The sequence below is a fragment of the Streptomyces sp. NPDC006235 genome (assembly GCF_040613735.1).
Lineage (GTDB): Bacteria > Actinomycetota > Actinomycetes > Streptomycetales > Streptomycetaceae > Streptomyces.
Genome location: NZ_JBEXSR010000041.1, coordinates 1 through 57236, shown reverse-complemented (window position 1 = coordinate 57236; position 57236 = coordinate 1). Strand labels below are relative to the sequence as shown.

At 70.4% G+C, this 57236-nt stretch carries 49 protein-coding genes and 3 pseudogenes (1 of these 52 running past the window's edge); 27 read left to right on the top strand and 25 right to left on the bottom strand.

Translation table 11 applies throughout. The features are described 5' to 3' along the window. The 6 genes from ABZ192_RS34360 to ABZ192_RS34335 all read left to right on the top strand — a co-directional run. A protein-coding gene (locus ABZ192_RS34360) for an ABC transporter substrate-binding protein (protein WP_356928396.1) crosses the window boundary here: on the top strand, nucleotides 1-145 show its end. Its footprint begins 1205 nt before the window's first position; 145 of the gene's 1350 nt are visible here — the last part of the coding sequence; the start codon falls outside the window, past its left edge; the stop codon is at nucleotides 143-145. A gap of 88 nt (nucleotides 146-233) precedes the next feature. Then, entirely contained in the window at nucleotides 234-1118 is an 885-nt protein-coding gene (locus tag ABZ192_RS34355) for a sugar ABC transporter permease (RefSeq protein WP_356928395.1), read from the top strand. Next, nucleotides 1118-1936, top strand: coding sequence for a carbohydrate ABC transporter permease (locus tag ABZ192_RS34350; RefSeq protein ID WP_356928394.1), 819 nt, complete (start codon nucleotides 1118-1120; stop codon nucleotides 1934-1936). The genes ABZ192_RS34355 and ABZ192_RS34350 overlap by 1 nt, the downstream gene beginning before the upstream one ends. 28 nt (nucleotides 1937-1964) lie before the next feature. Further along, on the top strand, nucleotides 1965-4025 hold the full coding sequence (locus tag ABZ192_RS34345) for a beta-galactosidase (RefSeq protein WP_356928393.1): 2061 nt from the start codon (nucleotides 1965-1967) through the stop codon (nucleotides 4023-4025). A gap of 126 nt (nucleotides 4026-4151) precedes the next feature. After that, nucleotides 4152-5090, top strand: coding sequence for a Dyp-type peroxidase (locus ABZ192_RS34340; protein WP_356928392.1), 939 nt, complete (start codon nucleotides 4152-4154; stop codon nucleotides 5088-5090). A gap of 290 nt (nucleotides 5091-5380) precedes the next feature. Then, nucleotides 5381-6703: an MFS transporter gene (locus ABZ192_RS34335; protein ID WP_356928391.1), complete on the top strand. Its 1323-nt coding sequence runs from the start codon at nucleotides 5381-5383 to the stop codon at nucleotides 6701-6703. Between the two features lie 59 nt (nucleotides 6704-6762). Here the strand turns inward: ABZ192_RS34335 and ABZ192_RS34330 are convergent, their stop codons facing one another. The 7 genes from ABZ192_RS34330 to ABZ192_RS34300 all read right to left on the bottom strand — a co-directional run bounded on the left by ABZ192_RS34330 (nucleotide 6763) and on the right by ABZ192_RS34300 (nucleotide 12856). After that, nucleotides 6763-7116, bottom strand: a complete 354-nt coding sequence (locus ABZ192_RS34330; protein ID WP_356928390.1) for a cupin domain-containing protein — start codon at nucleotides 7114-7116, stop codon at nucleotides 6763-6765. A gap of 50 nt (nucleotides 7117-7166) precedes the next feature. Beyond that, the gene (locus tag ABZ192_RS34325; RefSeq protein WP_356928389.1) at nucleotides 7167-7847 is read right to left on the bottom strand and encodes a haloacid dehalogenase type II; all 681 of its coding nucleotides are present in this window, start codon (nucleotides 7845-7847) and stop codon (nucleotides 7167-7169) included. A 56-nt stretch (nucleotides 7848-7903) separates the two neighbouring features. Further along, nucleotides 7904-9040, bottom strand: a complete 1137-nt coding sequence (gene solA, locus ABZ192_RS34320) for an N-methyl-L-tryptophan oxidase (RefSeq protein ID WP_356928388.1) — start codon at nucleotides 9038-9040, stop codon at nucleotides 7904-7906. A 142-nt stretch (nucleotides 9041-9182) separates the two neighbouring features. Further along, a complete protein-coding gene (locus tag ABZ192_RS34315) occupies nucleotides 9183-10241 on the bottom strand; it encodes a tartrate dehydrogenase (protein WP_356928387.1) in 1059 nt (352 codons plus the stop codon). 111 nt (nucleotides 10242-10352) lie between these two features. Then, entirely contained in the window at nucleotides 10353-11087 is a 735-nt protein-coding gene (locus ABZ192_RS34310; protein ID WP_356928386.1) for an FAD:protein FMN transferase, read from the bottom strand. 4 nt (nucleotides 11088-11091) lie between these two features. Next, entirely contained in the window at nucleotides 11092-11502 is a 411-nt protein-coding gene (locus ABZ192_RS34305) for an FMN-binding protein (protein WP_356928385.1), read from the bottom strand. A gap of 13 nt (nucleotides 11503-11515) precedes the next feature. Continuing rightward, on the bottom strand, nucleotides 11516-12856 hold the full coding sequence (locus tag ABZ192_RS34300; protein WP_356928384.1) for a ferredoxin reductase family protein: 1341 nt from the start codon (nucleotides 12854-12856) through the stop codon (nucleotides 11516-11518). Between the two features lie 152 nt (nucleotides 12857-13008). Here ABZ192_RS34300 and ABZ192_RS34295 point away from each other — a divergent pair, with 152 nt between their 5' ends. The 7 genes from ABZ192_RS34295 to ABZ192_RS34265 all read left to right on the top strand — a co-directional run bounded on the left by ABZ192_RS34295 (nucleotide 13009) and on the right by ABZ192_RS34265 (nucleotide 19844). After that, the gene (locus ABZ192_RS34295; protein WP_356928382.1) at nucleotides 13009-13707 is read left to right on the top strand and encodes a response regulator transcription factor; all 699 of its coding nucleotides are present in this window, start codon (nucleotides 13009-13011) and stop codon (nucleotides 13705-13707) included. Continuing rightward, entirely contained in the window at nucleotides 13704-15185 is a 1482-nt protein-coding gene (locus ABZ192_RS34290) for a HAMP domain-containing sensor histidine kinase (protein ID WP_356928381.1), read from the top strand. Before ABZ192_RS34295 ends, ABZ192_RS34290 begins: the two co-directional genes overlap by 4 nt. 65 nt (nucleotides 15186-15250) lie before the next feature. After that, nucleotides 15251-16372, top strand: coding sequence for an ABC transporter ATP-binding protein (locus tag ABZ192_RS34285; protein ID WP_356928380.1), 1122 nt, complete (start codon nucleotides 15251-15253; stop codon nucleotides 16370-16372). A gap of 8 nt (nucleotides 16373-16380) precedes the next feature. Continuing rightward, on the top strand, nucleotides 16381-17067 hold the full coding sequence (locus ABZ192_RS34280; RefSeq protein ID WP_356928416.1) for an ABC transporter permease subunit: 687 nt from the start codon (nucleotides 16381-16383) through the stop codon (nucleotides 17065-17067). After that, nucleotides 17064-17729, top strand: a complete 666-nt coding sequence (locus tag ABZ192_RS34275; protein WP_356928379.1) for an ABC transporter permease — start codon at nucleotides 17064-17066, stop codon at nucleotides 17727-17729. The genes ABZ192_RS34280 and ABZ192_RS34275 overlap by 4 nt, the downstream gene beginning before the upstream one ends. Nucleotides 17730-17846: 117 nt before the next feature. After that, on the top strand, nucleotides 17847-18806 hold the full coding sequence (locus ABZ192_RS34270; RefSeq protein WP_356928377.1) for an ABC transporter substrate-binding protein: 960 nt from the start codon (nucleotides 17847-17849) through the stop codon (nucleotides 18804-18806). Nucleotides 18807-18929: 123 nt separating this feature from the next. Continuing rightward, the gene (locus ABZ192_RS34265) at nucleotides 18930-19844 is read left to right on the top strand and encodes a hypothetical protein (RefSeq protein ID WP_356928375.1); all 915 of its coding nucleotides are present in this window, start codon (nucleotides 18930-18932) and stop codon (nucleotides 19842-19844) included. Between the two features lie 33 nt (nucleotides 19845-19877). On the opposite strand, the gene ABZ192_RS34260 is transcribed toward ABZ192_RS34265, so the two are convergent. The 5 genes from ABZ192_RS34260 to ABZ192_RS34240 all read right to left on the bottom strand — a co-directional run bounded on the left by ABZ192_RS34260 (nucleotide 19878) and on the right by ABZ192_RS34240 (nucleotide 24965). Beyond that, nucleotides 19878-20462, bottom strand: a complete 585-nt coding sequence (locus ABZ192_RS34260) for an ATP/GTP-binding protein (protein WP_356928374.1) — start codon at nucleotides 20460-20462, stop codon at nucleotides 19878-19880. Further along, nucleotides 20449-20808: a DUF742 domain-containing protein gene (locus tag ABZ192_RS34255; protein WP_356928373.1), complete on the bottom strand. Its 360-nt coding sequence runs from the start codon at nucleotides 20806-20808 to the stop codon at nucleotides 20449-20451. Before ABZ192_RS34255 ends, ABZ192_RS34260 begins: the two co-directional genes overlap by 14 nt. Before the next feature lies 1 nt (nucleotide 20809). Then, nucleotides 20810-21241 carry a roadblock/LC7 domain-containing protein gene (locus ABZ192_RS34250; protein ID WP_010034179.1) on the bottom strand — a complete coding sequence of 144 codons (432 nt, stop codon included), beginning with the start codon at nucleotides 21239-21241 and terminating at the stop codon, nucleotides 20810-20812. 14 nt (nucleotides 21242-21255) lie between these two features. After that, nucleotides 21256-23754 (bottom strand): nitrate- and nitrite sensing domain-containing protein, encoded by a 2499-nt coding sequence (locus ABZ192_RS34245; RefSeq protein ID WP_356928372.1) that lies wholly within the window; start codon nucleotides 23752-23754, stop codon nucleotides 21256-21258. Nucleotides 23755-23954: 200 nt separating this feature from the next. Then, nucleotides 23955-24965, bottom strand: coding sequence for a substrate-binding domain-containing protein (locus tag ABZ192_RS34240; protein WP_356928371.1), 1011 nt, complete (start codon nucleotides 24963-24965; stop codon nucleotides 23955-23957). Nucleotides 24966-25300: 335 nt separating this feature from the next. Here ABZ192_RS34240 and ABZ192_RS34235 point away from each other — a divergent pair, with 335 nt between their 5' ends. Next, nucleotides 25301-25648, top strand: coding sequence for a metalloregulator ArsR/SmtB family transcription factor (locus tag ABZ192_RS34235; protein ID WP_356928370.1), 348 nt, complete (start codon nucleotides 25301-25303; stop codon nucleotides 25646-25648). Further along, a complete protein-coding gene (gene mgtA, locus ABZ192_RS34230) occupies nucleotides 25638-28151 on the top strand; it encodes a magnesium-translocating P-type ATPase (RefSeq protein ID WP_356928369.1) in 2514 nt (837 codons plus the stop codon). The genes ABZ192_RS34235 and mgtA overlap by 11 nt, the downstream gene beginning before the upstream one ends. Here the strand turns inward: mgtA and ABZ192_RS34225 are convergent. After that, nucleotides 28142-29686, bottom strand: coding sequence for an LCP family protein (locus ABZ192_RS34225; protein WP_356928415.1), 1545 nt, complete (start codon nucleotides 29684-29686; stop codon nucleotides 28142-28144). The genes mgtA and ABZ192_RS34225 overlap by 10 nt on opposite strands. A 77-nt stretch (nucleotides 29687-29763) precedes the next feature. Between ABZ192_RS34225 and tatA the strand changes: the two genes are divergently transcribed. Continuing rightward, nucleotides 29764-30012: a Sec-independent protein translocase subunit TatA gene (gene tatA / locus ABZ192_RS34220; protein ID WP_356928368.1), complete on the top strand. Its 249-nt coding sequence runs from the start codon at nucleotides 29764-29766 to the stop codon at nucleotides 30010-30012. Here the strand turns inward: tatA and ABZ192_RS34215 are convergent. The 3 genes from ABZ192_RS34215 to ABZ192_RS34205 form a co-directional block, all read right to left on the bottom strand. Further along, nucleotides 29969-31225, bottom strand: a complete 1257-nt coding sequence (locus tag ABZ192_RS34215) for a cytochrome P450 (RefSeq protein ID WP_356928367.1) — start codon at nucleotides 31223-31225, stop codon at nucleotides 29969-29971. The genes tatA and ABZ192_RS34215 overlap by 44 nt on opposite strands. A 126-nt stretch (nucleotides 31226-31351) precedes the next feature. Then, nucleotides 31352-31810, bottom strand: coding sequence for a DUF6114 domain-containing protein (locus tag ABZ192_RS34210; protein ID WP_356928366.1), 459 nt, complete (start codon nucleotides 31808-31810; stop codon nucleotides 31352-31354). After that, complete coding sequence (locus tag ABZ192_RS34205) at nucleotides 31810-32481, bottom strand: DUF6230 family protein (RefSeq protein WP_356928365.1); 672 nt, start codon at nucleotides 32479-32481, stop codon at nucleotides 31810-31812. Before ABZ192_RS34205 ends, ABZ192_RS34210 begins: the two co-directional genes overlap by 1 nt. 696 nt (nucleotides 32482-33177) lie before the next feature. On the opposite strand from ABZ192_RS34205, the gene ABZ192_RS34200 reads away from it, so the two are divergent. Further along, nucleotides 33178-33819 carry a Tat pathway signal sequence domain protein gene (locus tag ABZ192_RS34200; protein ID WP_356928364.1) on the top strand — a complete coding sequence of 214 codons (642 nt, stop codon included), beginning with the start codon at nucleotides 33178-33180 and terminating at the stop codon, nucleotides 33817-33819. Nucleotides 33820-33836: 17 nt separating this feature from the next. Here the strand turns inward: ABZ192_RS34200 and ABZ192_RS34195 are convergent, their stop codons facing one another. Further along, nucleotides 33837-34772 carry a lytic polysaccharide monooxygenase gene (locus ABZ192_RS34195; protein ID WP_356928363.1) on the bottom strand — a complete coding sequence of 312 codons (936 nt, stop codon included), beginning with the start codon at nucleotides 34770-34772 and terminating at the stop codon, nucleotides 33837-33839. Nucleotides 34773-35143: 371 nt separating this feature from the next. Here ABZ192_RS34195 and ABZ192_RS34190 point away from each other — a divergent pair, with 371 nt between their 5' ends. From ABZ192_RS34190 to ABZ192_RS34170, 5 genes and pseudogenes are all read left to right on the top strand, one after another. Continuing rightward, the gene (locus ABZ192_RS34190; protein ID WP_356928362.1) at nucleotides 35144-36943 is read left to right on the top strand and encodes a S8 family serine peptidase; all 1800 of its coding nucleotides are present in this window, start codon (nucleotides 35144-35146) and stop codon (nucleotides 36941-36943) included. A gap of 300 nt (nucleotides 36944-37243) precedes the next feature. Continuing rightward, on the top strand, nucleotides 37244-37891 hold the full coding sequence (locus ABZ192_RS34185) for a ScbR family autoregulator-binding transcription factor (protein ID WP_356928361.1): 648 nt from the start codon (nucleotides 37244-37246) through the stop codon (nucleotides 37889-37891). Nucleotides 37892-37979: 88 nt separating this feature from the next. Then, entirely contained in the window at nucleotides 37980-39161 is a 1182-nt protein-coding gene (locus ABZ192_RS34180; protein ID WP_356928360.1) for a damage-control phosphatase ARMT1 family protein, read from the top strand. Between the two features lie 121 nt (nucleotides 39162-39282). Next, the gene (gene cyc2, locus ABZ192_RS34175; RefSeq protein WP_356928359.1) at nucleotides 39283-41448 is read left to right on the top strand and encodes a germacradienol/geosmin synthase Cyc2; all 2166 of its coding nucleotides are present in this window, start codon (nucleotides 39283-39285) and stop codon (nucleotides 41446-41448) included. A 148-nt stretch (nucleotides 41449-41596) separates the two neighbouring features. Next, nucleotides 41597-42130 (top strand): annotated as a pseudogene (locus ABZ192_RS34170) (multicopper oxidase domain-containing protein); the annotation flags it as partial. A gap of 321 nt (nucleotides 42131-42451) precedes the next feature. On the opposite strand, the gene ABZ192_RS34165 reads toward ABZ192_RS34170, so the two are convergent. Beyond that, on the bottom strand, nucleotides 42452-42595 hold the full coding sequence (locus ABZ192_RS34165) for a hypothetical protein (protein WP_356928358.1): 144 nt from the start codon (nucleotides 42593-42595) through the stop codon (nucleotides 42452-42454). Between the two features lie 343 nt (nucleotides 42596-42938). Between ABZ192_RS34165 and ABZ192_RS34160 the strand changes: the two genes are divergently transcribed. Next, entirely contained in the window at nucleotides 42939-44090 is a 1152-nt protein-coding gene (locus tag ABZ192_RS34160) for a helix-turn-helix transcriptional regulator (protein ID WP_356928357.1), read from the top strand. A gap of 2092 nt (nucleotides 44091-46182) precedes the next feature. Here ABZ192_RS34160 and ABZ192_RS34155 read toward each other — a convergent pair. The 5 genes from ABZ192_RS34155 to ABZ192_RS34135 form a co-directional block, all read right to left on the bottom strand. After that, nucleotides 46183-46866: a hypothetical protein gene (locus ABZ192_RS34155; protein WP_356928356.1), complete on the bottom strand. Its 684-nt coding sequence runs from the start codon at nucleotides 46864-46866 to the stop codon at nucleotides 46183-46185. 508 nt (nucleotides 46867-47374) lie between these two features. Beyond that, nucleotides 47375-48814, bottom strand: coding sequence for a phage/plasmid primase, P4 family (locus tag ABZ192_RS34150; RefSeq protein ID WP_356928355.1), 1440 nt, complete (start codon nucleotides 48812-48814; stop codon nucleotides 47375-47377). Nucleotides 48815-48816: 2 nt separating this feature from the next. Then, nucleotides 48817-49107: a hypothetical protein gene (locus ABZ192_RS34145; protein ID WP_356928354.1), complete on the bottom strand. Its 291-nt coding sequence runs from the start codon at nucleotides 49105-49107 to the stop codon at nucleotides 48817-48819. A 704-nt stretch (nucleotides 49108-49811) separates the two neighbouring features. Beyond that, nucleotides 49812-50033, bottom strand: coding sequence for a hypothetical protein (locus tag ABZ192_RS34140; protein ID WP_356928353.1), 222 nt, complete (start codon nucleotides 50031-50033; stop codon nucleotides 49812-49814). An 83-nt stretch (nucleotides 50034-50116) separates the two neighbouring features. Continuing rightward, nucleotides 50117-51811, bottom strand: a complete 1695-nt coding sequence (locus tag ABZ192_RS34135; RefSeq protein WP_356928352.1) for a recombinase family protein — start codon at nucleotides 51809-51811, stop codon at nucleotides 50117-50119. A 101-nt stretch (nucleotides 51812-51912) separates the two neighbouring features. Here ABZ192_RS34135 and ABZ192_RS34130 point away from each other — a divergent pair. Then, nucleotides 51913-53241: pseudogene (locus ABZ192_RS34130) on the top strand (multicopper oxidase domain-containing protein); the annotation flags it as partial. A gap of 209 nt (nucleotides 53242-53450) precedes the next feature. After that, complete coding sequence (locus ABZ192_RS34125; protein WP_356928351.1) at nucleotides 53451-54011, top strand: PDZ domain-containing protein; 561 nt, start codon at nucleotides 53451-53453, stop codon at nucleotides 54009-54011. A gap of 26 nt (nucleotides 54012-54037) precedes the next feature. On the opposite strand, the gene ABZ192_RS34120 is transcribed toward ABZ192_RS34125, so the two are convergent. After that, nucleotides 54038-54793: a phosphodiesterase gene (locus ABZ192_RS34120; protein WP_356928350.1), complete on the bottom strand. Its 756-nt coding sequence runs from the start codon at nucleotides 54791-54793 to the stop codon at nucleotides 54038-54040. Nucleotides 54794-54978: 185 nt separating this feature from the next. On the opposite strand from ABZ192_RS34120, the gene ABZ192_RS34115 reads away from it, so the two are divergent. Further along, nucleotides 54979-56106, top strand: coding sequence for an aminopeptidase P family protein (locus ABZ192_RS34115; protein WP_356928349.1), 1128 nt, complete (start codon nucleotides 54979-54981; stop codon nucleotides 56104-56106). Nucleotides 56107-56153: 47 nt separating this feature from the next. Further along, nucleotides 56154-57140: an aminoglycoside phosphotransferase family protein gene (locus ABZ192_RS34110; RefSeq protein ID WP_356928414.1), complete on the top strand. Its 987-nt coding sequence runs from the start codon at nucleotides 56154-56156 to the stop codon at nucleotides 57138-57140. On the opposite strand, the pseudogene ABZ192_RS34105 reads toward ABZ192_RS34110, so the two are convergent. Further along, a pseudogene (locus ABZ192_RS34105) lies at nucleotides 57137-57236 on the bottom strand (IS481 family transposase); the annotation flags it as partial. The gene ABZ192_RS34110 and the pseudogene ABZ192_RS34105 sit on opposite strands and share 4 nt — an antisense overlap.

Genomic DNA, 57236 nt, shown 5'->3' with positions numbered 1-57236 from the left:
ACCGCCGTTCCACCAGAGCCCCGACCAGTCGATCCTCTACGACGTCCTCGCCGGCAACCTGCTGCGCGCGTACCGCGGGGCTCTGTCGCCGCGGGAGGCGCTGCGGCAGACAGCGGCGGACTTCCAGGACCAGGCCGGGCGGTAATGCGGCCGCGGCGCCGCTGTGGCTCGTCGCGCAGTTCCCCGCGCCCCTGAGGGCGCTGCCGAACTCGGCGGATCAGGAGTGACCCACCATGACCACCACCGTTGCCGCCCGCAAGTCGTGGGCTCCCTACCTCTTCATCTCCCCCTTCTATCTCCTCTACGTCCTGTTCATGCTGATCCCGGTCGGCGCCTCGCTGTGGCTGAGCCTCACCGAGTGGGTGGGGCTCGGCAGCCCGCACTGGGTGGGGCTGCGCAACTACCGGCTGCTCGCCACCGACATCAGCTTCCACCGGGCCCTTGGCAACACCGCCGTGTTCGTGCTGGTCGCGGTGTGCGTCGTCGTGCCGCTGGCCCTGCTGATCGCGCAGGCCCTCAACGCCCGGGGCCTGCGCGTGCGGGACCTGTGGCGCACCGCCTACTTCGTGCCGATCGTGGTCTCGCCCATCCTCGTCGCTCTCCTCTTCGGCCTGATCTTCGACCGGCAGTTCGGGCTGGCGAACGCGGTGCTGCGCGCCCTGTTCGGCACCGGCGGCGTCGACTGGCTCGGCGATCCGAGCATGGCCAAGGTGAGCATCGCGCTGGTGATGCTGTGGCGCTGGACCGGCTACCTCACCGTCTTCTTCCTCGCCGGCCTCCAGAACGTGCCCCGGGAGCTGTACGAGGCAGCCGCCCTCGACGGGGCCGGACGGCTGCGCACCTTCGCCACCGTCACCCTGCCGGCGCTGAAGCCGGTGACGGCGTTCGTCGTCGTCACGTCCTTCATCGGCGCGGCCCAGATCTTCGAGGAGCCCTACCTGCTGACCGGCGGCGGACCGGCCGAATCCACCCTGTCCGTGACCATGTTCATCTACCGGGCGGCCTTCCAGCGCCAGCAGTTCGGCTACGCGGCCGCCGCGGCCGTCGTCCTCTTCGTCCTGGTCTTCGGCCTCAGCCGGCTCTTCAACCGTCTCCTCGGCATCGGGAGGGCCGCCTGATGACCCGCACCCGCATCCCTCTCTACGGCGCACTGGTCCTGCTGCTCCTGGGCTTCCTCGCCCCGCTGCTGTGGGCGCTGAGCGGCTCGTTCAAACCGCGCGGCGACATCTTCGGCTACCCGCCGAGGCTCGTCCCCGACCCGTTCACCCTCGACAACTACCGCACCCTGCTCACCGACCAGCCCTTCGGCCGCTGGTTCCTGATGAGCACGGTCGTCGCCGTCGTCGCCACCACCGTGTCGGTCTTCGTGTGCGCGCTCGCCGGCTACGGATTCGCCAAATTCCGCTTCGCCGGCCGACAGTTGCTGTTCAACGTCATGTTCAGCTCGCTGTCGATCCCCTTCGCGGTGATCCTCGTGCCGCTGTTCGTGATCCTCGTCAAGACCGGGCTCGGCAGCCCCTGGTTCGCGCTCATCGTGCCCTGGGTGGCGCCCGCGTTCGGGATCTTCATGATGCAGCAGTACATCGTGCAGTCCATCCCGGACTCGGTGCTGGAGGCCGCCCGGATCGACGGGGCGAGCGAGTTCGGCATCTTCCGGACCATCGTGCTGCCCCTGCTGCGGCCTGCTCTGGGCGCCCTGGCCGTCTGGCAGTTCCTCCAGAGCTACAACAGCTTCCTGTGGCCCCTGGTACTGGTCTCCGACAGCACCCAGTACACCCTGCCGCTGGGCCTGCAGACCCTGTTCGTGTCGGAGCAACGGCAGTACGACCTCGTGCTCGCCGGAGCCGTCCTCGCCGTCCTGCCCGCCGTCGCCCTCTTCGTGCTGCTGCGCAAACAGCTCCTCGAAGGCCTGTCCACGGGCGCGGTCAAGGGCTGACACACCACCAACTCACTTGAGGAGAAGCATGTCCGAGCTGCCCCCACGCGTCCTGTTCGGTGCCGCCTACTACCACGAGTACCAGCCGTACGAACGCCTCAAGGACGACCTCGACCTGATGGCCGAGGCCCGCTTCTCGGTGATCCGGGTCGGCGAGTCCGTCTGGTCCACCTGGGAGCCCGAGAACGGCCGCTTCGACCTCGACTGGCTCCAGCCGGTCCTGGACGGCGCTCACGAGCGCGGCATCTCGGTCATCCTCGGGACGCCCACGTACGCGGTACCGCCCTGGCTGGCCCGGCAGTACCCGGAGATCGCGGGGGAGCACCGCACCGGTGAGCGCATCGGCTGGGGCGCCCGGCAGGAGGTCGACTTCACCCACCCGGCGTTCCGCTTCCATGCCGAGCGGATCATCCGCAAGGTCGCCGAACGCTATGCCGGGCACCCGGCCGTCATCGGCTGGCAGGTCGACAACGAGCCCGGGCTGCACCTCTTCCACAACCACGGCGTCTTCCAGCGGTTCGTGGACGAGCTGCGCCAGCGGTACGGCGACGTGGAGACCCTCAACCGCGAATGGGGCCTGGTCTACTGGTCGCACCGGCTGTCCACCTGGGCCGACCTGTGGACCCCGGACGGCAACGCCCAGCCGCAGTACGACCTGGCGTGGCGGCGCTTCCAGGCCCGGCTCACCACCGAGTTCATCGCCTGGCAGGCGGACATCGTCCGCGCGTACGCCCGGCCCGGCCAGTTCGTCACGACCTGTATCTCCTACGACCGCCAGGGCGTCGAGGACGACCGGCTCACCGACCGCCTCGACGTCACCGCGGGCAACCCGTACTACACGATGCAGGACGCCCTCGCCCTGCCCGACACCGGCGCCGCCGGGCAGGACTGGACGACCAACGGCACCTGGGCGCTGTACCGCAGCGCCGACCGCATGTACTCCTCACGCCAGGAGCCGTTCCTCGTCACCGAGACCAACGCGCAGGCCATCAGCGGGCCGTGGGACAACCGCCCCGCCTACGACGGCCAGTGGCGGCAGGCGGCCTGGGCGCTGATCTCCCGAGGCGCCTCGATGATCGAGTACTGGCACTGGCACACCCTGCACTTCGGCACCGAGACCTACTGGGGCGGCATCCTCCCGCACAACGGACGGCCCGGCCGCGTCTACCGCGAACTGGTCGCGCTGGGGGCGGAGTTGGAGAAGGCCGGTGACCTCGTCGCGTCCCTCACCCCGGACGCGGACGTGGCCTTCCTCTACGACGGGCCCAGCAAGTGGGCGCTCCAGGGCCAGCCGCCGCTGGCCGGTCCCGACGGAGGTCCGGACGGGCGGTCGTACGAGAGGATCTTCGACGCCTTCTACCGCGGTGCCTTCGACGCGGGCCTCCAGGCGCGCGTCCTGCACCCCCGGCAGCTCCCGGACGCCGATCTGCCACCGCTCCTCGTCGTCCCCGCCTACTACGCGGCCGACGACACCGTCCTGGACCGGCTCCGCGCCTACGCCGAGGCCGGCGGCCATCTCGTGCTCGGGCCCCGCACCGGCTACGGCGACACCGAGGCCAGGGCCCGCACGGGCCTGCAGCCGGGCGGGCTGGCCGAGGCGGCCGGGGTGACGTACGACGAGTTCAGCAACCTGGGCGACCCGCTGCCCGTCACCGGCACGGACTCCCTCCCCCTCCCGGCCGACGCGCACGCCCTTCACTGGGCGGACGGGCTGCTGCCGCGGGGCGCCGAGACGCTCGCGGCGTACGTGCACCCGCACTTCGGACGCTGGCCCGTGGTCACCACGCACCGCCACGGCGCAGGGCGCGTCACCTACGTCGGCACCGTCCCCGACCCCGTCTTCGCCCGGGCCCTGTTCGACCGGTACGCGCCGGAGGGCGTCCGGCGCCCCGACCACCCGAGCGTCACGGCCACCTCGGCGACCGCCCGGGACGGCCGTCGCGTGCGCTTCCTGCACAACTGGTCGTGGGAGGAGGTCTCCGTGCCGGTGCCCATCGCCCTGCGGGACGTGCTGTCGGACACCGTGTACGGCGAGTCGGTGCCGCTCGGGCCGTGGGACGTGAAGGTGCTGCGGGAAGAACCGGCCTAGCAACCATCCCTTCCGGCCGGAAAGTTCCGGCCGCCTGTTCGCCGGGCATCGTGTCAGGGGCGTGGGCCGCGCCGCCCCGGAGGGGAGCGGGCGGGCCGTGTCGGCCGGCCGAAGGGATGAGATGCCATGACGTCACCGCTGCCCTCGGGAGAGACGCTGCCGCAGCCGGTGCTGAACTCGCCGGCGTCGGTCGCGGTGTTCCTGGTCGCCACGATCGACTCCGGCGGGGAAGCCGTGGTGCGGGAGGTGCTGGGCTCCCTCGCGGGCCTGGTGCGGTCCGTCGGCTTCCCCAGCCCCGACGGCGGTCTGGTCTGCGTCGCCGGGATCGGATCCCGGGCCTGGGACCGGCTGTTCGGCGACCCGCGGCCCGCCGAACTGCACCCGTTCCGCGAGCTGGCGGGGCCCCGGCACCACGCCCCGGCCACCCCCGGCGACCTGTTCTTCCACATCAAGGCCGCGCGCACCGACCTGTGCTTCGCGCTCGCCGCCGAGCTCGTGCGGCGGCTGCGCGGCACGATCACCGTGCGGGACGAGACGCAGGCGTTCTCGTACTTCGACTCGCGCAACGTCCTCGGTTTCGTCGACGGCACCGAGAACCCCGTCGGCCCGGCGGCGGCCGAGGCGGCCCTGGTCGGCGAGGAGGCCCCCGGCTTCCGCGGCGGCAGTTACGCGCTCGTGCAGAAGTACCTGCACGACGTGGACGCCTGGGAGGCCCTCGCCGTCGAGGCGCAGGAGAAGGTGATAGGCCGCACCAAGCTCACCAACCTCGAACTCGACGCGCCCGGTTCGCACAAGGACGTCAACACCGTCCTCGGCCCGGACGGCTCGGAGCAGAAGATCCTGCGGTCGGCGATGCCCTTCGGCAGGCCCGGACACGGGGAGTTCGGCACGTACTTCGTGGCCTACGCGCGCACACCCGCCGTACCCGAGACGATGCTGCGCAGGATGTTCCTCGGCGGCCCGGACTCGGGCCCCGACCCGCTGCTGGACTACTCACGGGCCGTCACCGGCACCCTGTTCTTCGTACCGCCACCGGGGTTCCTGGAGGCGTTGCCGGACAGCTGACCGGCCGGGTGCCGTCCCCCACGCCGTTGCCGCCGTCGGCTTCGGTAGCATCGGCGGTATGTCTGGTGCTTCGTGCGCGGCTTGTGCCGCGGTGACGAGGACGCTCCGCTAGCGGCGGGGCGTTCGTCTCACGACTGTTGAACGCGTCGTCGCTCCGTGGTTGACCGGAGCGGCACGTGCGTGCTGCTCGGAACTTCTTCTGGGCAACGGAGCACTCGGTGTTTTCAGGCATTCTCCTTTCGCGCGGGGACGCACCGTCCCCGGTGCGTGCGTGGCTGGTGCTGTGCTGCATGGCCATGCTGCAGTTCTTCATCGCGGTCGACGTGACCGTGGTCAATGTCGCCCTGCCGTCGATCGGCGCCGACTTCGGCGTGGACGGTCGCGCGCTGACCTGGATCGTGGTCGGGTACACGATCACCGGCGGCGGGCTGCTGATGCTCGGCGGCCGGCTGGGCGACGTGCTCGGCAGGCGCCGTATCCTCCTGCTCGGCACGGCTCTCTTCGGTGCCGCCTCCGTGCTGGCCGGGCTCGCGCCGACCTTCGCCGTGCTGGTGACGGCCCGGCTGCTGCAGGGCGCCGGGGAAGCGATCGCGCTTCCGGCGGCGATGGCGGTGATCGTGCTCATGTTCCCCGAGGGGCCGCGCAGGTCGCGGGCGCTGAGCGTGTGGGCGGCCGTCGCGAGCTGTGGCCTCGTCCTCGGGTTCGTGGTCTCCGGCATCCTCACCGAGCTGTTCGGCTGGCGGTGGATCTTCCTGGTGTCCGTACCCTTCATCCTGGTCGTCCTCACCGCCGTGGTCTTCCTCGTGCCGAGCGAACGGCCCGCCGGGTCCACATCCCTGGACCTGCCCGGTGCGTTCCTGCTGGTCGCGGCTCCGCTGCTGTTCACCCTCGGGGTCGTCGAGGCGGGAGAGGCGGACGGCACGCCGCCCTGGCTGCCGCCGGTGGCGCTGGCCGGCGCGGCAGCGGCAGCCGCCCTGTTCATCAGGGTCGAGCGCCGTTCACGGAACCCGCTCGTGCCGCTGCGGTTCTTCCGCAACCGGCCGCGCGTCCTGGCCAACCTCGCCACCGCTCTGCTGAGCGCGGCGCTGTCGACGTCGTTCCTGCTGTTCACCTACTACCTGCAGGACCGGCTGGGTGCCGGCCCGCTCCGGGCCGGTGTGACGATGCTGCCTCTGGCGGTGTCCCTGATCGCGGCCTCGGTGCTGGTTCCCCGGCTGCTCGGACGGTGGGGTGCCCGGGCCTGTGTCCTGACCGGCATCGGCTTCACCGCGCTGGCGATGGCGGCCATCGCCCTGGTCTCCTCCCTCGGGGCCGGCGGTCCGGCGATGGTTCCGGCCATGATGCTCATCGCCGCCGGGATGGGGTTCGGGCTCGTCGGGCTGCAGTACGTCGCGGTGACGGGAGTGACCGAGGACGACGCCGGCATCGCCTCCGGCGTCCAGCGGGCCGCCGACCAACTGGGCGGCGCCACCGGCGTCACGCTCTACGTCGGCGTCGGGTTCGCTCCAGCCCTCGACGGCACCGATCCGTTCCTCGCCAGCAGCCTCCTGGCCATCGCCGGGCTCGTCGCGGCCGGGGGCGTCGCCCGGCGGATCTCCATGCCCGTCCGGTGAGGACGGAGGGGACCGGGCGGCAGCCGCCCGGTCCCCTCGCCCGCCCTGCGGCATCGGCGTTACGACACGGTCAGGTAGATCTTGCGCACGGTTTCGATGGTCTTCCAGACACCGACGAAGCCCGGCTTCATGACAAAGCTGTCGCCTGCCTTGTAGACCACCGGCTCGCCACCTTCCGGCGTGATCTCGATGACGCCGGAAAGGATGTGGCAGAACTCGAAGAGCTCGCCCTTGATCGAGCGCGTCTCGCCGGGCGTGGCTTCCCAGACACCGGTTTTGATCATTTCTCCGCGGGCGGCGTCCAGGGCCCAGGTCTTGTACGTCGGATCACCGGAAATCAGGCGCTCCGGCAGCGGGCCGGATTCGAGGGGTGCGAAGGAGGGATCGGTGTCGATGGTCTTCAGGAGCGACATGCTTTTCCTCTGCTGGTTATGGGAACGGCGAACGGCGCAAGTCGGGAGTGTCAGATGCCGAGCATGGTGTTGAGCTCGTCCAGGGACTTCACCGCCACGTAGTCGTAGCCGTGGGTCACGGGGTCGCAGCCACGGTCGAGCAGGATGAGGTTGCGGAAGCCCATGTCGTGCATCGGCATCAGGTCGTAGCGGGTGTGCGAGGAGACGTGCACGAAGTCCTCGGGGGACGCGTCGAGCTTCTCGAGCATGTACTCGAACGCGGCGTAGCGGGGCTTGTAGAAGCCGGCCTGTTCCGCGGTGAAGACCGCGTGGAAGTCCGCGCCGAGCCGGGGCACGCTCTCCTTCAGGAAGGAGTCGTCGGCGTTGGAGAGGATCACGAGCTTGTAGTTCTCGCCCATCTTCTTCAGCGGTTCCGGCACGTCGGCGTGCGGGCCCCAGCTGCGCACGCCGTCGGCGAACCGCTTGCCCGCGTCCGGGGCGGCCTTCACGCCCCACTTGCGGCAGACGCGCTCGAAGGAGTCCTGCAGGACCTGCTCGTAGGGGTAGTACTCGCCGCGGACCTGGTCGTAGCGGTAGCCGCGGAACTCCCGGATGAAATGGTCCCAGTGCTCGGCGGGAATCTGGTCGCCGACGAGGTCACGCGTAATGGGGTTCATCGGCCACTCGATCAACGTGCCGTAGCAGTCGAACGAGACGTACTTCGGGCGGAATTGAAACGAGGGAATGGGCATGAGAATGCTCCTGTCTTTGCGGGCGGGGGTGGCGGTGCCGTCGGAATTGCCGGGGGTCAGGCGGCGGCGACTCCTGCCGGAGCGAGGAAGTCGATGGGGTGTTCCGTGGTGCCGTCGAGTGCCAGGTCGGCGGCGATCTCGCCCATGGCGGGCGAGAGTTTGAAGCCGCTGCCGGAGAATCCGGCCATGACGATGATGTCGTCCTCGCCGGGGAGATGACCGACGAGCGGGTTCCCGGACTCCGTGTAGCCCTCCATATAGGCCGACATCCTGATGGGGTCGGGGTTCAGGTCGGGCGTCAGCTCGCCGATGAGCTCGCGGAAGGTGGCGAGTTCCTCCGGGCGGACCGTGCGGTCGAGCCGTTCGGGCTCGGGCACCGGCAGATGACGTGCGAAGGAGAGACCGAGCTTGACGGAGATGCCGTCCGGCGACGGGATCCCGAAGCAGTCGTGGGGTGTGGCGCGCACGAAGGCGGGGCCGCCGCCCGCGAACCAGTCGTGGCGAGTGGGCACGTGCCAGGAGCAGACCACCCGGCGCACGTCGATGCTCCGGGGCAGGTCCGGGAGCAGGGTGTTGATCCAGGGACCCACGGTCACCACGGCGGCGTCGACGTGGTCCGTGCCCTGGTCGGTGACGATGTGCACTCCGCCGCCCGCCGCGGGGACGATCTCCCGCACCGGGGTGTAGCGGTGCAGCCGGGCGCCGAGCTGTTCGGCGCGGGCGGCCGCCGCCTGGACCGACGCCTCGGGTCTGATGATGGCGCCCTCGCGGTCGAGGACGGCCGTGTGCCCGTCCGGAAGGCGGTGCTGCGGGTAGCGGCGGGCGAGTTCCTCGCGGTCCAGTACTTCGTGATCCAGACCATGGGTGGCACTGGCGGAGAGCAGGAGGCGCATGGCCGGTGACGCGGTCTCTCCCATCACCAGGCAGCCGCTGCGGCGTCGCAGGGACCGGCCCGTCTCCGCCTGGAGCTCCTCCCACATCCCGTCGGCGAGCCGCAGCAGCGGAAGGTACCCGGGTTCGCTGAGGTGCACGGCGCGGAAGATGCGGCTCTCGCCCCCGGCCGCGCCGCGGTCGTGACCCGGGGCGTACCGGTCGTAGCCGATGACCTCGGCTTCGCGGGCGGCCAGTCGCCACATGGCCTGGCTGCCCATGGTGCCGGCGCCGATCACGGCGACGCGCTTCGGGATGCGCATGAGGTCGCTCCTTTCGAGGGTGCGGTCTGGGTGGTGGTCGGCCCTGGCGCCTCCCGCTGGGGATGGCGCTCACTCTCGGCCCGGGAAACGTGCAGGTCAACCCACACGGTGTTCCGTCTTGGGGCCTTTTTGGGACGGTCTGTCAGAGCAGCTCGATCAGCTTGTCGGTGAACTCGGCGGTGGTCGCCGTTCCGCCCAGGTCACGGGTGCGGGTGTCGGTCTTGGCCAGGACCGAGGCGATCGCGTCCGTGATGTCCCTGGCCGCGGCGGGATGGCCGAGGTGGTCGAGCATCATGGCCGCACACCAGATCGCGCCCAGCGGGTTGGCGATGCCCTGGCCCGCGATGTCGGGCGCGGAGCCGTGCACCGGCTCGAACATCGAGGGGAAGTCCCGCTCCGGGTTGAGGTTGGCCGCCGGGGCGATGCCGATGGAACCGGCGACCGCGGCCGCGAGGTCGCTGAGGATGTCACCGAAGAGGTTGGAGGCGACGACGACGTCGAAGCGGGCCGGTTCGAGGACGAACTTGGCCGCGAGCGCGTCGATGTGCTCCTGGTCCCAGGCGACCTGCGGGAACGAGGCGGCCCGCTCGGTGACGAGCTGGTCCCAGAACGGCATGGTGTGCACGATGCCGTTCGACTTGGTCGCGGAGGTCAGGCGGCCGCCCCGCTGCGAGGCGAGCGTGAAGGCGTAGTCCAGCAGACGGGTGACGCCGGCCCGGGTGAACACGGCCTCCTGCACGGCGATCTCGTCCGGGAAGCCGCGGTTGAGCCGGCCGCCGACCTCGCTGTACTCGCCTTCCATGTTCTCGCGCACGACGACGAGATCGACCTCGCCCGGCCGTGCGCCGCGCACCGGACTGTCGATGCCTTCGAAGACCCGGATGGGCCGGAGGTTGACGTACTGGCGGAAGCTGCGCCGGATCGGGATCAGCAGCCCCCACAGCGACTCGTGGTCGGGCACCCCCGGGTATCCCACCGCGCCCAGCAGGATCGCGTCCTTGTCGCGCAGCTGGTCGATCCCGTCGGCGGGCATCATGGCGCCCTCCCGCAGGTACCGCTCGCACGACCAGTCGTACGAGGTGTAGGACAGGCTGAAGCCGTGGCGGCGGCCGAGGACGTCGAGCACCTGCTGTGCCGGGGGCAGCACTTCGGCGCCGATGCCGTCGCCGGGAATCAGGGCAATGCGGTGGTTGGTCGTCATGCGTCGATTGCAGCAAGGCGGTCCGCAGGGCGTCCAAGACGCAAAGCGGATCTCCCTTATAAGCGGTGCCTATGAGGCGGCGAGAGCCCCCGTCCTCGCCGACGTGGCTTCCTACGCCGCGGCGGATCCCGCCTCCGCCACCGGAAACCCCGGGCTCCGGAGCACGCGCCTGTCCGCGTCCACCGCGAACACCTCGCAGTTCTCGCGGGCCGCCGCCCACGCGACGCCCTCGGCGCCCAGGGCGAACGCCGCTGTCGCGACCGTGTCCGCCTCGGTCAGGGTGGGGGCCACGACGGTCATGCTGATCAGACCCGTCGCGGGGCGGCCGGTGCGGGCGTCGAGGATGTGGTCGCCGCGTTCGTAGCGGGCGGAGGTCGCGACGGCCCGGTCGGTGAGGTCCAGGACCGTGCAGAGCCGGTCGGCGTGTTCGGGGTGGCGTACGCCGACGCGCCAGGGGCCGCCGGAGGCGAGCACGTCGCCGCCCGCGTTGAGGCAGAACCGCCGCGCCCCGGCCGCCGACAGCAGCTCCGCTCCCTTCTGCACCGACCAGCCCTTCACCACGGCGCAGGGGTCGAGGCCACGGCCGGGCAGCCGGACGTCGAAGGCGCCCCCGGTCGCGATCCGGTACTCCTCGCACAGGTCCAGGACCTCGCGCAGCGCCGGGCCGGGGGCCGCGACCTCGCCCCGGTCCAGCCGGGACACCTCGCTGTCCGGGCGGAACGGGCTGAACCGTGCGTCGACCTCGCGCAGCCAGGCGAAGAAGTCGTCCACCCGCGCCTCGGGAAAGCCCTCGTCGTCGATCCGTACCGACACCGGGAACCCCATGACGTGCTCGACGCGCCGCATGCCGTCAGCCCCTCGCATCGATCGCGGCCTGCAGCGACTCCCGGTAGCCGTCGCTGGTGATCGTGGCACCGGACACCGTGTCGATGTCGGCGCTCTGTGCCTGGAGCGTCTCCTCGATCAGCTTGGGCACGGCGGCCGTGGTCTGCGGGTGGTTCGGCTGCCGGAGCATCCGCACGGAGGCGATCTCGTCGCCGTCGAACGTGACCTCGACCTGCACCGGGCCCTTTTCGGTGTCGATCGTCGACCCCGACACGACCGTCGTCGTGGTACCGCCCGAGGAGGAGACCGAGGGCGTCGACGCGGGCGCGGCGGGCTGTGAGGCGGACGACGACCCGGTGTCGGGTGACGGCGCGTACCGCCAGATCGGGATCAGGCCGGCGACGCTCAGGACGAGGACGGGTATGGCTCGCTTCACGAATCTCTCCTCGTCATCCGGCCAGGCTGAAGCGCTCGAAGTGGGTCTGTGTCCGGGGCACGCCCAGCTCGCGCAGGCTGCCGAGCACCGCGTTCATCATCGGCGGCGGGCCGCACAGGTACACGTCCCGGCCGGTGATGTCCGGCACGAGACGCGCCAGCTCCCGCGGCGCCAGCCGGTCGGGCAGGGCCGGCCCGGTGACCAGGTGCAGCTCGGCCCCCTTGGCGAGCGCCAGTTCGCGCAGTTCGTCGTAGAGGACGGCGTCCCGGTCGGTGGCCACCCGGTAGATCACGACCGCGTGGCCGTGCAGTTCCTCCAGCAGGGCCCGGATCGGGGTGACACCGACGCCGCCGGCGATGAGCAGGGCGTCCGGGCGGGTGCGGTGCAGGGTGGTGAAGGCGCCGTAGGGGCCCTCGGCGAACACCCGCGTGCCGACCTTCAGGTGCCGCAGGGCCGCGCTGCCGTCGCCCGCCCGCTTGACGGTCAGGCGCAGCGTACGGCCGTCCGGCGCGGCGGACAGCGAGAACGGGTTGGCCTGCCACCAGCGGTCCCTCGTCAGGAAGCGCCACAGGAAGAACTGTCCGGCCCGGGCCGGCAGCCGGTCCAGGTCGCGGCCCGTGATGTAGACCGAGACCACGTCGTCGTTCTCCGGGACCACGGCCGTCACACGCAGCTGGTGACGGAGGTTGCGCCACAGCGGCAGCACCAGCCGGCCCGTGAACACCGCGGCGAGGGCCACGCCCCACACGGCGTACCAGTACGTCCGCGCCACGGACGACGAGGTGAACGACGTACCCGCCGCGACCTGGTGCGTGAACGCCAGCACCACCGCGGCGTAGGTGTACAGGTGGATGAAGTGCCAGGTCTCGTACGCCAGCCGGCGCCGGGCGGAGCGGGCCGAGACCGCGCCGACCACGATGATGATCACCAGGGCGGTGATCGCGCGCAGCACGCCCTCGACGGTCTCCGCGAGATCCACCAGCTGGTTCACGGGGTCCAGGGACGAGGACTGCGCGTAGCCGAAGACGATGAACACGGCGTGCGCCAGCAGCAGCCACAGCACCGAGAAGCCCGTCCAGCGGTGCCAGGACGTCAGCCGGTCCATGCCGATCCGCCGGTCGAACCACGGCAGCCGCGCCACCAGCAGCAGTTGGAACGCCATGAGCAGCGCCCCGTACAGCCCAGCCAGCCGCCCCAGCACGATCAGCGTGTTCGAGGCGAAACCGGCCTGGACGAAGAAGACGGTCACCACGACCGCGTTGGCCAGCAGCACCGCGTACAGGCCGGTGCGGCCCACCACTCGGGGGCGCACCCCCGGGCGGGGTGCGGCGGGGCGTTCCTGGAGGGTCGTCACGATCGGCAGCTCCTTGATCGGATCCTGGGACACCGAGCTTGGCGCGGGGGAGCTGTCGGAACACTGTCACCCAACTTTCAAGTACTTATCGATCCGGCGGCGAAGGCTCGGGCGGCTATGGCGGCACCGGACATGTGAAGCACTATGAGCGGGTGGAAAAAGTACGACTCCTCGTCGTCGACGACGACCCGCCCATCGCCGACCTCGTCGCGACCGTCGCCCGCTACGAGGGCTGGGAGGCGGTCACGGCGTACTCCGGCGAGGACGCGCTGCAGCGGGCCGCCGAGTTCCACCCGGACATCGTGGTGCTCGACCTGATGCTGCCCGGCGTCGACGGCTTCGGCGTCCTGGACCGGCTGCGCGCCTCCGGCACGATGGTGCCGGTGGTGTTCCTCACCGCCCGCGACGGCGTCGCCGACCGGGTCGCGGGCCTGACCCGGGGCGGCGACGACTACCTGGTCAAGCCGTTCGCCGTGGAGGAGCTGATGGCCCGGCTGCGCACCGTGCTGCGGCGCAGCGCCGGGCCCGCCTTCCAGCGGTCCGTGCTCCAGGTCGGCGACCTGACCATGGACGAGGACACCCGCGAGGTGCGGCGCGGCGAGAAGCTGCTGTCGCTCACCCCGACCGAGTACGAGGTGCTGCGCTACCTGATGCGCAAGTCGCCCACCGTGCTCACCAAGGCGCAGATCCTCGACCACGTGTGGGAGTACGGCTTCGGCGGCCGCTCCAACGTCGTCGAGCTGGTCATCAGCCGGCTGCGCCGCAAGCTCGACGAGACCGACGACGGCGGCGCGCCGCTGATCCACACCGTGCGCGGATTCGGGTACGTCCTGCGACAGGCCTCCGAGTGATCGCCCGGCTGCGGCGGGCCTACCGCGGGATGCGCCTGGGCACCCGGCTGGCCCTCGGCCTCGGCGCCCTGTCGCTGGTCGTGTTCGCCGTCGTCGGCACGGCCCTCACCACCTACATGCGCGACTACCTGTCGGCGCAGCTCGACACCCAGCTGGCGCAGGCCCAGATCGCCCAGTCCAAGAGCATCGCGGACTACGGCACGCTCACGGGCAAGAAGTACTACAGCTGGTTCTACGCCGTGTACGACGTCTCGGACGGCACGCCCGAGCTGCGCAGGCCCGAGGACCCCGCCGACCTGCCGAAGGACGTCGACGACCTCACCGCCCTGGCCTCGGCGCAGACCACCGCCCACCAGGAACTCCTGCGCACCGAGCACCTCAGGGGCGCCGGTACCTACCGGCTGCGCGCCTGCGAGGTCGAGCCCGGGGTGGTCCTGGTGAGCGCCGCGCCCATGGAGGACATCGAGGACACGGTCGGGCAGCTCATCACCATCCAGGTCGTCACCTTCGCGCTCGCGCTGCTCGCCCTGGTGGTCTTCGGCCGCCGCATGCTGCGCCGCGGGCTGAAGCCGCTCAGCGACATGGCGTCCACCGCGCACGGCATCGCCTCGCACGACCTGACCGAGTCGGCTGCCCGGCTGCCGCTGCGCGCCGACGGCCGGGACGGCGGCCCGGAGGTGGACGAGCTGCGCACCGCCTTCAACACGATGCTGGAGCACATCGACGACTCCCTCGCCGTGCGCGCTCAGGCCGAGCAGCGGCTGCGCCGGTTCGTCGCCGACGCCTCGCACGAGCTGCGCACCCCGCTGATGTCGGTACGCGGCTACGCCGACCTCTTCCAGTACGCCGCCGCCAACGCCCCCGAGGAACGCGACCGGCACCTGGCCCGGCTGCGTGCCGAGGCCGCCCGCATGGGCATCCTCCTGGACGACCTGCTGCTGCTCGCCCGGCTGGACGCGGCGGAGGTGGAGGCGCCGCTGCGGCTGGAGGACGCCGACCTGGCGGAGCTCGTGCGCCAGGCCGCGGACGCCTTCCGGGCCAGCCGCCCCGACCACCCGCTGACGGTGACCGCCGGCCCGGCGGCGCTCACGGTGCGCCTGGACCCGCAGCGCGTCCGGCAGGTCCTGGACAACCTCCTCGCCAACGCCGCCGTGCACACCCCGCCCGGAACCCCGGTGTCCGTGGACGTCGCCGTCGACTCCGGCACCGCCCTGGTCCGGATCGCCGACGCGGGGCCCGGCATCCCGCCCGAGGACCAGGAGCGCGTCTTCGACCGCTTCTACCGCGTCGACAAGGCCCGCAGCCGCGACCGCGGCGGCAGCGGCCTCGGCCTGGCGGTCGCCCACTCCCTGGTCCGGGCCCACGGCGGCCGCATCGAACTCGACAGCGAACCGGGGGCGACGGTGTTCACCGTGCGGCTGCCACTGGCCGGGGCCGGGGTTCCGGCCGCCCCGGGGCCGGAAACAGCAGCCGTCTAGACTCGACCGGCAACATGCCGTACGACCATGGCCAAAGCTTCCGCCAACCCGAAGGGCCCGGCGTCTTGATACGGATCGATTCAGTCACCAAGCGCTACCCGGACGGCACGGTGGCGGTCGACCGGCTCTCACTGGAGATACCCGACCGCTCGATCACCGTCCTCGTCGGACCGTCGGGCTGCGGCAAGACGACCACCCTGCGGATGATCAACCGGATGGTCGAACCGAGCGAGGGAACGATCCTCCTCGACGGCGAGGACATCCTGCGGCAGCCCGTCACCACCCTGCGCCGGTCCATGGGTTACGTCATCCAGAACGCCGGCCTCTTCCAGCACCGCACGATCCTCGACAACATCGCGACCGTGCCCCGCATGCTCGGCTGGGGCAAGCAGAAGGCCCGGGCGCGGGCCGCGGAGCTGATGGAGCGGGTCGGGCTCGACGCCGCGCTCGCCCAGCGGTACCCGTACCAGCTGTCCGGCGGCCAGCAGCAGCGCGTCGGCGTGGCCCGGGCGCTCGCCGCCGACCCGCCCGTGCTGCTCATGGACGAGCCGTTCTCGGCGGTCGACCCGGTGGTGCGCAAGGGACTCCAGGACGAACTGCTGCGCATCCAGGACGAGTTGGGCAAGACCATCGTCTTCGTCACCCATGACATCGACGAGGCGATCAAGCTCGGCACGATGGTCGCCGTGATGCGCACCGGCGGCCACCTCGCCCAGTACGCGCCCCCGGCCGAGCTGCTGTCCAGCCCCGCCGACGCCTTCGTCGAGGACTTCCTCGGCGGCGACCGCGGCATCCGGCGGCTGTCCTTCTTCCCGTCCGCCCGGCTGGAGTTGACGAGCGAGCCGGTGATCCCGCTCGACGCCACCGCCGAGCAGATCGCCGCCCCCGACGCCCCCTACCTCCTCGTGACCGACGCGGACGGCCGGCCCCTCGGCTGGAGCGCGCCGCGGGACCTGGTCGCAGGCGACATCCGGCCGGAGCGGCTGCTCTCCTACGGGCGGCCGTTCGTGCCCGGCACCGACTCGCTGCGGGTCGCCCTCGACTGCGCGGTGCTGTCGCCGACCGGCTGGGCCGTCGCCGTGGACACCGGCGGGCGGGTGACCGGCGTCGTCTCGCAGCAGACCATCGGCGAGGCGATCCGCAGCGCCCACGCGGCGGGGCGCGACGACGAGAAGGTCGCCGGATGAGCGACTTCCTGCACGACTTCTTCGACATGCCGAGCGACCTCCAGCACAGCTGGATCGGGCTGGTCGGACTGCACTTGAGAGAGGCCCTGCTGCCGGTCGCGGCCGGGCTGCTCCTGGCGCTGCCGATCGCCCAGCTCTGCATCCGCTTCCGCTGGCTCTACCCGCCCGTCCTCGGCGTCACGACCGTGCTGTACGCCGTCCCGTCGCTGGCGTTCTTCGTCGTCCTCATCAACTACACCGGGCAGACCGAACTCACGGTGATGATCCCGCTGGCGGTGTACAGCCTGGTGGTGCTCGTCCCGGCGATCGTCGACGGGGTGCGCTCGGTGCCCCCGGAGACCCTGTCCGCGGCCACCGCCATGGGCTTTGGGCCCATACGGCGGTACTTCCAGGTGCAGTTGCCGATCGCGGTCCCGGCGATCATCGCCGGCCTGCGGGTGGCGACCGTGTCGAGCATCTCCCTCGTCAGCGTCGGCATGCTGATCGGCAACCAGGGCGCGCTCGGCAACCTGCTCCACGACGCGCAGATCTACAACCGGCCCGAACTGACCTGGAACTCCGTGATCACCACGGCCCTCCTGGCGATCGTCGTCGACGCCCTGCTGGTCCTCGTGCGCGTGCTGCTCACGCCGTGGATGCCCAGCGGCACGGCCGGCCGCAAGCAGGCGCCCGCCCTCAAGGACGCAGCCCGGTGAACGTACTCAACTTCGTCAACGCCTTCTTCAGCGACAGCGCCCACTGGCAGGGCTACGACGGCATCCCCGCCCGCCTCGGGGAACACGTGCAGTACACCCTGGAGGCCCTCGCCCTCGCCGCCGCCATCGGACTGCCGATCGGCCTGGTCACCGGCCACTACGGGCGCGGCGGGAACGCCCTGTCCCTGGTCGCCACCGCCGGGCGGGCCCTGCCCAGTTTCGGCCTGCTGGTGCTGATGACGACCCTGCTGGGGTTCGGGATGCTGCCCGTGATGATCCCGCTGGTCGTCCTCGCCGTCCCGCCGATCCTGGTCACCACCTACGAGGCGATGCGCTCCGTCGACCCCTCGCCGGTGGACGCCGCCCGCGGCATGGGCATGCACGAGTCCCGGATCCTCTTCCAGGTCGAACTGCCGGTCGCGCTGCCGCTGATCCTCAGCGGCCTGCGCTCGGCGGCCATCCAGATCGTGTCGACGGCGACCATCGCCGCGTACGTCAGCCTCGGCGGCCTCGGGCGGTACATCGTCGACGGCCTCTACCAGCGCAACTACGAGAAGGTGGTGGGCGGCGCGACCCTGGTGGCCGTCCTGGCGCTGGTCACGCTCGCGCTGTTCTGGGCCGTGTCGCGGGTCGCGGTGTCGCCGGGCGTGCGCAGGGGATGAGAGGCCGGGTTGCCGTAGTTTGCAGAGACCGGGTTGCCGTAGTTTGTCGCACATCGACGCCGATCGGTAACCAGGCTGCTCTTGACTGACCGAATACCGGCTGGCTTGGATCGGTGAGTGATTACTACGGCGAAGAGCAGCACCCGGTCCATCACGAGGCACCCCCGCGCGGCCGCAGTCGCGCTCGCCGCGGCGGCGGCTCTTCTCGGAGGCTGTTCCTCCGGCGGCACCTCCGACGACCCGCTCAAGGGCGGCGGAGCCGAGAGCGGCACCGTCGTGGTCGGCTCCAACAACTTCGCCGAGAGCATCCTGCTCGCCGACATCTACGGCGAGGCCCTCAAGGCCAAGGGCATCAAGGTCACTTACAAGCCCAACATCGGCAGCCGTGAGACCACGTACGGTCTGATGAAGAACGGCGCCATCACGCTGCTGCCGGAGTACAACGGCTCCCTGCTGGCGTACCTCGACTCCAAGGCCAAGCCGAAGACGGTCGAGGAGACCACGACCGCGATCAACGGCAAGCTCGACCCCAAGCTGGAGCTGCTGAAGCCGTCGGCCGCGCAGAACAAGGACTCCGTGACCCTCAACGCGCAGACGGCGAAGAAGTACAAGCTCACCTCCGACTCCTCCATCGGGGAGCTCAAGGACGTCGCCAAGGACCTGGTGTTCGGCGGCTCCCCGGAGTTCCAGACCCGGCACCAGGGCCTGGTGGGCCTGAAGTCGGTGTACGGCCTTGAGTTCAAGTCCTTCAAGTCCCTCGACGCGGGCGGGCCGCTGACCCAGACGGCGCTGAGGAAGAACACCGTGCAGGCCGCGGACCTCTTCACCACCGACCCGACCATCGCGCGGGACAAGTTCGTCGTCCTGAAGGACCCGGAGAACCTCTTCGGCTTCCAGAACGTGCAGCCGCTGGTCCGCAAGGGCGAGCTGTCCAAGGAGGGAGCCGAGGCGCTCGACGCGGTCTCGGCCAAGCTCGACACGAAGGCACTGCTCCAACTGGACGCGCAGGTACAGCTGGAGAAGAAGGACCCGCTGGACGTGGCCAAGGCGTGGCTGAAGTCGGCGGGCCTGGTCTGAGCCGGCTGACCGTCACGGTGCGATAACGGTCCGGGCGGATCCCGAGCGGATCGAACGCGGGCCGGGGGTGGGGCGTCACAGGGACGGAACCATCCCCGGTCACCGCGAATCCCTGGGAGCGTCATGCGTACCGACATGACCCGCGCCGCCCGTCTCCTGCTCGTCCTCACCCTGTCCGCCGCCGGAGCCGGTGCCGCCGCGGGGTGCGGCACGGCGGAAGCCGGCCGCACCGATCCCGCGCCGTCCCCGCGTTCGAACGACCGCGCCCATCGGGTCGCAAAGGCCTGGGACGGCTCCCGGGCCGCCGCACAGTGGCGCGCGGGCTACCACCCCGTCGCACCGGTCGTCCAACTGCCCGCGGGCGGCCTCCGCGACGACGCCGACCGCCGCGCGTACGCGACCGGCACCTTCGACCTGAAGGCGCCGCTCCCCTCCGCCCGGGGGAAGAGCGGCCGGGTGACGTGGCAGGAAGGGGGCTCGCTCACCAGGCCCCTCATGCCGGCCGAGCGGGCCTACCGGACCCTGGACGGCAACAGCGGCCCCGGTCCCCGGCTGACCGTCACCAAGGCCGAGTCGGGGGACATGACCGTGCTCACCGGTCGCGGTCCGGCGACCGTCCCGGCCTGGCTTTTCACCCTGAAGGGCTATGCCACTCCTCTGAAGACGGCCGCCGTGAACCCCTCGGAGGTGCCCAAGTCGCCCATCGCGCCGCTCGGGCCGGACGTCCCCACGGACGTGCTGGCGCCGCTCGGCGGTCTGACAGGGGTGGCGCAGGACGGCCGGTCCGTCACCGTGGTGGCGCACCACGGATCCTGCGACGACGGCCCCGTCGTGACGGCGCTGGAGACGCGCGGCAGCGTCGTCCTGTCCGCCTCCGTGACCGGCACCGACGACGGCCCCTGCACGAGTGACCTGCGCGGCGAGAAGGTGACGGTGAAGCTGGACCGGCCGGTCGGCGGCCGCGTCGTCCTGGACGCGTTCACGGGCCGCCCGGTGCCGTACACCGAGTGGCCCGGGCCCACACCCGGCCGGGGCTGAGACACCGCCGGTCGCGGGCCCGCACCGCCTGCCTCAGGCCTGTACCGCCGTCGCGATCAACTGGTCGATCAGGGCGATCAGCACATCCCGGCACGACTCCCGCTCCCGCGCGTCGCACAGCAGCACCTGCACGTGCTCCGGCACGGCGAGGGCGTCCCGGATGTCCTCGGGCGGATACGGGTGTTCGCCGTGGAAGCCGTTGACCCCGACGACGAACGGGATGCCCCGGCGTTCGAAGAAGTCGATCGCGGCGAAGCTGGACTCGGGTCTGCGGACGTCGACCAGGACCACGGCCCCGAGCGCGCCGAGGGCCAGGTCGTTCCACATGAACCAGAACCGCTGCTGCCCCGGCGTACCGAACAGGTACAGCACCAGGTCCCGGCTGATGGTGATGCGGCCGAAGTCCAGGGCCACGGTGGTGGCCCGCTTCTCCTCGATACCGTCCAGGTCGTCGACGCCCAGACCGGCCATGGTCAGGGGTTCCTCGGTGCGCAGCGGGGCGATCTCGCTGACCGACCCGACCATGGTGGTCTTGCCCACGCCGAAGCCGCCGGCGATGAGGATCTTGACCGTGTCGGGTGCCGAGGACGCGTCGGTGGCGACGTCAGAGCCGGCCAAGGCCGTCCCTCACTTTCTGCAGCAGGTCCAGGTCCGGAGCGGTACGGGAGACGAGGCGCGGCGGACGGACGGTGATCCGGCCCGCCTCCAGCAGGTCGCAGAGCAGGATGGCGACCACGCTCACCGGCAGGTCGAGCCGGGCGGCCAGCTCCGCCACGGCCAGCGGCTCGGCGCACAACCGGAGGATCCGGGTGTGTTCGGGCTGGCACCGGGCCGCCGCATCGGGCTGCGGATCGACCGCGGTCACCGTCGCTATGAGCGTGAAGTCGGCGCGGCTGGGCCGGGTCCGGCCACCAGTCAGCGCGAACGGCCGTACGAGCCGCCCCGCCGAGTCGCCTCCTCCCACCTCACACGCCGGGGTCGACAACGGGACCGGCCACGCCCCGCGGTGCCGCGCTGAGGTGCTCGCCGATCTTCTTCACCAGCATGTTCATCTGGTACGCCACCACACCGACGTCCGCGCCCGGCCCGGTGAGCACCACGAGGTGCGCGCCGGGACCGGCGGAGGTGAGGATCAGATAGCTGTTGGCCATCTCGATGAGCGCCTGGCGCACCGGACCGCCCCGGAAGTCCATGCTGACGCCCTTGCTGAGGCTCATCAGGCCGGACGCGGTCGCCGCGAGCCGCTCGGCGTCGTCGCGCAGGAATCCGGTGGACTTGCTGACCACCAGGCCGTCCTCGGACAGCACCACGGCCTGGTTCACGTCGGCGACCCGCTCCACGAGTCCGGTCAGCAGCTGGTCGAGCTGGGTGTGCGTGGCGGGGATGGGGCGTGTCATTGCGGTGTCCTTCGTCAGCGGTCGGCGGGCGGAGTCGAGGGGACGGGGCCTGCGGCGGCCTGCGGAGGTGGTGCGGCCGCGTCCTCGTCGCATGGCTGCTCGGCGTCGTCGTCACGGGCCCGGAGCGTGCCGCGCTGGAAGCCGGCCAGGGACGAGGCGGCCGCCTCCGCGGTGAAGTCGTCGGGGGAGCCGTCGTCCTCGGCGGGCGCCGACTCCTCGCGCAGTTCCTGCACCAGGCTCGTCTGCGGCACCCGGCGGGGGAGCGGGGCGAGACCGTCCCGGCGGGGGACGACCTCGCGGGCGGCGGGCGCGGCGGCAGGGGCGGCCGCGGTGGTGGTGGCCGTGGCGGTCCGGACCGATGTGAAGGGCCGGGGCTCGCGGGCGCCCCCGGCGGTGCCCGCGGCGCCCCGCGGCTCCTCGGCGGTGGCCATGGCGCTGCCGGCGGCCGCCGGGCTGCGCCCGTCCTCCGGGCCGTCACCGGCCCGCGGGCCGTCGCCCGCTCCCCTCGGGCCGACGAGGGCGGCCAGGCCGTTCACACCGGCCGTGTCCTTGCCGTCCCGGGTGCCCGGCGCGCCGGACTCCGGGGCCTCACGCACCACGATGTCGTGCGGTATCAGCACGATCGCCGTGGTTCCGCCGTACGGCGAGGCGCGCAGGGTGACGGCGATGCCGTGCCGGTGGGCCAGCTGGGCGATCACGAACATGCCGAGCCGCAGGTCGTCGGCGAGCGCCACCACGTCGAACTGCGGGGGCACCGAGAGCTGTTCGTTGAAGGACGCGTAGTCCTCCTCCGACATGCCGAGGCCGCGGTCCTCGACCTCGACGGCCAGGCCCTTGGCGACCATCCCGGCCCGCACCGTGACGGGGCTCGGGGCGGGCGAGTACGCGGTCGCGTTGTCGATGAGCTCGGCCAGCAGGTGGATGACGTCGGCCACCGCGGGCGGCGCGACGCACACCTCCTCGTCGGTGTGCACCTCCACCCGCTGGTACTCGGCGACCTCGCCGACCGCGCTGCGCAGGATGTCGACCAGCGCGACCGGCTCCGTCCAGCTGCGGCCGGGCCGTTCGCCGCTGACGATGACGAGGTTCTCCTCGTAGCGGCGCAACTGGCTGGCCGTGGAGTCCAGTTCGTACAGGCCCTTGAGGATGTCGGGGTCGGTGTGCTCGCGTTCCAGCGTGTCGAGCCGGCTGAGCTGGAGGTTGACCAGGTTCTGGCTCTGCCGGGCGATGCCCAGGATGACCTTCTGGAAGCCGCGCCGGGTGTCGGCGAGTTCGACCGCGGTGTGCACGGCCGTGCGCTGGGCGGTGTTGAACGCCTGCGCCACCTGGCCCAGTTCGTCGTGACCGTAGTCCAGCGGTGTCGTCGCGGACTCCGGGTCGACCGTCTCGCCCCGGTCGAGGCGGGCCACCACGTCGGGCAGCCGTTCCTGCGCGAGGCTGACGGCGGCCCGGCGCAGTCCGCGCAGCCGCCGGGACAGCGAACGCGTGATCCGCCAGGACATGCCGACGCACACCAGCAGCGCGAGCAGCCCGCCGGCGCTCAGGATCCCCGCCTTGATCAGCAGCGCGTCCGCCTTGTCGGCGCTGCGTTCGAGCAGGCCCGTCGTCTGCCGCTGGATCAGGCCCGCGTAGTGGTCGGAGAGTTTGTCCATGGCGGCGTTCCACCGCTTCTGGGTGTCCGGCAGGGCGATCCGGTCCGAGGCGGCGCCGGCGTTGCGGGCCGCCAGCACCTGGTCCTCGATGGACTGGAGCGTCTGCCACTCCGGGCTCGCCAGGATCCGCTCGGTCTGTGCCTTGGCGCTGCCGGTCAGCTGGGGCACGACCTGGTCCTGGACGAGCCAGCGCCGGGTGTTCACCAGCTCCGTGAACTGCACCCAGGCCTTGTCGTCGAGGTGTCCGGACGGCCACGCCAGGGTGAGCTGCGCGTCCTCCCGGGACACCAGCTCCGCCGCGTGCTCCAGGGCGACCAGCGGACCGGCCTGCGAGGTGAGGTCGCCGTCGTCGACCTGCGAGAGCTCCTGGAAGGCGTGGATCTGGTCGTCGATGATCGAGGAGTACTGGTCCAGCGCCTGCTGCGCGGTGATGTCGGTCGGGCGGTCCACCTGGTCGCGGTAGTACTCCAGGCTGCCCACCGAGCCCAGCACCGAGTACAGCCGGTCCGATACGCGGGAGGGCGCCTTCTCGATCGCGTCCGCCTGCCCGACCAGCTTCCCGACCGCCGCGTCGGTCTCCTCGCGCTGTTTGTCGAGGGCGGCCCGGGAGCCGTGCGGGGAGGCCAGCCAGGCCGCCGACAGGCTGCGTTCCCGCTGGAGGGCGAGTGTCGTGTCGGTGCCCATGGCACCGGTCGACCGGCTCAGCTCCGTCTGGTCGCGCAGCCGAAGCCCCTCCGAGAACATCTGGATGGTCGTCACGCCCCACATGGCGGCGAGGGTGACGCTGGGCACCAGGGCCAGAAGCACCAGGGAGAGGCGTATGGAACCGAGACGGCGCCGGGCACCTGTCCGTCGAGACATCGTCGTCCTAGGGCGATCAGCGGGGAGGGAGGAACGGGAAAGCGGAACGGGCGGGGCGGGGGATGGGAGTGGGGGACGGGCGCGAGGGGTTTCGCGTGCCGGTTACGGCACATGGGATGCGCAGGATGTTATCGGTACAAGAGACCACAGGGCCCGGGCCTGACCGAATCTTTGGCGACACCGTCACAGGAAGGGTCCGGTCACCGGGTCCCGGCGGCGGCGAAACGTGCCACCGCGGACACGTTGGACCTCGTCACGAACGCGGGGCCGGTGAGCACCGGGGCCGTCCCGCCGCCGCTGATGTTGCCGTTGGTCCGGTACAGCCACAGGGCGTCCACCGCCAGGTAGCCCTGCAGGTAGGGCTGCTGGTCGACGGCGAACTGCACCTTGCCGCTGCGGACCGCCTCGACCAGGTCCTTGTTGAGGTCGAAGGTGGCGACCTTGGCTCTGCTGCCGGCCTGCTTGACGGCGTCGACCGCGCTGAGCCCGTACTGGGCGCCCAGGGTGACGACCTCGTCGATGCTGGAGTCCTGCCGCAGCCGGGACGCGATCGTGGCGGTCACCGCGTTCATGTCGGCGCCGTCCACGTACACGTTGTCGGTCTCGCCGCGGAACGTCTTGCGCACGCCGGCGCAGCGGGCCTCCAGCGCGACGTTGCCCCGCTCGTGCACGACGCACAGGGCGTGCTTGGCCTTGACCTCGTCCAGCTTGTCGCCGACGGCCCGGCCGGCGACGGACTCGTCCTGGCCGAAGTACTCCAGCAGTCCCGCCGGCCGCCAGGCGTCGATACCGGAGTTGAGCCCGACGACGGGGATGCCGGCCGCCTTGGCCTGGGCGATCGGGCCCCGCATGGCCGCCGGCTTGGCGAGCGTCACGGCGATGCCGTCGACCTTGTCGCGGACCGCTTCGCGCACCAGCGCGGCCTGCGCGGCCGCGTCGGCGTCGCTGGCGTACGTCAGGTCGATGCCGTCCTTGGCCGCCGCCGTCTCGGCGCCCCGGCGCACCAGGTCCCAGAAGGCGTCGCCCTTGCCGCCGTGGGTGACCAGGGCGACCTTCATCCCGCCGCCCGGCCCGCCCACCGGGTCCGCGTCGGGCCCGTCGTCACTCGTGCCGAGGACGGAACAGCCGGCCACCAGCAGACACACGGCGGACACCAGGGCCGCGACACGGGTGAGTCTCGCGGAGGTGTGCGGCGGGGGAGGAGTCTTCATGAGGGGCGGACCTCGCTGTGCGGCCGAGCAAGAGCAGGATGAGAGCCGGTCGGACCGCACTCGAGCACGGGCCGGATGACTCTCGTTGGCCCGGAGCCAACCGTGTGTGACCACTGGGCGTCAAGTGAGCAGCCACATGCCGTGAGTTAGCGCTGCCGCATCGTGATGATCTGTCCGACGGGTCGAACATGGGAGGTCATCCCCATGATTTTCATACCGTCCGTGCGGTTCGGGCCCCGGCGTCCCGCACGGAAAAGGCCTCCCGGCCCGGCCGCCGGGGCCGCCTAGACTGGTGCGGCTCGCAGGACGACGGAGGCGACGGAAGGGGCGCGACGGTGGCGGCAGCCGGCAGTGGCTTCGAGGACCCGCCCGCCGACGTGCTCGACCGGGCGGCCGCGGCCTTCGGGCTGCTGGCCTCGCCCGCCCGGCTGCACATCGTCTGGGCGCTGGCCCAGGGCGAGAGCGACGTGAGCGGGCTCGCCGAGCGGGTCGGCGGCGCGCTGCCCGCGGTCAGCCAGCACCTCACCAAGCTGAAGCTGGCCGGACTCGTCGGTTCCCGACGCGAGGGCCGCCGGCAGGTGTACTACGTCGACGACCCCGACGTCGTCGACGTCGTACGGCTCCTGGTGGGCCGGCTCACGGACCAGGCGGCGCCGCCGCGCCGCCGCCTCCATGGCCTCTGAGACCGCCGGCGGCACCACCCTGGAGGTGCTGCGGCGGCTGGAGTCGGGCCCCCGGGGACTGACCGAGACCGAGGCCGCGGCCAGGCTGCTCACCCACGGCGAGAACACCCTGCCGGACCGCCGCACGCCGTCCTGGCCCCGCAGGTGCGCGCACGCCCTGCGCGACCCCTTCACCGCCGTCCTGCTCTGCCTCGGCCTGGTGTCCGCCGCCGTCGCCTCCTGGGGCACCGCCGTGGTCATCCTCGCCCTGGTCGCGGTCAGCTGCGTGCTGCGCGCCGGCGGGGAGCACCGGGCCGACCGCTCCATGGCCGCCCTGCGCGAACTGGTCGCCGGCACGGCCACGGTGCTGCGGCGCGACACCGACCGGGAACCGCCCCGGCCCCGCGAGGTGCCGGTCCCGGACCTCGTCCCCGGCGACGTCCTGCGCCTCGGCCCCGGCGACCTCGTCCCGGCGGACGTACGACTGCTGCGCGCCCGCGGACTCACGGTGCACCAGGCCGCCCTCACCGGGGAGTCGGCGCCGGCGGCCAAGAAGGCGGTGGAGGGACCGGCCGGATCCGGAGGGGACGACGAGACCCCGCTGTGTTTCCAGGGCAGCACCGTCGCCACGGGCAGCGGTACGGCCGTCGTGGTCGCGACCGGGGACGGCACCCGGTTCGCCGCCGCTCACCGGCAACCGGCCAGCCCCCGGGACGGCGGGGCCTTCGACCGGTCCGTGCACGGCATCTCCTGGGTGCTGATCCGCTTCATGCTGCTGACGCCGCCCCTCGTCCTGATGGCGAACGCCGCGCTGCGCGGACGCGGCCTGGAGACCCTGCCCTTCGCCGTCGCTGTCGCCGTCGGGCTGACGCCCGAGATGCTGCCGGTGATCGTCACCACCTGCCTGGCCCGGGGTGCCGCCCTGCTCGCCCGCACCCACGGCGTCATCGTCAAACGGCTGCCCGCGCTGCACGACCTGGGCGCGGTCGACGTGCTGTGCGTCGACAAGACCGGCACCCTCACCCAGGACCGGCCGGTCGTCGCACGGGCCCTCGACCCGGCCGGCCGGGACGACCCGGAGGTGCTGCGCTGGGCCGCCGTCGGCGCCTGGTGGACCCTCCAGCTCGCCGAACTGCCCGCGCCCGACGCCCTGGACGAGGCCTTGCTGGCGGCGGCCGGGCCGGTGGGCGAGGAGTACGACGGGGTGGACGCCGTGCCGTTCGACCCGGTGCGGCGCCTCTCGACGGCGGTGGTGCGCGGCTCCCTCGGGCGTCACACCGTCGTCGTCACCGGCGCCGCCGAGGCCGTGGTGGAGCGCTGTGCGACGGAGCCCGGCGAGCGCGACCGGCTGCTGGCGCTCGCCGCCCGGGAGGCGGACGCCGGGCTGCGGGTGCTGGCCGTCGCCACGGCCGACCGCCCCGCCGGCGCGCCCGGGCCGCCCGACCCGCGGGGCCTGGCCTTCCGGGGCCTGGTGACCTTCCGGGACGCCCTCGCCCCGACCGCCGCCGAGGCCCTGCGCGCACTGGCCGACCGGGGCGTCACCGTGAAGGTCCTCACCGGCGACCATCCGGCCACAGCAGCCCGGGCCTGCCACGAACTCGGCCTGGACCCCGGGGAGATACGCACCGCCGCACAGCTGCAAGGCCCCGAGGCCGCCGACCGGGCGACCGTCGTCGCCCGCTGCACCCCGCAGGACAAGGCCCGGGTCGTCGCCGCCCTGCGCGCCGCCGGGCACACCGTCGGCTTCCTCGGCGACGGCGTGAACGACGTGGCCGCGCTGCGTGCCGCCGACGTCGGCCTCGCGCCCCGCTCCGCCGTCGGCGTGGCACGGGAGAGCGCCGACGTCGTGCTCGTCGAGAAGGAACTCACGGCGATCGGCCACGCGATCACCGCCGGGCGGCACGCGAGCGGCAACATCGCCTCGTACCTGCGCGTCACGCTCTCGTCCAACCTGGGCAACGTCGTCGCGATGCTCGCCGCGGGTCTGCTCCTGCCCTTCCTGCCGATGCTCCCGGCCCAGGTGCTCGCCCAGAACCTGTGCTTCGACGCGGCCCAGCTCGCCTTCGCCCACGACCGTCCCGGCGCGGCGGCCCTGCGCGGTCCGGCCGTGCTGCGGCCGCGCTCCTTCCTCCGGTTCGTCACCGGCTTCGGCCTGCTCAACGCGGTCGCCGACCTCGCCACCTTCGCCGTCCTCGCGTTCGCGCTCGACGGCCCCGACGCCGTCGACGACGAAGCCGTCTTCCACTCCGCCTGGTTCACCGAGAACCTGCTCACCCAGGCCCTGGTGATGCTGCTCCTGCGCACCGGCCGGCGCGACGAGGGGAGCCGGGCCCCCGGCCCGGTCTCTCTCGCGGCGGCCGGCCTCGCCGCCGTCGGCCTGCTGCTGCCGCCGAGCTCCCTCGGCACGGCCCTCGGCATGACGGCCCTGCCCGCCGCGTACTACCTCCTGCCGGCCGTCGTCCTCGGGCTGTACGCCGTAGCCCTGTGGGCGGCCGGGGGCCGGCAGAGGCGGCGTCAGCCGTAGGTGAGGTTCGAGCAGGGGTTGTCGTCCGCGGACCGGGCCCCGGCGGCGACCTCCGACGGTACGGCGGACGGAGCCGGGGACGCGGACGCGGTCGCCGTCGGGCTGTCCGCGTACGACTGTCCCAGCACGACACTGATCCCGCTGCCGGTCACGGGCTGGAGCTCCGCACCGGGGAAGGCCGCCGCCACCGTCCGGGCCCGGTCCTCCAGGCCGGGGCCGTACTCGACCAGTGTCGTGGTGTGGTCCTGGGTGGACGCGGTCGCCGTGCCCGTGACGGTGAAGCCGTCCGAGGTGAGAGCGGCGGCGGCGCGGGCGGCCAGGCCGGGGACGGAGGTGCCGTTGTAGACGGCGACGTCGATGCCCGCACCCGAGACCGGCCTGGGGGAGGCGGACGCTGCGGAACCCGGCGTTTGGGTCCTCTTCCCGCCGGCGCTCTTGCCGTCGATCGTGCGGTCGGCCCGGAGCGCGGCCCACAGGGCGTCGGCGTCCGGCTGCACGATCGCGACCCGCGAACCCTCGTAGCGCCACGGCAGGGTCACGAATTTCGTGTTGTGCAGGTCGATGTCCTTCAGGGACAACGCGAAGGACATCAGCTTGTCCGCGGAGCCGAGGCCGGGGTCGACGGTCAGCGACTTCGTGGCGGCCTCGGCCAGCGGCAGCAGCCGCGTCGGAGTGAAGCCCTCGCTCTTCACCTCCTTCAGCAGGCTCGCCACGAACGCCTGCTGGCGCTTGATCCGGCCGATGTCGGAACCGTCGCCGATGCCGTGCCGGATGCGGACGTAGTCCAGCGCCTTCTGGCCCGCGACGGTCTGCTCGCCCTTGTGGAAGAGCAGCTTGCCCGGGGCGGTGAGGTGCGGGTTCAGATCGTTCTCGTAGACGTCCTGCGGCAGGCACACCTTGACACCGCCCACCACGTCCGTCAGCCGGGCGAAGCCCTTGAAGTCGACGACGACGGTGTGGTCCACGCGCAGGCCGGTGAGCTGTTCGACGGTGTTCTGCGTGCAGGCGGGGTTGCCCTTGGCCGTCTGGCCGACCGAGTACGCCGCGTTGAACATCGTGTCCGGCTGTGCCTTCGTCCAGCCTCCGTCGGGCAGCTTGCACGGCGGGATGGTCACCAGGGTGTCTCGGGGGATGGAGACGGCGAGGGCGTGCCGGTGGTCGGCGTAGACGTGCAGCAGGAACGCGGTGTCGGAGCGGCCGACGTCGTCCTTGTCGCCGCCGCCCAGCGCCTCGTTGCCGCCGGTGCGGGTGTCGGAACCGATGACCAGGACGTTCTCGCCCTGCGACGAACCGGCCTCGGGGCGGTTGTCGGAGAGGCCGCCCGAGTCGAAGGTGCTGATGTCGCCGTCCAGCTTCAGGTACAGCCAGCCGGCTCCGCCCGCGGCGAGCACGAGCAGGGCCAGGCAGACGACGAGCCCGACCCGTATGCCACGGCCGCGGTCACGGCCGCGCCGCCGACCGCGCCGCCGGCTGTCGTCCCGCGCGGCGGCCCTGTGCCGCGGCGGCTGAGTCCTCCGGTTGCTGGTGACCGTCATCGGCGTCTGTTTGCCTCTCACCCGGGGGTTGTACAGTTGCGCAATGTAGCAACTGTCGATGAGAGGGAGGGCATGACGTGCTGCGCAACGGACTGGAGCCCTGGCACCTGCTGATCGTGGCGATCGTCGTGATCGTCCTGTTCGGCTCGAAGAAACTCCCCGACACGGCGCGTTCGCTCGGCCGATCGATGCGGATCCTCAAGAGCGAGGCGAAGGCGCTGAAGGAGGAGGGCGCGGCGGACCCGGCCTCCGGAGATCCGGCCGGATCCGCCGCGCCGCCGGTCAGCCCGTCAGAACCGGCAGCGACCGATGGCCGTGGGAGATGAAAGAGTCCACGGGCCGCAGCTCGTCCGTGGGTACGGCGAGGGTGAGACCCGGGAACCGCGCGAACAGGGCCGGCAGGGCCACGCGCGCCTCCAGCCGGCCGAGCGGTGCGCCCAGGCAGTGGTGGACGCCGTATCCGAAGGCCAGATGATCCTTCACGGCGCGCGTGACGTCGAACGTGCCGGCGTCCGGGCCGTGCTGCTCCGGGTCGCGTCCGGCGGCGGCGTACGCGGCGAGGATCGCCTCGCCCTTGCGGATCACATGGCCCTCGGGGCCGCCCAGTTCGCCGAGGGGCAGGTCCTCCACGGCGTATCGCAGCGGCAGGCTGGCCACCGGCGCCTCGGCCCGCAGGGTCTCCTCGATCACGTCGTCCCAGGAGGCACGACCGCCGAGCACGTGCGCGAGCTGGTCGGGGTGGGCGAGCAGCGCGTGGACGGCGTTGTCGAGCAGGTTGACCGTCGTCTCGTGGCCGGCGCTGATCATCAGCATCAGCGTGTCGAGCAGCTCCTGCTCGCTGAGCCGCGTACCGCTCTCCTCCTCGTGGGCCGCGATCAGCGCGCTGGTCAGGTCGTCGCCGGGCGCCGCCCGTTTCGCGGCGACGAGCTCACCGAGGACGGCGTAGAACCGGGCGTAGGTGTCGGCGACTTCGGCCGCGTCGGCGGAGGTGTGGAAGACGCTGTCCACCACGGCGCGCAGCTCGGGCCCCAACTCCTCGGGTAATCCGAGCAGTTCGCCGATGACCTGGATGGGCAGCGGATAGCAGAACTCCTCCCGCAGATCGACCGCGTGACCGTCCGCCCCACCGCCCGCCCCGGCCTTGGCGACCCGGTCGAGCAGCGCCGCGGTGATCTCCTCGATCCGGGGCCGCAGCTCGGCGGTGCGGCGGGCGGTGAACGCCTTGGAGACGATGGTGCGCAGCCGTTTGTGGTCGGTGCCGTAGGCCGTGAACATGTTCTGCACCGCGACCCAGGTGTACAGCGGCCAGTCCGGCGAGACCTCGCCGTCCAGCCAGCGGTGCCAGTGCCGGCGCGCGTCCTTCGACACCCGCGGATCGGTGAGCAGCCGCTTCAGCAGCGGGGCGCTGCTGACCGCCCAGGCCGGGACACCGTGGGGGAGTTCGACGGGAGTGACGGGTCCGCGCTCGCGGATCCGGGCGGCCTCGCCGTGGATGTCGCGGCCGGTCGGGTCGATCACTATCGGGTGGGTGAACTCCATCGGACTCTCTCCCTGGGCTGGCGGCGGTTCGCGGGCACGCGGACGCCTCGTGGGGCGGTACGTGCCACGTCCAGCCAAGTGGCCGCGGCCGGGCGGCGCCAGAGGGCGGAGAAGCAGTGGCCTGTTTCAAGCGGTCTGGCCGGCCTCCCGCTCCACGGGCTGAGCCACCGCCTTCGCGGCCCGGGCCGCCTTCCTGCGCCGGCGCCTGCTGACGCGCGGCTCCTGGTCCGGCAGCCAGCCGAAGGTGAGGCAGCTGCCCACCACGCCCAGGAGCAGGCCCACGAAGAAGCCGCCCAGGTTCGAGGTCAGCCAGGACCCCAGGGAGACCAGCACTCCGATGACCGAGTAGAACAGGCGCTGGGAGGGGTTGAAGAGGATCAGCACGCCGCACAGCAGCATCACGGCCGGGAGCAGATAGCCGGCCAGGCCCTGCATGCCGACGTGCAGGATGACGTCCAGCGACGCCTTCAGGGTGAGCAGGACCTCCGCCCCGCCCAGGGCGAGCAGCAGCCCGCCCCAGAAGGGCCGGCCCGCCCGCCACTGGCGGAAGGCGGACCGGAACGTCCCGTGTGGACCGCCGGGCATCAGCAACCCGACCCGCTGAAGCCCAGTTTCAGCCCGGGCAGCTTGAACACACCGGCCGTCGTGGCGTAGTTGGTCTGCCGCAGCTTGGCGATGTGCACGGTGTCGGACTGCTGGCTGAACACGCCCTTCGGCCCACGGCCCTGTGGCCCGGCCTTGTTCAGCGTGCTGGCGTCGTTGCCGATCTCGATGTTCTTGAAGGCCGCGTCGCCCGTGAGCTCCGTGGAGTCGGTGGTCAGGTCGCTGGCCCGGACCTTCGCCGCACCCTCGCCCGCCCTGATGACCAGGTTCGTGCCGCCCAGGTCGACGCTCTGGCACAGCTTGGTGAGCGTCGCCTCCTTGATCACGGAGGTGACGACCAGCACCTGACCGCCGGTGTCACCCGCGTTGGGGCTGCCCTCGGCCATCTCGTCCAGACCGCCGAACTGCGCGAAGCCGGTGCCGTTCAGCTCGGTGGCGGTGACCGTGAACGGCATGCCGGAGATGGCGAACTGCACGCCCAGCGCCCCCTCGGCGGTGAGGATCGCGAGGCCGGCGGCGACCGCGGCGGCCGGCACCGCCATCACGGCGGCCCGGCGTGCCCGGACCCGCCCGCGGCGCGCGGGGACGTCACCGGCGTCCGCGGCGGCGGTGCCTTCCGGTCTGTCGGAGGTGTGCTCGGCGGAGGAGGTCATGTCTGCTCCAGGTGCATGTCGGTGCGGATCGGACTGCGTGGCACGTTGCGACTTCGGCGGCACATGGGTTGCACGGTGCGACTTCGATGGCACGTTGCCCTGGCGCGGACACCGACCGCGTACGCACGTCTCCCCACAACTCCCGGCGGTTGCAAGGGCTTTCTCGTTACGCCGCAGTAGCCGACTCGGAAGTTACCGGGGGTTACATGAAGGGTCAAGGGAAGTGTGAACAAAGAGTGTCGAATGTGCGCCGCATGTGAGTCGATGTCCTCCGGGAAGGCGCAGCGAACGCACAACTCCCTTGCGAAGCCTTGACGTTGGCTGACCGGCAGGTCTACAACTCTCCTCGTCTCACCGGATCCGTGGCGCCGGATCCGCCGCGCGGCACCGTCCGCGTGCCCCGGAACCGCTCGTCCCGTACGGGCATCTCGCCGCCCGGTGCGTCCGCACGGGCTTTCCATCGCCCGAGTCCGACCCTCCACGGCACCGGCACGGGCCCTTCCCCAGTGCGCCGTGCCACCAGCCACCCCCCGCCCGGCCCGGCCGGCGGCCCGTCCCCGTGCGTGCCTCCGGCCGGTCACCGGTCTGCCGTTGCCGGTCCGTCACGTACGGAGAAGGCGTAACGGGCCGGCAACGGCTGGACGCCGAACCGCGTCCCCAGCACCCCCACCCCGCAACGAGAAGAGGTACACCCGCATGCGTACGCGCACCCTCCTCACCCTCACCACCGCCGTCGCCACCCTGGGGCTCGCCGCCCCCGCCTCCGCGGCCGACACCCCCGTCCTGACCACCACCGACGGCGCGGCCGTCGCGGTCGGCGACGTCCTCAACGCCTCCCTGGCGAGCGGCACCGCCGCCACCTTCTACTCCAGCGCGACCGGCACCAGCGGCATCTCGTGCACCTCGTCGGCGTTCGCCGCCACCGTCACCGACAACCCGGCCGCCCCCGGCACCGCCACCGAGTCCCTGACCTCGCACACCTTCGACACCAGCGGCTGCACCGCCAACGTCGTCGGAGTGCTCGGCGTCAGCGGCATCACCGTCGACAACCTGCCCTACTCCACCAGCGTGTCCTCGGACGGCACCGTCTCCGTGACCCCGGCCGAGGGCTCCGTCATCCAGTCCACCGTCAGGCTGCGCACCCTGCTCGGCACCATCAACTGCGTCTACCGGGCCCCCAGCCTGACCGGCAAGGCGGACAACGCCGACAACAGCATCTCCTTCACCAACCAGCAGTTCACGAAGGCGTCCGGCTCCTCGTTGTGCTTCGCCAACGCCTTCTTCACGGCCAAGTACGCCCCGGTGACCAAGGGAGGCGTCGCCGTCAACGTCAACTGACGGCCATGAGCGTCGGTTCAGCGCCGACGCAGCCGTGTCGCCAGGGCGGCGCCGCCGGTGAGCACCAGCACCGCCGCGGCGCCGCCCGCCAGCATGGGCGTGGACGGGCCGGAGGGGGGTTCGGAGGGGGAGGCCACCGGGCTGCTCTCCCTCTCATGCGCCTTGGGCTTGGCCGGGTCCTGCTTCGCGGGCTCGTCCGGGTCCTGCTTCGCGGGCTCGTCCGGGTCCTGCTTCGCGGGCTCGTCCGGGTCCTGCTTCGCGGGCTCGTCCGGGCTCTGCTTCTCGGGCTCGTCCGGGCTCTGCTTCTCGGGCTCGTCCGGGAACACCACATCCGAGCACGAGTAGTACGTGTCCGGCGTACTGCTGTTCTGCCAGACCGTGTACAACACGTGCCGCCCCGTCCGGTCGGACGGCAGGGTCGCCTCGAGGCGGTACGCGCCGTCCGTCAGGGCCGGGTCCGTGACTTCGGCGAACGGCTTCTCGGGCAGGTCGGACCAGGACAGCGGCCCGGCCGGGTCGTAGCCGGGCTTCGTCAGGTACATCCGGAACGTGCCGGTGTGCGGGATCGTCGAGACGTACCGCATGGTCAGCGTCCCGCCGGGCGTCATCCGGGTCGCCGGCCAGTCGGCGCGGGCGAGGTCGAGCCCCTTGTAGCCGGGCAGGCCCCCACTGCACAGCTTTCCGTCGGGGACGACCTGCCGGTCCCGGCCGGCCACGTTCGCCACCCGCAGGTTGTCCCACGCGGTGAAGGGCGCGCCGTTCGCGGCGACGGCCGCGCGGCAGGCCGCCGACCCCGCCCGGTCGCCGCCCTCGGGGGAGCAGGCCACCACCCGGCTCACGGGATCCGTCGGCGCACCGTGCGCCCGCGCCGGACCCGCCGCCCACAGCGGCAGCAGCAACGGGGTCACGAGGGCGGCCGCGAGCGCGGCGCGGTGTGCGGTCGTACGGGACATCCGTCTGCGTCTCCTCGGCCGGGCCGGATCGGTCGGTGGTGCAATGGAGCGATCGGTAGTGCAATACGGGCAACAGGCCCGGCGCGTTCAGCACGCCACGACCTGTTCGAAATGCGGGCCATTCGCGCCCAACTGCCCGCCATAGAGGGTTGTTTCCGGCTCGATCGAGGGTTTCCCCCGTATCCCGATGACCTGCCCTTTGCCTATCGTTCGACCACAGCTGACCCACAGGTAACCCCGAACGGGTCGCTCCCCACACGCCTGGCCGGCCACCGCGTCGCTCTTTCGAACCACCCCCCTCCGCTTCAGCGAGGAAGCGCATCCACCGCCGCTCCGCCCAGCCCGGAGTCCGGCCACGAAAGGCAACGACCGTGCGTATCTCCCCAGAGTTCAGACGGAAGCTGATATCCGTCGCCGCTGTCTCCGCCGCCCTGCTGACCGCCGCCCCCGCCTCGGTCGCCGTCGCCCAGGAGACCGCCCCCGGGCCCGCCGCCGTCCCGGCCTCGCAGACCGAGGCCGCCCCCGGCGCCCCCGCCGAGCGGCTCATCGTCGGCTACAAGTCCGGCGCGACCGAGGCGAAGTCCGACAAGGCCGCCGCCGCCGACGCCGCGGCCAAGGCCGAGAAGACCGGCGAGGACGTCGACTTCCAGCGCCGCCTCGGCACCGGCGCCGCCCTCGTCGACCTGGGCACGAACCCCGCCCGTGCGGACGTCGCCGACGTCGTCGCCCAGTACGAGGCCGACCCGCAGGTCGCCTACGTCGTGCCGGACCGCCTGAACAAGCCGACGGCCGTCACGCCGAACGACACCGACTACGGCAAGCAGTGGGACCTGTTCGAGGCGACCGCCGGCATGAACGTCCCGGCCGCCTGGGACACGACCACCGGCAGCGGCGTCACCGTCGCCGTCATCGACACCGGCTACGTCACGCACTCCGACCTGGCCGCGAACATCGTCGGAGGCTACGACTTCATCGCCGACACCGCCGTCTCCGTCGACGGCAACGGCCGTGACAGCAACCCGGCCGACCCGGGCGACTGGTACAACGCGAACGAGTGCGGCGCGGGCATCCCGGCGTCCAACTCCTCCTGGCACGGTACGCACGTGGCGGGCACCATCGCCGCCGCGACCAACAACGGCAAGGGCGTGGCCGGTATCGCCCACGGCGCGAAGATCTCCCCGGTCCGCGTCCTCGGCAAGTGCGGCGGCTACGACTCCGACATCATCGACGCCATCACCTGGGCGTCCGGCGGCACCGTCTCCGGTGTCCCCGCCAACACCAACGTCGCCAAGGTCATCAACATGAGCCTCGGCGGGGGCGGCGCCTGCTCCAGCGCCACCCAGAGCGCCATCAACGGCGCCGTGAACCGCGGCACCGCGGTCGTCGTCGCGGCCGGCAACGAGAACCAGAACGTCTCCAACGCGTCCCCGGCGAACTGCAACAACGTCATCGCGGTCGCCGCGACCAACCGCGCGGGCAGCCGGGCCTCGTACTCCAACTACGGCTCGCTCGTGGACATCTCCGCCCCCGGCGGCGAGACTCGGACCTCCACCGCCAACGGCATCCTGTCCACGCTGAACTCCGGCACGAAGACGCCGTCGAGCGAGAGCTACGCCTACTACCAGGGCACCAGCATGGCGACCCCGCACGTCGCGGGCCTCGCCGCCCTGATGAAGTCGGCCAACTCCGCCCTCACCCCGGCCCAGATCGAGTCGGCCATCAAGGCCAACGCCCGCCCGCTGCCCGGCACCTGCTCCGGCGGCTGCGGCGCCGGCCTCGCGGACGCCGCGAAGACGGTCCAGGCCGTCAAGGGCGGTTCGTCCACCGGCACGACCTTCTCCAGCACCACCGCCGTCGCGATCCCCGACAACGGCGCGGCGATCGAGTCGCCGATCGGCGTCACCGGCCGCAGCGGCAACGCTCCCTCCGCCCTCCAGGTCGGGGTCGACATCACCCACACCTACCGCGGTGACCTCGTCATCGACCTGGTCGCGCCGGACGGTTCGGCGTACCGTCTGAAGTCCGCCGCCTCGGACTCCGCCGACGACGTGAAGACCACCTACACGGTGAACGCCTCCGCGGAGAGTGCCAACGGCACCTGGAAGCTGCGCGTCCAGGACACGGCGGCGCAGGACACCGGCACGCTCAACGGCTGGAAGCTGACCTTCTGATCCTTCTGAATCTCCCGGTCCTCCTTCGGCGAGGACGCTGAACGGGCAGCTCACGAGCGGGCGGGCCGACCGGTGCGGATGGGGCACCGGTCGGCCCGTCTTTACGTGCGGCCGCACAACCCCCACAGTTAGATACCGAACGCGCTGTTTTCTTTCATCAGTTGCGCTTGTTTTGCCGGATGTGCACCCGCACTCCGGCACACTGGTGTGGTGAACGCCGTCTGAGGGTGAGTTATCGTGTACGGGGGGTAAAAACAAACGGCATGACCCGTTCATTTCCGTCCCGGGAGAGTTCAGTCGATGGCGAGGCAGTTGCGAGCCGAGCAGACCCGCTCGACGATCATCACGGCCGCCGCTGACCTGTTCGACCGTCGCGGCTACGAATCGACCAGCCTCAGCGACATCGTGGAGCACGCTCAGGTCACCAAGGGCGCCCTGTATTTCCACTTCGCGGCGAAGGAGGACCTCGCGCACGCGATCCTCGAACTCCAGTCGCACACCGCCCGCCGGCTGGCGGCGGAGACCGGCCATCGCGGCCACACGTCCCTGGAGGCGCTGATGCGCCTCACGTTCGGCATCACCCGCATGTCCGTCGAGGACCCGGTCCTCCGGGCCGGACTGCGGCTCGCCACCGGTGGGATCCGGCCCCGTCCGCCCCTGAGCCATCCGTTCACGGAGTGGCTGGACATCGTCACGGCCCGGCTCGTCGGCGCGGTCAAGGAGTCCGACGTCCAGCCGGACATCGATATCGATGTCGTGGCCCACTCCCTGGTCTGTTTCTTCGTCGGCACCCGGGTCGTGGGCCGCTCCCGCGAGCCCGTCGCGCGCCAGCCCCGCCGGACGGCCGAGATGTGGAACATCCTCATCCGCGGTCTGGTCCCGGTCACCCGTCGCGCCCGCTACCTGAGCCTGGCGGCCCGCCTGGAACGCGAACTGGCACCGGTCTGACGGTCCGGGGCAGGACGTTGCGAACGGGCTCGGCCGAGGCTCCGGCCAGTTCGGCCGGGAGGGGGACCCGCGCGTTACGGTGAGCCGTATGCCCGACACCCCATCCGCACCCGTGCTCCTCGGCGACCAGCCGGGCTCCTTCCCTCACAGCGTGCTGGCCGAGCGGCACCCGGCCATCATCCGGCAGGTGCGCGAGGCCTTCCCGTACGAGCCCTGGCAGCACCGCGCGCTCGACGAACTGCTGGCCAACTGCACCAAGGGCGAGATCGAACCGCTCCCCGCCGACGCGCACGACCGCGGCCTCTGGGAGAGCTGGGGGCTGCGTGAGTACACCGGCCGGTCCTGGTTCGACGTGCCGTGGCTGTGGTCCGAGAGCTGGTTCTACCGTCGGCTGCTCCAGGCCGTCGGCTACTTCGGCCCCGGCCCCTGGCAGGGCATCGACCCCTTCCGCCCCTCCAAACTGGCCGAACTCGACTCCCGTGAGACCGACGAGGAACTGGCCGCGCTCGACGACCTCGCCGGCCGGCCCGCCGGAGAACAGGCACAGGCCCTGCTGCACGGCTCCCTCTGGGGCAACCGCGCCGACCTCGGCTTCCGTCTCTCCGCCGAGGGCGCACGGGCCGCCGACGCCGCCCCCGGACTGGTGGCCGACGACAGCGACCGCCTGTGGGCCCTGCTCGGCAGCACCGGCACGGGCACCCTGTGCCTCGTCGCCGACAACGCGGGACGCGAACTCGTCCCCGACCTGCTCCTCATCGCCCACCTGCTGGCCCACGGACGTGTCGGACGGGCCGTCCTGCACGTCAAGCCGTACCCGTACTACGTCTCCGACGCCACGACCGCCGACGTCGTCGACGCCCTGCGCCGGCTGACCCGTGCCGGGGGAGCGGCCGCCGAGTACGGACAGCGCCTGTGGTCCGCCCTGGCCGAGGGACGCCTGACTCTGCGGGCCCACCCCTTCTCCTGCGCCCCGCTGCCGTACCAGGAGATGCCCGGCGACCTGCGCGCCGACTTCGCCTCGGCCACGCTCACCGTCGTCAAGGGCGACCTCAACTACCGCCGCCTGGTGGGCGACCGCCTCTGGGCCCCGACCACGCCGTTCGCGGACGTCACCGCCTACTTCCCCGGCCCCGTCGCCGCCCTGCGCACCCTCAAGTCCGACGTCATCACCGGCCTCGACGCCCGCACCGAGGCGGAACTCGTCGCGGCGGAGGACCGGCGCTGGCGCACCAGCGGCACACACGCGCTGATCCAGCTGCGGACCCCGTAGGGGGCCCACAACCTCACACAACCTCGCGTGAGAGAAGCAGCATTCAGCCCCGATTCACGCGATGGTGTGATCATGTCCGGCCCGGCGGATGCCGCCGCGAGACGCCGGGTAGGGCCCGGCCATGACGCAGCCGTTCGAACTCCCGCACTTCTACATGCCGCATCCCGCGCGGCTGAACCCCCATCTCGACGAGGCCCGGGCCCATTCGACCGAGTGGGCGCGCGAGATGGGCATGCTGGAGGGCTCCGGCGTCTGGGACCAGGCCGACCTCGACGCGCACGACTACGGCCTGCTCTGCGCCTACACCCACCCCGACTGCGACGGTCCCGCCCTCTCCCTGATCACCGACTGGTACGTGTGGGTCTTCTTCTTCGACGACCACTTCCTGGAGAAGTACAAGCGCAGCCAGGACCGCCTCGCCGGCAAGGCCCACCTGGACCGGCTGCCCCTGTTCATGCCGCTGGACCTCTCGACTCCCGTACCGGAGCCGGAGAACCCGGTCGAGGCGGGCCTCGCCGACCTGTGGGCCCGTACGGTGCCGACGATGTCGCAGGACTGGCGCCGCCGCTTCGCCGTGGCGACCGAGCATCTGCTGAACGAGTCCCTGTGGGAGCTGTCCAACATCAACGAGGGGCGGATCGCCAACCCCGTCGAGTACATCGAGATGCGCCGCAAGGTGGGCGGCGCCCCCTGGTCGGCGGGCCTCGTGGAGTACGCGACGGCCGAAGTGCCCGCGTCCGTGGCCGAGTCCAGGCCGCTCAGGGTGCTGATGGAGACCTTCTCCGACGCCGTGCACCTGCGCAACGACCTGTTCTCCTACCAGCGGGAGGTCGAGGACGAGGGGGAGCTGAGCAACGGTGTGCTCGTCCTGGAGACCTTCTTCGGCTGCACCACCCAGGAGGCCGCGGACACCGTGAACGACGTCCTCACCTCCCGCCTCCACCAGTTCGAGCACACGGCGTTCACCGAAGTGCCCGCGGTGGCCCTGGAGAACGGCCTCACTCCCGGCGAGGTCGCGGCCGTGGCGGCGTACACCAAGGGACTTCAGGACTGGCAGTCCGGCGGTCACGAGTGGCATCTGCGCTCCAGCCGCTACATGAACGAGAACGCGGTGCGCGGCGGCAGCCCGTGGCCGGGGTGCACCGGCATCGGCACCTCGGCGGCCGACGTCCGCGCCCTGCTCGCCACGGCCGGGGCGGAGCGGCTGCGCTCCTACACGCACGTGCCGTACCAGAAGGTCGGGCCGTCACGGATCCCCGACATCCGCATGCCGTTCCCCCTGGAGCTCAGCCCGCACCTGGACAACGCCCGCCGGAGCCTGCGCGACTGGGTGGAGCGGATGGGCATCCTCGCCGAGGGAGTCTGGGACGAGGACAAGCTGCGGGCCTACGACCTCGCGCTCTGCTCGGCCGGCCTCGACCCGGACGCCACCCCCGAGGCCCTCGACCTCAGCGCGCAGTGGCTCGCCTGGGGCACCTACGGCGACGACTACTACCCGCTGGTCTACGGCCACCGCCGCGACCTGGCCGCCGCCCGGCTGACCACGGCCCGCCTGTCCGACTGCATGCCCGTCGACGGCGACGAGCCGCTGCTCCCGGTCAACGCCATGGAGCGCGCCCTGCTCGACCTGTGGGTGCGCACCACCGCGGGGATGACGCCCGACGCGCGGCGCACGCTCAAGGACGCGATCAACGTCATGACCGAGAGCTGGGTGTGGGAGCTGTCCAACCAGCTCCAGAACCGCGTGCCCGACCCGGTCGACTACCTGGAGATGCGCCGCGCGACCTTCGGCTCCGACCTCACGCTGAGCCTGTGCCGGATGGGACACGGCCCGGCCGTCCCGCCCGAGGTGTACCGCAGCGGCCCGGTCCGCTCCCTGGAGAACGCCGCGATGGACTTCGCGTGCCTCCTCAACGACGTCTTCTCGTACCAGAAGGAGATCGAGTTCGAGGGTGAGATCCACAACGCGATCCTCGTCGTGCAGACCTTCTTCGGCTGCGACTACCCGACCGGGCTCGGCATCGTGCACGACCTGATGAGCCAGCGCATGCGCCAGTTCGAGCACGTCGTCGAGCACGAACTGCCCATCCTGTACGACGACTTCCAGCTCACGGAGGAAGCGCGCGCGGCCATGGGGACGTACGTGACGGACCTGCGGAACTGGATGGCGGGCATCCTCAACTGGCATCGCGAGGTCGACCGCTACAAGGACGAGTGGCTGTCCCGGCGTGCCCACGGCTTCCTCCCGGACCGGCCGCCGGCCGTGCCCGTACCCGCCTTCCGCTGAGGCGGCGCTTTCCGGCCAGATCTACTCGGAACGGGACATGGCGGAACCCCCGGTGGTGCGCCGGGGGTCTTCCTGAGGGAGAGGAACAGACAACGCACCACACGGGGGTTTCACTTTGACCGACATCATCGACAAGCCGGCCGACGCCATGGACACGGGGGACCAGGCGCCGGCACCCGCACCGGCCGAACTGACGCCGTACGTCGCGCCGTTGCCCGTACCGCCCGTCCTGCGTCCCGCCTCCGGCGACGTCCTGCGCGAGACCGAGATCGCCCTGCGCCCCACCTGGGTGCGCCTGCACCCGCAGCTCCCGCCGACCCTGATGTGGGGCTACGACGGCCAGGTGCCGGGCCCGACCATCGAGGTCCGGCGCGGACGGCGCGTGCGCATCGCCTGGACCAACCGCATCCCGAAGGACAGCGAGTACCCGGTCACCTCCGTCGAGGTGAAGCTGCGCCGGGACGGCCGCCCGCAGTCGAGCACCGAGCCGGGGCGCGACGGAGCCGAACCGAACAAGGACGTCACGGCCCTGCCCGCCTGGTCCGTGACCCACCTGCACGGCGCGCAGACCGGCGGCGGCAACGACGGCTGGGCCGACAACGCGGTCGCCTTCGGCGACGCCCAGCTCTCGGAGTACCCGAACGACCACCAGGCGGTGCAGTGGTGGTACCACGACCACGCGTGACTGAAGGGAACAACAGGTTACCTCGGCCGTGTGACCAGCGGCTACGCCCGGACAGCAGAAAGCCCCGCTCGTCTACCGGGGGAGGGCAGACGAACGGGGCAGTCTCACCAGCGGATAGGCTCAGCGCTTCCGCCAGCGCACACAGGGCAGGGAAGCCTCTCGGTCCACCCGCAGAGCCGACAGCCGCCGAATCCGCAGCAGCCTTCACACCAGATTTCACGGTGGCCAGCGCAGCACCCGCACAGGTCACCGTGCTTCCACAGGGTCCAGGGTGCTTCGCCTGGTGTCCGTCCGGCGCGTGGCTTCGGGTGATATGGCTCAGCAGTCGTCGCCACTGCTCAGTGACTCGCGGATCTTCACCTGGGCAGCCACCTCGCTGTGCAACTGGACCCATGTGGGGGCGTCGACCATCTGAGTCAGGTACTCCGCCTTCGGCCCGAACCGTTCCTTCAGGTCAATCACGTTCCAAGGTGCGGTTGCGTACCAATGTGACGTGTTCGTGCTGTCAGGCTGCGAGCAGAATGACGCCCAGCCTTTCGGCAGCGGAGTTCGGGCCGTGATCTTCGCTGCTGGCGCGGGCGCAGCAACCTTCCTAGTGCGCATGCGCTGTCCGCTGGCAGGCTTCGGGGATGTAGCGTTCATGTCGGTCGACTCCACTCAGTCGGCTCGCCCCTGAACCACGCCGCCGTGTGGTTCAGGGGCTTTCTGTTGTGTCTGACGACTCAACCGATTCAGCGCAGCCATGGGGGAGTTGACCAGCGTTGACTAGGCTGGGAGTCAACAGTCAACGGCCAACGGGCGGACGATGATGGACTTCGGGACCGAGGTACGCAGCGCACTCAAAGCGCAGGGGAAGAGCCTCAGGGGCGCAGCCAAGGAACTCCATTACGACGTTGCCTACCTGAGCCGCGTACTCAACGGTAAACAGGCGCCATCCGCTGAGTTGATCCAGGCGGTTAACGAGTACCTGGGGCTTGCCCTCAGCGCTGAGGACAGTAAGCCGCACGACGACGAAATGGACGCGTGGGAACTTGCCCGGCGAGTGCAGGCCAGCGACGTAGGAAACGCCACGCTGGAACGGCTAGAGCATGCCTTCGATCACTTGGCCATTGCTTACCCCAAGGCTGACCCTGCGGATTTGCTACGGCAGGTGCGGAAGCACACGGCATACGTGGTCAAGCTGCTGGACGGGAAAAAGACGCTATCCGAGCACCGGCGCTTGTTGGTTGTCGGCGGGTGGCTGTCGCTGCTGGGCGCTACGGTTCATATCGACTTGATGCAGGACGACGCTGCTACGGCCCGGCTGGAGACTGCTGCCACGCTCGCCAGGGAAGCAGGACAGCGCGAGATTGAAGCATGGTGCTATGAAACTGAAGCGTGGCGCGTGCTCACCGATGGCGACTATGTACAGGCCGTTGAACTCTCGCGCACAGCCCAGGACATTGCGCCGGCCGGTACCTCCGCGCTGATTCAGTCGACAGCCCAAGAGGGCAGAGCACACGCAAGGCTGGGCGAAGGGAAAGAGACCTACTCAGCGATCAAGCGCGTACAGGACATGTCGGCTGCGCTGGGCACGCCGGATACGCCAGAGCACCATTACCGGTATGACCCCGCGAAATCGCTGTCATATACGGCGACTACGCTTGCTTGGCTCGGCGATGCAGCAGCGGAACCCTACGCGCGGGAAGTGATCGCCAGGCTTAGCCCCAGCGATGATGTCACGAGATGGCCCAGGCGCGTAGCTTCGGCGAACATTGATCTGGCTTTAGTCCTGCTCGAACAGAGTCGACTTGACGAAGCCTGCGACGCTGCGCAGAAAGCAATACTGTCCGGCAAGGTAGTTCCGAGCAACCATTGGCGTGCGCTGGAAGTTGTCAAGGCTGTTGAGGCCAAGCAATTGCCCGAGAGTGCAGACCTGCGAGAGGCATACCAGGGTCTCAAAGCCATCGAGCAGTAGCAGCGCAAAGAGCCCCGGCCCCGGGCCATTACGGCTCAGGGTCGGGGCTCTGACTATGTGGCAGCGAGTGCGGACCGGATGCGCTGGGCACGCGCCTGTCCGATGCTCAGATGCGACTGAAGTGCACGCAGGCTCGGCGCCTTGCCCGTATCGCGCTGCACCTCACTGACGAATGCGCGGGCGGATGCAAGCAGCGGGTCAGGCTTCGCCGCTGACTTCGACTCAGATGCCCTCGGCGGAAGCGCTACAGGGGCCCCAGAGGGCCGCTCAGGCTTCGCAGGCTCCGGGGTTACCGGCGAGGACGCAGAGGCGCTCACAGGGGCGCTCAGGGCCTTCACGCGCCAGAGAACCAGCGGGGCTATCGTGCTGACAGCGACGACCAGGGGCACGCCCACTGGAATCAGCCCTGAACTCACCAAGTGCGCTAGTGCATTCGTCACGATCAGCGCAGCGACGACAGCGGGCACATCTCGCCTCACGCTGAATGCGCGTAGGGCGTAGACATCGAGTGCGGCCGGGATGCATCCAGCAGTGAACTCGCCGAACCCGACTGCACGCGCTAGCTGATACTCAGCGGATGCAGTCGCGACGAGTGCAGCGAGCAGTGCGAGTGTGCCGAGTATGTCTCGGGTGGGCATGGTCATCTGACACCCCGTCAGTAAATGGAAGAGGTGCCCCGGCTCGGCCTTTCGGCGAAATCAGGGCACCTACGAATGGTCGGTCAGAGAGCTTCCAGCCGGCAGCGCAGACAGGAAGTGCCGGGCTGTACGCCGAATCTGTGGCGCTCGCATACGGTCCAGCCGGAACTATCCCGTTCATTCCAGGGGCCGGCTGCGGGTCGACCATCAGAGCTACGCGGCTCGGCATTTCGCGCTGCTATTGCCCGGCGACGTGCGCTCATTCTGGCCACCCTGGCAGTGCATAGCCTGCGGCGCTCAGCGAGCCGGGCGTCAGTAGAAGCGTCTCGGAGATTCGGCGAACTTCGGTTAGCTGCGCTGCGTTCACATTGGTGCCCAGCGACTCAAGTTCGACCAGCAGAGCGACCATTCCAGCGCACGCGTCATCCCACAGATTCGCGCTGGGCCCCTTCCAGAGCGATGACCAGCGGGCGATCATGTCGTCAGTCCAGCCTTCCGCGCGGGCAGGTGGGACAGGCACGGGCAGGGCGCACTCAGCGGGTAGGATGATGCGGGCAATTCCGGGGCGCGAACGGCCACGGCGTAGGTTCTCGGGATTGGCCACGGTGCGTGACATCCTTTCGGTAGCAATGGGTGACTGAAACGAGGTTTTTGAACACGCGCCGTATTTCCCCCCGAGCACACTCCTGAGCGCCCTCCCCCGCGCTAAATCTCCCCGTAAGGGTCGGGTGCATCCCCCAGGGGGAGGGGTCACCGTGTGTGCTCGCCGGCGCTAACGGCCGAACGATTCGCGCGCTGTCTTCCGTGAGTGACACGGCTTGCACAGCGCCTGCCAGTTGGTTGGGTCAGCCCAGCGCGGTCCCTGTAGGCCTAGCCCGTCGACGTGGTCTGTCTCTGTGGCAGCGGGACGCAATGGAGCGGGAATGGCGGCGCACTCGGCTGACTCACAGAGCGCGTGGTCACGCAGATGCGCCTTACTCAGGTGACTCCAGCGGGCACGGCGCGATGACCCAGCGGTGTAGCTATCCCGGTAGCGCTGACCCTTGGCACTGCTGCGAGCGTGTGCCTTGCAGTTCCCGCCATAGGTCAAGCATGGGCAGCCAGCGACAGGACATACCTGCATGGCGCCCTTGTGCTTCGCTGGCTTAGGCCCAGGGTCGCAGGGCTCATGGGCTACGGCTGCGCCCTCAGGTGGCTCTGTAGGGGCCTCAGCGGGCTGCGTAAGGGTTCCTGGGGTGATCCCTCGCCAATCCCCGTCGCCCGGTACCACCAGGCCTGTAGCCAGCAGCGCGGCAGGCCCCTCGAACTCCTCGCCACTGGAACGCTGTACACCGCCGTAAACGAGATAGTGACCAAATGCGACGCGCAGGCGGACGTTCATGGGTACTCCTCAGCGGAGGGGCCGGGGCACATACGACTTTCGTATCTGAGATCCCGGCCCCCCATCTCAGCGGCTAGGACTGCTTGGCCCGAATGACCGTCTGCGGAATGCCGTTGTCGAAAACCCGCACGGTTTCCACGTCGGTATCAGTGCCGACACCCAAATTCGTCAGCCACAGTCGAGAGTGCTCGATCAGATCAGCGTCACGATTCGGCGAGTACAGCGGCATGTCAGCCTTGGAACGGACCACACCACGCCGCATCAGGCTCACGTACGCCAGCGTGCTGACAATCGACGTGACATTGCTGCGCGCGGCCCTGTAGGCATCCTCAGCCCGCCGCAGCGCATCCTCAGCCTTTCCATGCGCGTCGGTCAGTTCGCCCTCAACCTGAGGCAGCGCAGCAACCCACTCGCGGTAAATCTCGCGGTCACACTCGCGCACACGGTCAGCGAGACCATTGACGATTCCGACTGCCGTACCGCGCTGAGCAGTTACGCGCTCGACCTCGCTGCGCAGCTCATCCGGGTCAGCGCCGGCAGCGACAGCAGCGCGGGCATTGGCAGCGTCACGCTCCTGAGCAGCCTTGACATAGTCCGTGCGAAGCACGTCGTCGTACTTGATCAGCGCATCCCCGTAGGCGTCATACGCAGTGTCTCGTGCGGCCAGCGCCTTTTCCAGCGCATCGGGCAGGGTGAGTCCGCGCGGAATCAGATCGATATCGGCGGAGGTGTAGGTGATCGAGAGATTGTCAGTCATGGCGCTTACGCGCTCCCTTCGGCTATGCGCTGAGCGGCAACTTGCCGGTGCGCTGTAGTTGGTCAGAGGTCAAGTCAGCGGGAATTGCGGCGGCCCTTCCACCAGGGCAGGGTTAGGCCGGTCACGCGTCCATCGTTTACGCGGTATCCAGCGCGTTCAAGGGAGGTTCCCAGCGCACGAAACGGGATGGTCTCGCGGCCCATGCCGGTCAGCCAGCCATTCACGGCGGCGTACACCAGACCTAGAGTCGTCCAGCCTTCAGCGTCGTCGACAGTGACAGCGCGGAGGGCGTCATAGACAGCAGATGTACGGGCGGGACTGACTGCGGGTCGCTTCGGCATGTCAGCGGGGGTAGGCGCGTCAGCATTCATGGCGATTTCCTTTCAGCGGGCAGGCGCGAAGCGGGGAGGGTGACAGGATTTCTTGCATCTGTAGAGACCCCCTTTAGTACTAAGAGGGGTTTGTACAGATGCCAACTTTTCTGGCACCCGCCCCGCTTCGCTGTGGTCTACGCGTCAGCGCGGTTGAAGATTCCGGGGGCGCTGCTCGTATCGGGGTCGGACATCAGCCGGATACCCCGGTATTTCCAGCCCTCAGTCTTGTGCCGAACTTCCTCGACCTTTCCGCTGTCGAGTAGGTGCCGCTTCACGCTGCTCGGGCTGTACTTGTTGGATCGGTCGCCGTTCGTGTCTCGCCAGTCCTTCAGCTCACGATTGAACGTGGATCGCTGAACCTCGCAGCCTTCCGCGTAGTCGAACAGTTCCCCAACCAGATCCTTCAGCGGGTCGACGGAATCCTTGTGGAACTCGGTTGCAGCCACTACGGCCAGCGGATCACGCAGCCCCTCGGCGTAATACTGCTTGGCGCCCTCGACTACCCACGCTGCAACGCCCTCGATCTCCGGCCCCTGGATAGTTGGCTCTAGGTCAGGGTCTCGCCGGTCGGCAAAGGACTGGCCGAACAGAATGGCCTTGGTTCTCGCCCACAGCGCTGCACCACCTGAGGCGAATTCCGGCAGATGGTTAGTGGCCAGCACGATGGTGAACGTCGGCGAGTACGAGAATGTGCGGCCCATCAGATGTCGCGTGCTTACTCGGTCCCCACCGCTGAGGTTCTTGAGTAGCGCCGTGTTCATCGGTGTGCCCTGGTTACCTTCCTGGGCGACGACCATTCGGGCGCCTCGCATGCCGGCGATCTGCTCAGTGTGGGGTGCCTGTCCGCGTACGTTCTCAAAGATCGAGAATTCCACTTCGCGGATGATGTCCGGCCCGAACGCAGCTTGCATGGTCCGGACTGTTGTGCCCTTGCCATTGCGCCCATGCGCGCCGTACCAAACCCCTAGGGCATGCTCGCGCACTTCGCCGGTAATGCAGTAGCCGAGGAATGTTTGGTAGTAGCGCTGAAGCTCACTGTCGTCTGGGAACACCTCCTCGACGAACCGCAGCCAGCGAGGGGCCTGTGCGTCCGGCCGGTAATCCACCTGCGCACACTGGGTCAGCATGTCCGCTGAGTTGTGCTCGCGCAGATCACCCGTGCGCAGATCCACCGTGCCGTTACGGAAGCTCAGCAGATGCCGCGCGCTGTCGAATTCATCGGCCGTTACCCGCAGGCTGCGCAGGTTCTCAAGCTCAGCGACGATGGCGCGGCGATGTGGGCTGTTGAGCATCAGCTTTACGGCGCTGTTGACCCATGCCAGAGCTGCCGGGTTTTCCGTGGCGTAGCGGTTGAGCACGTGCGCTGCGTCCGTGATCGCCTGAAAGGCTGCGCCGTTACCGCCCGTCGCTTCCCAGATAACGCCATTCCAGCGATACCAGCCGACGTTTTCCATGTAGCGCAGGTGGTGTCCTGTGTGCCGGGCGACGAACCGCGCGTAGTTCACGTGCTGTACCGGCTGGTCACGGCTGTATTCCAGCTTGGCCGGTAGGTTTTCCCAGTTTTCGTCGCTCATGCTCACATGTCCTCGTCGTCAAGCAGGTTGGCAGAAGGCTTGTGCGCCGGCGTACGGGTGGGCAGCTCCATTCCGTTGGCCTGCGCGAGTGCCCTGCGGAATGCCGTTGCGTCAGCGGTGGCAGCGGAGCTAGCGAGCAGAGCGTGAACGTGGGCGGTGTGGATCATGTGCGCCCGCTCCTCATTGCCGTGCTTGTAGCTCAGCACTTCCCCCGTGACTGACTGCACGACGGATGGTTCGTGCGCGTCGGCCAACAGCTTTTCAGCGCGCTTGTAGTGGTCAATTCCGTTCATGGGTTCTTCCTTCCTTGGCGGGTTGCGCTTAGGCGCCCTGTGTCCAGAGGCGAATGGTGGGGACGCTCAGCGCACAGGCATCCCGGATTGCTTCCTGGCTCATCTGCGCCACACTTCGGGCGTCGGGCATCAGTGCGCGTATCTCGCGGTCGACTCTGGCGAGTTGTGCGCGTAGTTCCTTGCGCTGCGCCCCGAGTGTCTTGACCCGGGTCTCTACTTCGCGTGCGTTCACGCTGACTCCGTTCCATGTTTTGTTTCAGTCAGCGGGCAAAGCAAAGGCCCCAGCCGTGTTGACTGAGGCCCTGCGCCACCCGCCAAGGTGGGAATCTGTGTGGGGCGCCGTTCGCTCCCTGTGCTGTATAGATAGCGAGTCGGTTACCAGCGCCCTCGCCCTCAGGGGGGAAGCACTGTTCGCGTCTGTGATGAATAGATAGCAAGTCGGTTGCCACCGAGGAACGAACCAGGACAACTCTGGCCGGGTATATTGCAGCAAAGTTGGGCATACTAGGTGTCCATAATTTGGACAACGGGCATTCCGGGTACGACCTGTGCATGACATTTGACTTGTTGATCTGGCGTACGGGCCGGTTGTCCGCCACTGGCAGGCGCCGAATCCCTGTGAGCCTGTGTGCGCGCATGAAAGAACCCCGCCCGACCGCAGGGGTCGAACGGGGCTGAGAGGCTGTCAGGGGGCCGCTCAGGGGCTATGCGGCCAGTTGCTCAGGGAACCCGCACAGCGCAGCCTGAACGGCTTCTAGTCTCGCTATTCGCTGCTGGGTGTAGGTCGACCTATCTCCGGCCGTCTGCGCGTCGTACAGCGCATCCAACCGCCGGCTGGTCTGGCGCCACTCCAACTCGCGCTCCCACGCTGCGTCTGCCGCATCCTGCTGTGCCTGGAATTCCGCTACCCGCTGCTCACGTGACATGATGCTGTCTCCTCTTCAGTGAGGACACAGGGGGTGTTCGTGATTGGCGTCCGGCACCCCCTGTGCCATTCGGTTTCCGCTGACTAGACCGCAGACGTCTTACGGCGCGCTTCCCATGCGTCCCACGCGGCCTCGACTGCCGGGTTCTGGCTGTCGTCGTGCCACTCAGGCTCCAGGCGGTCAAGAATCGGCGTTCGATCTCCCCGCTTGGCTGGCAGGGTGATGGTCAACTTCTTGCACGCTGCCTTGAACAGTTCGCGCTTACCCTCGACTCCTTCCGCTTCCCAAATTGCTGCCAGCGCATGAGGGTCCATCAGCGGTGTGAGGTCATTGCCAACTGACATTTCGTCGAGTTCCTTCCTGAGCTCAGCGACAAGTTCGTCCTGCTGCTGCCGAAGCTCTTCGAAGGTGGACTCATCCATGCGTCCGAACACGAAGAACTCTTTGCGTAGCTTGGCTTGCCGTTCGATCGCCGCGTCATACAGTGCAGTCACCTGCTGCTTGTGTGCTTCCTTTTCGGGGCTCTGATAGGCAAGCCAGCGGCGGGCAATGGCATGAATGGTCGGCGATTCGGGCGACAGGGCGAGGATGTGGTTTACCCAGAGCACCGCAATGGCTTCGTCTACTCGTGCGCGTCCGGTTACGGTCCCCTCGCACGCTGTCTTGCCCTGCGTTACCCGAGTGTCGCACCGGTAGTTGGTGCCCCCGTTCGACATGGGACCAGTGCAGCGCGGACAGCGAAGAATCCACCCCGCCACGGTCTTGTGCTGGCGCACCCCCCGGCCGGTGCCCTTATTACGTCCCTTCCCACGCTCGTTACCTGTGCGGCCCGCGAGGATGCTCTGAATCTTGAGCCATTCCGCGTACGTGACCACACCTTCACCGCAACTCACCGGAATTCCCTTGTGGTTGAGTAGCGGCTCAGCGCGCTTGACCCACTTGTCTAGCGGGTTACCGTGCTCGTCGTACACACGCTCGCGATTCGGCACCAAGCCAGCCCACGCAGGGGAGTGCGCAAGGTGAATGATGGTCTGCGCGCGCCACAGCTTCCCCTTGCGGGTGCGCTTCCCCTCACTGTTCATCTTGTCCGCGATCCACTGGGGCACCTTGCTGTCGAGGAGGTACTCAGCGATTCGACGGGCGAGCGGGTACTCAGAGGCAAGCCGCTTGAGCTTCCTTGAACCCTTCGGCGAGTACAGGCCGAAGGGAGCTACTCCGCCATGCCAGTTGCCCTCACGTCTTTCTTCGTCGGAACTGGACTGCGTGCGATCCGTGATGGATTTGGCCTCTTCGCGGGCACGGTCAGCGAGGATGCCAAATACGATGCGCATACCGGGCTGTGAGGAGTCGAGTCCTTCGCTGACCGAGACGATGCGGGCGCGCTGCTTTCGCTCGAAATCGTCAATCAGCCTGTCCACAGCGCCCATTCCCCGCCGTGACAGGCGGTCGGTGCGCCAGACATAGAGAGTCTTGGACCACCCTTGCAGCACTGCCTCACACGCGCTGTCGAATTCCTCGCGTCGGACGTGAGCCTTGCTGGCGCTCTTCTGCTCGAACCAGACGTGTCGGATCTGCTTGCCCTCTTCGCGTGCCCGGCGGCAGATATCACGAAGATGCCCCCGCAGCGCGGTAAGGGTGTCTTTCTTCTTTGAGCGCCTGATGTACGCCTCAGCTAGCGCAGCAGGGTCGCCGGTCGCCGGTTCCCGAAGCCCTAGTTCTTTGATCTCGTCGTCGCTGAAGCCCAGCGCTCGCAGATTGGGCAGGTCTTGCCGTTCCATCGCTGTCCGTTCGCCGTGGGTGTTGCCGCTGACCTGCTGTTAGCGAGCGGATTACCTCTTGGCTCGTTTTCGCAGGTCAGGGCGGGGTTGCACCCTTCGGCCACGACCACGCCATGAACATCACCCGGTGGAACGTGATGGCCGGCCTGTACGGCACCTACCTCGTCCGTGACGACGAGGAGGACGCCCTGCATCTGCCGCGCGGGGAACGGGAGATCCCGCTGCTGCTCGCCGACCGCAACCTCGACACCGACGAGGACGGCCGCCTCAACGGCCGGCTGCTGCACAAGACGGTCATCGTCCAGGACGCGAACCCGGAGACGGGCAAGCCGGTCTCCATCCCGTTCACCGGCCCGTACACCACGGTCAACGGCCGTATCTGGCCGTACGCCGCCGTCGAGGCCGGCTGGTACCGGTTCCGGCTGGTCAACGCCTCCAACGCGCGCATCTACGACCTCGTCCTCGTCGACGAGGAGGACAACCCGGTCCCGGGCGTCCTGCACCAGATCGGCAGCGACGGCGGGCTGCTGCCGCGCCCCGTCCCGGTCGACTTCGACGAGAGCCTGCCCACGCTGACCGCGGCCCCGGCCGAGCGCTTCGACCTGCTGGCCGACTTCCGCGGGTTCGAGGGCCGGACGCTGCGCCTGGTCAACAAGGGCCGCAACCAGCCGCCGGGCGTGCCGGACCCGGCGGGTGACGTGCCGTATCCGGCTGTCATGGAGTTCCGGATCGGGGAGACCTGCGAGCCGGACACCTTCGAGCTGCCCACGGTGCTCTCCGGCTCCTTCCGTCGCCTCACCCACGACATCGGGCACGGCCACCGCCTGGTCGTCCTCACCCCGCCCGCCACGAAGGGCGCCGGCGGCCACCCCGAGATGTGGGAGATGGCGGAGGTCGAGAACCCGGGCGACGTCCAGGTTCCCACCGACGGCGTCATCCAGGTCACCGGCCCCGACGGCAGGACCAGGACGTACCGGCGCACCGCACGGACGTTCAACGACGCCCTCGGATACACCATCGCCGAGGGCAGCCACGAGCAGTGGAGCTTCCTGAACCTCGCGCCCATCGTCCACCCCATGCACATCCATCTGGCCGACTTCCAGCTCCTGGGCCGTGACGGCTACGACGTGTCGGGCTTCGACCCGGCGGTGGGCGGCACCCGCACGCCGATCCGGTACGACGCCGGCACCTCCGTCCCGCTCGCGCCCAACGAGCTCGGCTGGAAGGACGTCTTCCGGGTGCCCGGGAACCAGATGCTGCGCGTCATGGGGAAGTTCGACGGCGCGCACGGCCGGTTCATGTACCACTGCCACCTGCTGGAGCACGAGGACATGGGCATGATGCGGCCCTTCGTGGTGATGCCCGCGCAGGTGCTGAAGTTCGACCACGGCGGCGCCCACGGCGGCCACGGGGAGGGTCACACGGGCTGAACCGGATGCGCGGCTCGCACCGCACCCGACGTGGCGGGTGCGGTGCGAGCCGCGCCCTGGTTCCGGTCTCCCGGGCGGGGCGTGGCCCCCTCCGGGGCCGGTCAGTCTCACTCTTTCGTGGCTCATCGCGTGCCGCGGTGCCGGGTAGAGCACCAGCCATGATCGTTCCGCATCCGACGGAGGCGATCGGCACCATCCGGAGGCGAGCCATGGAACAGACCGCGCTGCGACCCAAGCCGATGCCGGGCCGGGAGCCCGACGGGACGGCGTCGGTGACGGGGTCCGGCCCGTCACGCCCCCGTCCGCGCGCCGCCCGGCGCCGCGTGCGGCGGCTGCTCAACGTGCTGTTCGGCGGGTTCGCCGGCGTCCTCCTGGTCCTGTCCGGGATCGGTCTCGGGGCGATGGGCGCCACGGTGATCGGCACGGGCGCGGGCCTCGATCCGCGCGGGCGGCACACGCCGCCACCGGCCGGCCCCTCGCCGTCACCCGCCGCCTCCGCGCCCGCCGCCGTGACCCTCGGCGTGGAAGTCATGGACGCCGGGAAGCCGGGCGCCCTGGTCGTCGGGCTCCACGTCCCCGGGCCGGCTCAGGAGGCGGGCCTGGTGCGCGGCGACCTGCTCCTCGTCTTCGGCAGGACCCGCATCGACACGGCCGCCGACCTGGCCCGGGCCGTCGCCCGCACCCGCCCCGGCGCCGAGGTGAAACTGACGGTGCGGCACCGCAGCGGCGGCTACCGGCAGCTGACGGTCGTACCGGCCGTCGTCACGTGAACCATGCCGTCACCTGAACCGCGTCGTCACGTGACCACCCGGAAGTGGCTCGTGAGCCGCCCCGAGTCGTCCAGGACGTGGAAGGCGATCCCGGGCGGCGCGTCCCGGTCGGCGACCTGCTCGCCCTCCCAGGGCAGCCGCAGCGTCCACGTCACACCGGGGCCGACGACGAGGGCGCGTCCCGCGAACGAGGTCGCGGCGGGCGTGTGCGCGTGGCCGGTGATCAGACCCGCGATCTCCGGCCGGCGGGCCAGCAGCCCGGCCAGCCGGCCGGACTCCCGCAACTGGTACGAGTCGGGCAGCGGGTGGTGCAGGGCCACCGGCGGGTGGTGGAAGGCGAGCAGGGCCGGAAGGCCGCCGTCGAGTTCGTCGAGGGTCGCCTCGATCCAGTCGTACGTCTCCTCGTCCAGCTCCCCGTCGTCGCTGCCCGGGACACTGGAGTCGCACATCAGCACGGCGCCGTCGTCGAAGACCTGCACGCTGTTGACGGGCCCCTCCGCCCCCGGCAGCCCCAGCAGCGCCTTGCGGTAGGGCGCGCGGCTGTCGTGGTTGCCCGGGCAGGTCAGCACGGGGAACGGGGCGTCGCCGTCGCGCAGCCCCAGGATGCGGGCGGCCTCCTCGTACTCCGGTTCCGTGCCGTGGTCCGCGATGTCCCCGGTCACCAGCAGCGCGTCCACCTGCCCCGGCAGCTCCCGCAGCCGCTCGCACACCCGCTCGGCGCGCTCCGCCGCCCGCGCGCCCCCGTCCAGATGCAGATCGCTGATGTGTGCGAGTACGAGCACGGTCGTACGCCCCCTCGATCGAATGGCTAATGGATGTCGAGCATCTAAGCATTACATGTAATGCCTGGGCAACGCCCTGCCATTAGGGGCGGTGTTCGGGTGAAGTGCGCAGACCGCTCGCGCCGCCCCCTCCGGCCGGGCAGGATGCTGCCCGTAGCCCCTTCGCCCGTCCCTGGGAGGCCCGGATGACCGCAAGCACGGCCGCGTCCTTCACCGCCGACGACTACCGGGCCCGTATGGAGCGCGCCGCACGGACCGCCGCCGAGGCCGGTCTCGCGGGCCTGCTGGTGGCCCCGGGCCCGGACCTCGTGTGGCTCACCGGCTACACGCCACCGGCGGTCACCGAACGCCTCACCCTGCTCGTCCTCGCCGCCGGGCAGGACCCCGTCCTCGTCGTCCCCGCCCTGGAGGCCCCGGACGCGCAGAAGGCGGCCGGCGCGCCCGCCCTGGCCCTGCGAGACTGGACCGACGGCAAGGACCCCTACGCCGCCACCGCCGCCCTGCTCGACACCTCGGGCCGGTTCGGCATCAGCGACAACGCCTGGGCCCTGCATCTGCTGGCGTTGCAGCAGGCCCTGCCCGGCAGCTCCTACATGTCGCTCACCGAGGCCCTGCCGATGCTGCGCGCCGTCAAGGACGCGGCGGAGCTGGAGTTCATGACGGCCGCGGGAGCCGCCGCGGACGCGGCCTTCGAGGAGATCAGGAACGTCCCCTTCGCCGGCCGCCGGGAAGCGGAGGTGGCCGTGGACCTCGACCGGCTGCTGCGCCGCCACGGACACGAGCAGGTCGACTTCACCATCGTCGCCTCCGGGCCGAACGGCGCCAACCCGCACCACGAGGCGGGTGACCGCGTCATCGAACGCGGTGACATGGTCGTCCTCGACTTCGGTGGCCTGAAGGACGGCTACGGCTCCGACACCTCCCGCACGGTCCACGTCGGCGAACCCACCGACGAGGAGCGCCGCGTGCACGACATCGTGCGTGAGGCGCAGGAGGCGGGATTCCAGGCGGTGCGGCCGGGCGCCGCCTGCCAGGACGTGGACCGGGCCGCCCGCGCGGTCATCGCCGGCGCCGGATACGGCGAGTACTTCATCCACCGCACCGGACACGGCATCGGCGTCACCACCCACGAGCCGCCCTACATGATCGAGGGCGAGGAGCGGCCCCTCGTGCCCGGCATGTGCTTCTCCGTGGAACCCGGCATCTACCTGCCCGGCCGGTTCGGCGTGCGCATCGAGGACATCGTGACGGTCACCGAGGACGGCGGGCGGCGTCTGAACACCACCTCCCGCGAGCTGGTCATAGTGGAGTGACGGCACCGATGTCCCCCACACGCCTCCCGAACGGCAACGGCGCGACCATGACCCAGGCACCGACACCCACCGCGGACACCGTCCGCCGGCTGGTCCGTTCCCTGCTCAAGGACGGCGGCCAGGACGGCAAGGAGAGCAGGGGCGGCAAGGAGCCCGAGCAGGGCACGGGCTCCACGGCCGGTCCCGACGTCCGGCCCGCCGGCGAGGGCGCCGACCCGGCCACCTGGTGGGTCGGCGGCCGCCACGTGCTGCGCCTCGCCCCCGACCGCGAGGCCACCGTGCGCCAGCGCCGCGAACTGCGCCTGCGCGACCTCGTCCGCCCGCACGTCCCGGTGACGGTGCCGGTCAGCGTGGCGCACGGCGAGTGGGCGCCCGGGCTGACCTACACGCTGGACACCAAGGTGCCGGGCGGCTCGGGCGAGGAGCACGACGTGTCCGCCGTCGGCGAGGCCGACCTCGCCGGACTGCTCACGGGGCTGCGGGAGGTGCCGGTCCGGCAGGCCGAGACCCTCGGCGTGCCGCGTGCCGCGCCGCGCTCCCTGGAGGCGCTGCGCCGGGCCGCCGTACGCGCCGCCGAACACCTCGCCGGCGCCGACGAGTTCGACGCCGCACGCCTGAACCAGCTCACGGCGCCCGCCGCGGCCCAGCTCGCCGCGCAGTCCGGCTCGGCCGTGCTCACGCACCACGCGCTCACCGGCGGTCATCTCGTGGTCAGCGCCGACGGACGCGTGCGCGGCGTCCTCGGCTGGGACGGCGCGGTCGTCGGCGACCCGGCCGAGGACATCGCGGGCCTCGCGCTCGCCGTCGGCTCACCCGCCGCCGTACGCGCCGCCACCCTCGCCGGCTACGGCGCCCGCCCCTGCCTGCGCGGCCTGTGGCTGGCCCGCTGCGACACGGTCGTCCACCTCGCCGATGCCCTCCCGGGCCGGGACGCGGCCCGGCTCACGCTGCTGCGCACGCAGCTGCGCCGGGCCTGGGAGCCGATCCTGCTGGAACGCGTGACCGACCTGCGGGACACGGACGACGCCCTCTAGATGTATTGACCCGCAGGGTTGTTCACGCGGGTGATGGGTGGCTGGCCGCCGAGTGCGGTGTGGCAGCGGTGGTGGTTGTAGGTGTGCAGGAAGTCT

Excerpts from the sequence above, each read along its gene's own strand:
- ABZ192_RS34355 (WP_356928395.1), top strand. The coding sequence starts at position 234 with ATGACCACCACCGTTGCCGCCCGCAAGTCGTGGGCTCCCTACCTCTTC.
- ABZ192_RS34350 (WP_356928394.1), top strand. The coding sequence starts at position 1,118 with ATGACCCGCACCCGCATCCCTCTCTACGGCGCACTGGTCCTGCTGCTC.
- ABZ192_RS34345 (WP_356928393.1), top strand. The coding sequence starts at position 1,965 with ATGTCCGAGCTGCCCCCACGCGTCCTGTTCGGTGCCGCCTACTACCAC.
- ABZ192_RS34340 (WP_356928392.1), top strand. The coding sequence starts at position 4,152 with ATGACGTCACCGCTGCCCTCGGGAGAGACGCTGCCGCAGCCGGTGCTG.
- ABZ192_RS34335 (WP_356928391.1), top strand. The coding sequence starts at position 5,381 with ATGGCCATGCTGCAGTTCTTCATCGCGGTCGACGTGACCGTGGTCAAT.
- ABZ192_RS34330 (WP_356928390.1), bottom strand. The coding sequence starts at position 7,116 with ATGTCGCTCCTGAAGACCATCGACACCGATCCCTCCTTCGCACCCCTC.
- ABZ192_RS34325 (WP_356928389.1), bottom strand. The coding sequence starts at position 7,847 with ATGCCCATTCCCTCGTTTCAATTCCGCCCGAAGTACGTCTCGTTCGAC.
- solA (WP_356928388.1), bottom strand. The coding sequence starts at position 9,040 with ATGCGCATCCCGAAGCGCGTCGCCGTGATCGGCGCCGGCACCATGGGC.
- ABZ192_RS34315 (WP_356928387.1), bottom strand. The coding sequence starts at position 10,241 with ATGACGACCAACCACCGCATTGCCCTGATTCCCGGCGACGGCATCGGC.
- ABZ192_RS34310 (WP_356928386.1), bottom strand. The coding sequence starts at position 11,087 with ATGCGGCGCGTCGAGCACGTCATGGGGTTCCCGGTGTCGGTACGGATC.
- ABZ192_RS34265 (WP_356928375.1), top strand. The coding sequence starts at position 18,930 with ATGCGTACCGACATGACCCGCGCCGCCCGTCTCCTGCTCGTCCTCACC.
- ABZ192_RS34250 (WP_010034179.1), bottom strand. The coding sequence starts at position 21,241 with ATGACACGCCCCATCCCCGCCACGCACACCCAGCTCGACCAGCTGCTG.
- ABZ192_RS34245 (WP_356928372.1), bottom strand. The coding sequence starts at position 23,754 with ATGTCTCGACGGACAGGTGCCCGGCGCCGTCTCGGTTCCATACGCCTC.
- ABZ192_RS34240 (WP_356928371.1), bottom strand. The coding sequence starts at position 24,965 with ATGAAGACTCCTCCCCCGCCGCACACCTCCGCGAGACTCACCCGTGTC.
- mgtA (WP_356928369.1), top strand. The coding sequence starts at position 25,638 with ATGGCCTCTGAGACCGCCGGCGGCACCACCCTGGAGGTGCTGCGGCGG.
- ABZ192_RS34225 (WP_356928415.1), bottom strand. The coding sequence starts at position 29,686 with ATGACGGTCACCAGCAACCGGAGGACTCAGCCGCCGCGGCACAGGGCC.
- ABZ192_RS34215 (WP_356928367.1), bottom strand. The coding sequence starts at position 31,225 with ATGGAGTTCACCCACCCGATAGTGATCGACCCGACCGGCCGCGACATC.
- ABZ192_RS34210 (WP_356928366.1), bottom strand. The coding sequence starts at position 31,810 with ATGCCCGGCGGTCCACACGGGACGTTCCGGTCCGCCTTCCGCCAGTGG.
- ABZ192_RS34205 (WP_356928365.1), bottom strand. The coding sequence starts at position 32,481 with ATGACCTCCTCCGCCGAGCACACCTCCGACAGACCGGAAGGCACCGCC.
- ABZ192_RS34200 (WP_356928364.1), top strand. The coding sequence starts at position 33,178 with ATGCGTACGCGCACCCTCCTCACCCTCACCACCGCCGTCGCCACCCTG.
- ABZ192_RS34195 (WP_356928363.1), bottom strand. The coding sequence starts at position 34,772 with ATGTCCCGTACGACCGCACACCGCGCCGCGCTCGCGGCCGCCCTCGTG.
- ABZ192_RS34185 (WP_356928361.1), top strand. The coding sequence starts at position 37,244 with ATGGCGAGGCAGTTGCGAGCCGAGCAGACCCGCTCGACGATCATCACG.
- ABZ192_RS34180 (WP_356928360.1), top strand. The coding sequence starts at position 37,980 with ATGCCCGACACCCCATCCGCACCCGTGCTCCTCGGCGACCAGCCGGGC.
- cyc2 (WP_356928359.1), top strand. The coding sequence starts at position 39,283 with ATGACGCAGCCGTTCGAACTCCCGCACTTCTACATGCCGCATCCCGCG.
- ABZ192_RS34160 (WP_356928357.1), top strand. The coding sequence starts at position 42,939 with ATGATGGACTTCGGGACCGAGGTACGCAGCGCACTCAAAGCGCAGGGG.
- ABZ192_RS34155 (WP_356928356.1), bottom strand. The coding sequence starts at position 46,866 with ATGACTGACAATCTCTCGATCACCTACACCTCCGCCGATATCGATCTG.
- ABZ192_RS34150 (WP_356928355.1), bottom strand. The coding sequence starts at position 48,814 with ATGAGCGACGAAAACTGGGAAAACCTACCGGCCAAGCTGGAATACAGC.
- ABZ192_RS34145 (WP_356928354.1), bottom strand. The coding sequence starts at position 49,107 with ATGAACGGAATTGACCACTACAAGCGCGCTGAAAAGCTGTTGGCCGAC.
- ABZ192_RS34140 (WP_356928353.1), bottom strand. The coding sequence starts at position 50,033 with ATGTCACGTGAGCAGCGGGTAGCGGAATTCCAGGCACAGCAGGATGCG.
- ABZ192_RS34135 (WP_356928352.1), bottom strand. The coding sequence starts at position 51,811 with ATGGAACGGCAAGACCTGCCCAATCTGCGAGCGCTGGGCTTCAGCGAC.
- ABZ192_RS34125 (WP_356928351.1), top strand. The coding sequence starts at position 53,451 with ATGGAACAGACCGCGCTGCGACCCAAGCCGATGCCGGGCCGGGAGCCC.
- ABZ192_RS34115 (WP_356928349.1), top strand. The coding sequence starts at position 54,979 with ATGACCGCAAGCACGGCCGCGTCCTTCACCGCCGACGACTACCGGGCC.
- ABZ192_RS34110 (WP_356928414.1), top strand. The coding sequence starts at position 56,154 with ATGACCCAGGCACCGACACCCACCGCGGACACCGTCCGCCGGCTGGTC.